At 46.6% G+C, this 57,671-nt stretch carries 50 protein-coding genes, 1 riboswitch and 1 other annotated feature (2 of these 52 running past the window's edge); of the genes, 13 read left to right on the top strand and 37 right to left on the bottom strand.

The annotated features are described in order from the left end of the window. Window positions 1-106 carry the 3' portion of an alpha/beta fold hydrolase gene (locus tag ADU23_RS19935; RefSeq protein WP_053375332.1) on the top strand. The gene continues 626 nt to the left of window position 1, outside the view, so only the last 106 of its 732 coding nucleotides appear in the window; its start codon lies off the left edge, out of view; the stop codon is at window positions 104-106. A gap of 53 nt (window positions 107-159) precedes the next feature. Here the strand turns inward: ADU23_RS19935 and ADU23_RS19930 are convergent, their stop codons facing one another. The 7 genes from ADU23_RS19930 to ADU23_RS19900 all read right to left on the bottom strand — a co-directional run bounded on the left by ADU23_RS19930 (window position 160) and on the right by ADU23_RS19900 (window position 8,006). Then, window positions 160-1,911, bottom strand: a complete 1,752-nt coding sequence (locus ADU23_RS19930) for an RNA polymerase sigma factor (protein WP_053375331.1) — start codon at window positions 1,909-1,911, stop codon at window positions 160-162. Between the two features lie 114 nt (window positions 1,912-2,025). Continuing rightward, a complete protein-coding gene (locus ADU23_RS19925; RefSeq protein ID WP_053375330.1) occupies window positions 2,026-2,757 on the bottom strand; it encodes a hypothetical protein in 732 nt (243 codons plus the stop codon). 142 nt (window positions 2,758-2,899) lie between these two features. Continuing rightward, the gene (locus tag ADU23_RS19920; protein WP_053375329.1) at window positions 2,900-3,775 is read right to left on the bottom strand and encodes a DMT family transporter; all 876 of its coding nucleotides are present in this window, start codon (window positions 3,773-3,775) and stop codon (window positions 2,900-2,902) included. A gap of 99 nt (window positions 3,776-3,874) precedes the next feature. Then, window positions 3,875-4,450, bottom strand: coding sequence for a GNAT family N-acetyltransferase (locus ADU23_RS19915; protein ID WP_053375328.1), 576 nt, complete (start codon window positions 4,448-4,450; stop codon window positions 3,875-3,877). Between the two features lie 62 nt (window positions 4,451-4,512). Beyond that, window positions 4,513-5,808, bottom strand: coding sequence for a protoporphyrinogen/coproporphyrinogen oxidase (locus ADU23_RS19910; protein WP_053375327.1), 1,296 nt, complete (start codon window positions 5,806-5,808; stop codon window positions 4,513-4,515). A gap of 7 nt (window positions 5,809-5,815) precedes the next feature. Then, complete coding sequence (locus ADU23_RS19905; RefSeq protein ID WP_053375326.1) at window positions 5,816-6,964, bottom strand: glycosyltransferase family 4 protein; 1,149 nt, start codon at window positions 6,962-6,964, stop codon at window positions 5,816-5,818. A gap of 22 nt (window positions 6,965-6,986) precedes the next feature. Next, window positions 6,987-8,006 (bottom strand): glycosyltransferase family 4 protein, encoded by a 1,020-nt coding sequence (locus ADU23_RS19900; protein ID WP_053375325.1) that lies wholly within the window; start codon window positions 8,004-8,006, stop codon window positions 6,987-6,989. A gap of 213 nt (window positions 8,007-8,219) precedes the next feature. Here ADU23_RS19900 and ADU23_RS19895 point away from each other — a divergent pair, with 213 nt between their 5' ends. Further along, entirely contained in the window at window positions 8,220-8,435 is a 216-nt protein-coding gene (locus ADU23_RS19895) for an alpha/beta-type small acid-soluble spore protein (RefSeq protein ID WP_053375324.1), read from the top strand. A 56-nt stretch (window positions 8,436-8,491) separates the two neighbouring features. Here the strand turns inward: ADU23_RS19895 and ADU23_RS19890 are convergent, their stop codons facing one another. Continuing rightward, window positions 8,492-10,309 (bottom strand): APC family permease, encoded by a 1,818-nt coding sequence (locus tag ADU23_RS19890; protein ID WP_053375323.1) that lies wholly within the window; start codon window positions 10,307-10,309, stop codon window positions 8,492-8,494. Between the two features lie 207 nt (window positions 10,310-10,516). Next, window positions 10,517-10,674: riboswitch (cyclic di-AMP (ydaO/yuaA leader) on the bottom strand. A gap of 281 nt (window positions 10,675-10,955) precedes the next feature. On the opposite strand from ADU23_RS19890, the gene ADU23_RS19885 reads away from it, so the two are divergent. Next, window positions 10,956-11,366, top strand: coding sequence for a VOC family protein (locus tag ADU23_RS19885; protein ID WP_053375322.1), 411 nt, complete (start codon window positions 10,956-10,958; stop codon window positions 11,364-11,366). 162 nt (window positions 11,367-11,528) lie between these two features. Then, window positions 11,529-12,635 carry a GIY-YIG nuclease family protein gene (locus ADU23_RS19880; protein WP_053375321.1) on the top strand — a complete coding sequence of 369 codons (1,107 nt, stop codon included), beginning with the start codon at window positions 11,529-11,531 and terminating at the stop codon, window positions 12,633-12,635. Window positions 12,636-12,642: 7 nt separating this feature from the next. On the opposite strand, the gene ADU23_RS19875 is transcribed toward ADU23_RS19880, so the two are convergent. From ADU23_RS19875 to ADU23_RS19840, 8 genes are all read right to left on the bottom strand, one after another. Next, window positions 12,643-13,332, bottom strand: a complete 690-nt coding sequence (locus tag ADU23_RS19875) for an NAD-dependent epimerase/dehydratase family protein (RefSeq protein WP_053375320.1) — start codon at window positions 13,330-13,332, stop codon at window positions 12,643-12,645. Window positions 13,333-13,554: 222 nt separating this feature from the next. After that, window positions 13,555-16,512 carry a GAP1-N2 domain-containing protein gene (locus ADU23_RS19870; protein ID WP_053375319.1) on the bottom strand — a complete coding sequence of 986 codons (2,958 nt, stop codon included), beginning with the start codon at window positions 16,510-16,512 and terminating at the stop codon, window positions 13,555-13,557. Further along, window positions 16,512-17,771, bottom strand: coding sequence for a TRAFAC clade GTPase domain-containing protein (locus tag ADU23_RS19865; protein WP_053375318.1), 1,260 nt, complete (start codon window positions 17,769-17,771; stop codon window positions 16,512-16,514). Before ADU23_RS19865 ends, ADU23_RS19870 begins: the two co-directional genes overlap by 1 nt. 14 nt (window positions 17,772-17,785) lie before the next feature. Next, window positions 17,786-18,421 carry a hypothetical protein gene (locus ADU23_RS19860; protein WP_053375317.1) on the bottom strand — a complete coding sequence of 212 codons (636 nt, stop codon included), beginning with the start codon at window positions 18,419-18,421 and terminating at the stop codon, window positions 17,786-17,788. A gap of 22 nt (window positions 18,422-18,443) precedes the next feature. Continuing rightward, a complete protein-coding gene (locus ADU23_RS19855; protein ID WP_053375316.1) occupies window positions 18,444-19,730 on the bottom strand; it encodes a vWA domain-containing protein in 1,287 nt (428 codons plus the stop codon). Window positions 19,731-19,786: 56 nt separating this feature from the next. Next, window positions 19,787-22,156 carry a transcription initiation factor TFIID gene (locus ADU23_RS19850; protein WP_053375315.1) on the bottom strand — a complete coding sequence of 790 codons (2,370 nt, stop codon included), beginning with the start codon at window positions 22,154-22,156 and terminating at the stop codon, window positions 19,787-19,789. Between the two features lie 2 nt (window positions 22,157-22,158). Beyond that, window positions 22,159-25,548 carry a tubulin-like doman-containing protein gene (locus ADU23_RS19845; protein ID WP_053375314.1) on the bottom strand — a complete coding sequence of 1,130 codons (3,390 nt, stop codon included), beginning with the start codon at window positions 25,546-25,548 and terminating at the stop codon, window positions 22,159-22,161. A 24-nt stretch (window positions 25,549-25,572) separates the two neighbouring features. Beyond that, window positions 25,573-27,315, bottom strand: coding sequence for a vWA domain-containing protein (locus ADU23_RS19840; RefSeq protein WP_231637623.1), 1,743 nt, complete (start codon window positions 27,313-27,315; stop codon window positions 25,573-25,575). Between the two features lie 339 nt (window positions 27,316-27,654). Here ADU23_RS19840 and ADU23_RS19835 point away from each other — a divergent pair, with 339 nt between their 5' ends. The 6 genes from ADU23_RS19835 (at window position 27,655) to ADU23_RS19810 (ending at window position 33,953) form a co-directional block, all read left to right on the top strand. After that, window positions 27,655-28,590 carry a hypothetical protein gene (locus ADU23_RS19835; protein WP_063846062.1) on the top strand — a complete coding sequence of 312 codons (936 nt, stop codon included), beginning with the start codon at window positions 27,655-27,657 and terminating at the stop codon, window positions 28,588-28,590. Window positions 28,591-28,887: 297 nt separating this feature from the next. After that, a complete protein-coding gene (locus ADU23_RS19830) occupies window positions 28,888-29,538 on the top strand; it encodes a carbohydrate-binding family 9-like protein (RefSeq protein WP_053375312.1) in 651 nt (216 codons plus the stop codon). 202 nt (window positions 29,539-29,740) lie between these two features. Continuing rightward, complete coding sequence (locus ADU23_RS19825; RefSeq protein WP_053375311.1) at window positions 29,741-31,087, top strand: spore germination protein; 1,347 nt, start codon at window positions 29,741-29,743, stop codon at window positions 31,085-31,087. After that, window positions 31,080-32,150 (top strand): GerAB/ArcD/ProY family transporter, encoded by a 1,071-nt coding sequence (locus tag ADU23_RS19820; RefSeq protein ID WP_053375310.1) that lies wholly within the window; start codon window positions 31,080-31,082, stop codon window positions 32,148-32,150. The genes ADU23_RS19825 and ADU23_RS19820 overlap by 8 nt, the downstream gene beginning before the upstream one ends. Beyond that, on the top strand, window positions 32,147-33,202 hold the full coding sequence (locus ADU23_RS19815) for a Ger(x)C family spore germination protein (protein ID WP_053375309.1): 1,056 nt from the start codon (window positions 32,147-32,149) through the stop codon (window positions 33,200-33,202). The genes ADU23_RS19820 and ADU23_RS19815 overlap by 4 nt, the downstream gene beginning before the upstream one ends. Before the next feature lie 208 nt (window positions 33,203-33,410). Beyond that, window positions 33,411-33,953 carry a DUF6022 family protein gene (locus ADU23_RS19810; protein ID WP_053377735.1) on the top strand — a complete coding sequence of 181 codons (543 nt, stop codon included), beginning with the start codon at window positions 33,411-33,413 and terminating at the stop codon, window positions 33,951-33,953. 50 nt (window positions 33,954-34,003) lie between these two features. Here ADU23_RS19810 and ADU23_RS19805 read toward each other — a convergent pair whose 3' ends face one another. Next, entirely contained in the window at window positions 34,004-34,423 is a 420-nt protein-coding gene (locus tag ADU23_RS19805) for a GNAT family N-acetyltransferase (protein WP_053375308.1), read from the bottom strand. 63 nt (window positions 34,424-34,486) lie between these two features. Then, window positions 34,487-35,113 (bottom strand): hypothetical protein, encoded by a 627-nt coding sequence (locus ADU23_RS19800; protein ID WP_053375307.1) that lies wholly within the window; start codon window positions 35,111-35,113, stop codon window positions 34,487-34,489. Window positions 35,114-35,371: 258 nt separating this feature from the next. Between ADU23_RS19800 and ADU23_RS19795 the strand changes: the two genes are divergently transcribed. Then, on the top strand, window positions 35,372-36,229 hold the full coding sequence (locus tag ADU23_RS19795; RefSeq protein WP_231637498.1) for a polysaccharide deacetylase family protein: 858 nt from the start codon (window positions 35,372-35,374) through the stop codon (window positions 36,227-36,229). A gap of 95 nt (window positions 36,230-36,324) precedes the next feature. On the opposite strand, the gene ADU23_RS19790 is transcribed toward ADU23_RS19795, so the two are convergent. From ADU23_RS19790 to uvrA, 10 genes are all read right to left on the bottom strand, one after another. Continuing rightward, entirely contained in the window at window positions 36,325-36,726 is a 402-nt protein-coding gene (locus ADU23_RS19790; RefSeq protein WP_053375306.1) for a hypothetical protein, read from the bottom strand. A 166-nt stretch (window positions 36,727-36,892) separates the two neighbouring features. Next, entirely contained in the window at window positions 36,893-37,126 is a 234-nt protein-coding gene (locus ADU23_RS19785) for a GNAT family N-acetyltransferase (protein ID WP_053375305.1), read from the bottom strand. Between the two features lie 8 nt (window positions 37,127-37,134). After that, window positions 37,135-37,335: a hypothetical protein gene (locus ADU23_RS19780; protein WP_141680174.1), complete on the bottom strand. Its 201-nt coding sequence runs from the start codon at window positions 37,333-37,335 to the stop codon at window positions 37,135-37,137. Between the two features lie 223 nt (window positions 37,336-37,558). Continuing rightward, entirely contained in the window at window positions 37,559-37,777 is a 219-nt protein-coding gene (locus ADU23_RS19775) for a hypothetical protein (protein ID WP_053375303.1), read from the bottom strand. Between the two features lie 210 nt (window positions 37,778-37,987). Next, window positions 37,988-38,701, bottom strand: a complete 714-nt coding sequence (locus tag ADU23_RS19770; protein ID WP_231637497.1) for an MOSC domain-containing protein — start codon at window positions 38,699-38,701, stop codon at window positions 37,988-37,990. Window positions 38,702-38,950: 249 nt separating this feature from the next. Then, window positions 38,951-39,550, bottom strand: coding sequence for a hypothetical protein (locus tag ADU23_RS19765; RefSeq protein WP_053375302.1), 600 nt, complete (start codon window positions 39,548-39,550; stop codon window positions 38,951-38,953). 25 nt (window positions 39,551-39,575) lie between these two features. Next, entirely contained in the window at window positions 39,576-39,749 is a 174-nt protein-coding gene (locus ADU23_RS33265; RefSeq protein WP_197286091.1) for a hypothetical protein, read from the bottom strand. Between the two features lie 2 nt (window positions 39,750-39,751). Further along, window positions 39,752-40,060: a hypothetical protein gene (locus ADU23_RS33260; RefSeq protein ID WP_053375301.1), complete on the bottom strand. Its 309-nt coding sequence runs from the start codon at window positions 40,058-40,060 to the stop codon at window positions 39,752-39,754. A gap of 192 nt (window positions 40,061-40,252) precedes the next feature. Continuing rightward, a complete protein-coding gene (locus ADU23_RS19755) occupies window positions 40,253-41,779 on the bottom strand; it encodes an MDR family MFS transporter (protein WP_053375300.1) in 1,527 nt (508 codons plus the stop codon). A gap of 33 nt (window positions 41,780-41,812) precedes the next feature. Beyond that, on the bottom strand, window positions 41,813-44,320 hold the full coding sequence (gene uvrA, locus ADU23_RS19750) for an excinuclease ABC subunit UvrA (RefSeq protein ID WP_053375299.1): 2,508 nt from the start codon (window positions 44,318-44,320) through the stop codon (window positions 41,813-41,815). A gap of 253 nt (window positions 44,321-44,573) precedes the next feature. Between uvrA and ADU23_RS19745 the strand changes: the two genes are divergently transcribed. Then, complete coding sequence (locus tag ADU23_RS19745; protein ID WP_231637622.1) at window positions 44,574-45,011, top strand: MarR family winged helix-turn-helix transcriptional regulator; 438 nt, start codon at window positions 44,574-44,576, stop codon at window positions 45,009-45,011. A gap of 224 nt (window positions 45,012-45,235) precedes the next feature. Here ADU23_RS19745 and ADU23_RS19740 read toward each other — a convergent pair whose 3' ends face one another. From ADU23_RS19740 to csaA, 4 genes are all read right to left on the bottom strand, one after another. Further along, on the bottom strand, window positions 45,236-46,705 hold the full coding sequence (locus tag ADU23_RS19740) for a protein adenylyltransferase SelO (protein ID WP_053375297.1): 1,470 nt from the start codon (window positions 46,703-46,705) through the stop codon (window positions 45,236-45,238). Between the two features lie 373 nt (window positions 46,706-47,078). Further along, a complete protein-coding gene (locus tag ADU23_RS19735) occupies window positions 47,079-49,184 on the bottom strand; it encodes a GMC family oxidoreductase (RefSeq protein ID WP_157265881.1) in 2,106 nt (701 codons plus the stop codon). Window positions 49,185-49,331: 147 nt separating this feature from the next. Then, window positions 49,332-49,640 carry a hypothetical protein gene (locus tag ADU23_RS19730; protein ID WP_053375296.1) on the bottom strand — a complete coding sequence of 103 codons (309 nt, stop codon included), beginning with the start codon at window positions 49,638-49,640 and terminating at the stop codon, window positions 49,332-49,334. Window positions 49,641-49,743: 103 nt separating this feature from the next. Then, window positions 49,744-50,073 carry a chaperone CsaA gene (gene csaA / locus ADU23_RS19725; protein ID WP_053375295.1) on the bottom strand — a complete coding sequence of 110 codons (330 nt, stop codon included), beginning with the start codon at window positions 50,071-50,073 and terminating at the stop codon, window positions 49,744-49,746. A 228-nt stretch (window positions 50,074-50,301) separates the two neighbouring features. Here csaA and ADU23_RS31810 point away from each other — a divergent pair, with 228 nt between their 5' ends. Then, a complete protein-coding gene (locus tag ADU23_RS31810) occupies window positions 50,302-51,306 on the top strand; it encodes a VanZ family protein (RefSeq protein WP_082311154.1) in 1,005 nt (334 codons plus the stop codon). 179 nt (window positions 51,307-51,485) lie between these two features. On the opposite strand, the gene asd is transcribed toward ADU23_RS31810, so the two are convergent. The 5 genes from asd to ADU23_RS19695 form a co-directional block, all read right to left on the bottom strand. Continuing rightward, window positions 51,486-52,571, bottom strand: coding sequence for an aspartate-semialdehyde dehydrogenase (gene asd / locus ADU23_RS19715; RefSeq protein WP_082198048.1), 1,086 nt, complete (start codon window positions 52,569-52,571; stop codon window positions 51,486-51,488). Between the two features lie 143 nt (window positions 52,572-52,714). Next, window positions 52,715-52,979 (bottom strand) — a binding site (T-box leader). A 65-nt stretch (window positions 52,980-53,044) separates the two neighbouring features. Next, complete coding sequence (locus tag ADU23_RS19710) at window positions 53,045-55,051, bottom strand: glutaminase family protein (protein WP_053375294.1); 2,007 nt, start codon at window positions 55,049-55,051, stop codon at window positions 53,045-53,047. Between the two features lie 48 nt (window positions 55,052-55,099). After that, window positions 55,100-56,095, bottom strand: coding sequence for a LacI family DNA-binding transcriptional regulator (locus ADU23_RS19705; RefSeq protein WP_053375293.1), 996 nt, complete (start codon window positions 56,093-56,095; stop codon window positions 55,100-55,102). Between the two features lie 7 nt (window positions 56,096-56,102). Next, window positions 56,103-56,945, bottom strand: coding sequence for a carbohydrate ABC transporter permease (locus tag ADU23_RS19700; RefSeq protein WP_053375292.1), 843 nt, complete (start codon window positions 56,943-56,945; stop codon window positions 56,103-56,105). 12 nt (window positions 56,946-56,957) lie between these two features. Then, window positions 56,958-57,671: the 3' portion of a carbohydrate ABC transporter permease gene (locus ADU23_RS19695; RefSeq protein ID WP_231637496.1), read on the bottom strand. Its footprint extends 222 nt past the window's final position; the window shows 714 of its 936 coding nt (coding positions 223-936); its start codon lies off the right edge, out of view; its stop codon occupies window positions 56,958-56,960.

Here is a 57,671-nt window from a genome sequence, read left to right as displayed (position 1 = left end):
CCCTCAATACGTTCAACGTTTAGAGACCGGACATTTGCCTATGCTTAGCGATCCAACTGGGTTGAGACTCCTATTGCAGAACTTCTTCCTTCATGTAAATGGATAGAAAAAACGACAAGCCGCAGAGATTAATCCTCTTTGGGCTTGTCGCATAGGCAGCTATTTTAGTTGATCCAATAGATTGCGGAAGCTCTTAACCGCCGCTTCTTCCTGCTTTTTAATCGCTTGAAGCAGCCCTATCGATTTGCTCGCATACAAATCGTTATTAGGCTCCCCGCCTTCCGGAAAAGGAAACATGTGATGCAGCGCTTCGTAATTGGAAGCTATCTGCTCGTATTGCTGCGCCGCTTCCCGCAATAGCTCCCGTATTTGAATATCTTCTTCCGAAGCCTCCGGCCAGCTCGTCAACATCTCATTCAGAAATGGCGCTGCTTGCTTGCGCCCATCCATAATAACCGCAATATTGTAGGCATTGCCGTTTGGCTCCACCGTTCCCGCCCGGAATGCATCGCACCATACATCGTACGCTTGAATGCCTTTAACTGAGCTTGCAGTGATGCTCGAAGGCTCCCCATCGTAATGCTCCACGATCATTTCCAAGGCTAGGCGCAGCTGCTCCTTCCGATTGCTCTCAATCGGCTCATCAAGCGCTAAGACAAAAATCTCCTCGAGCACGCTGCGGCCCAAATTTTCATAAGCAAGCGTATCTAACCGGCAGCACTCATAGGCGTGAAGCAGTCTTTCTTCATCGTCATAGCCATAAATAAGGCCAAACTCAGGAAAAAAAAGATCCCAAGCCAGCACAGGGTAACCCTGCTTTATCGAACGATGGATCAAGTCGAGCGCATCTGGCAGCGCATGATGGATCTCCCTTTTAACCATGGCGTCCTTCCCGATTAACGTTTGGTCGATTAAGTTCGTATTCGGGCCAATAGCCGTATTCATGCCATCAACAAATTTGGCGCGGTAACCTGCGTTTTTTAATCCACGAACCATTACTTCGCCAAACGGATAGGCAGTTGGCCCCGCGATATGAATGCTCTCCGGAACGATATTGATTCGGAATGCTTGGCCCGTCAAACCCATGACCATCGGATAGGTCAGCTCTTTATTCGTGTATTTCAGCATCGCATACAAAGAATCTACTGCCGTGTTCCATGTCCTCGCGTTCGCAAAAGTATCGCTATTCGGTAAAATCGCTTTGCTCATCCATCCCATATCCCTTCTCGTCTTAACATAGGTGTCAACCGTTACGCGGAGTCGTTCCTGCATCACTTTTTTCCGAGATCGCGAAATAATTTGATATACATTGGCGGATGAAAGCTGGAACAGCTTCGCAATCTCCGGCGGCGACAGCTGGTCAAAAAAATGGGATTCGAAGATAACCCGCTCCCTTGGCTTGAGGCAGCTAATGATCTGCGTCAGCACATGCAGCGTCTCCTTCTGCATGAGTCGCTCCTCCGGAAGCTCCTGCCCGGATGATCGCTCCTCAGCCGAACGATTCAAACGGCGCAAAATGCTATCCAGACCGCTCAGACCATCGGCATCGCTATCCAGCTTCGACGGCATTAGCGCAAGCTCCGTGAATGTCCGTTCCTTGCTAACAGGGCTGCTCTTTAGCCTGGTCATGGCCTGGTTGCGTACGATGCGGTGAACCCATGGCAAGAAACGCTCAATTTCCACTAGCTTCCCAAGATGCATAAAGGCTCTGATCAAAGCCTCCTGCACGATGTCCTCAGCCAGAAACGATTCCTGCGTAATGGTTTTGGCGTAGCCGTAAAACTGCGCTCTATGCCTTCTAACCAGCTCGCCAAAAGCTTCATGCTTGCCAGCTTGCGCATGCCTAACTAGCTCCCCATCCTCAAGCTGATCCCATTTTTGCTCATTGTCATCCAAGTTAATCAAGTTCATACTCCTCGCAAAATAAAGTTGACCTACTCTATAGACTCGCGGTCCATGCGATTTCTGACAAAAAAATGACTCCCTTCTCAAAAAGGAGTCATTGGTATGCTGACTAACTAAATATTAAGTCAAAGGAACCTGTTTGGACAAGCGCTCCAATTTATCTAGATACGGATTGATTTCAGCTTGCATCCCTTGCAGCGATTTAAGCACAGCCTTGTTTTTCTTCACGGTTGAAGGGTCATAGTTTTGGTTTAAAGATGCTTTATATTCCTTTGTTACTCCATCCTTCGTATACTGTATCGTATCGAACTTTCCTTCCTTCCATACTTTTTTCATATTCGCATTCGTCCCAAATAACTGCAAGTTCACTCTGGAATCCTTATAATTAAAGCTGTATGGAATATCACCTACTGAATGGGCAACTGAAAAACCTGCAGCAAAACGATCGTTATTGAAAGTGCCAAATTGAACCTTATGTGATTCAACCTTTCCATTATGATCTGCAACCTTCGTAAAGTACGAGCCATTTCCTACTTTCAAATCATTTTTCCATTCACCATCATATGTAATAACAAAATCATTTCTGTCACTCTTGTACCTGTAAACAAACTTGCCTTTTCCAGTCCGCTTGCCATCAACCCAATCTCCGGAATACGTTTTTGAAGGATACCAAGTCATTGTACCTTTTCCATTTGGCTTTCCATTTTTCAATTGTCCGTAGTAAAAAACATTCTCAGAAATAACTAAATACTCTTTCTTAGCAGCCGCGCTGGCAGTGGATGCCCCCCATGCCGATGTTGTGAAAACAAATGCCAAGATCAAACTAAATGCATAAAATGTTACTTTTTTCATAGGCAATCACTTCCCTTTCTGTATATGTTTAGTTTCATTCTATTAGGATAATAAACACGTTATGCGATTTCGAAACAGGATGCAATAGTAAAATAGGCCTTTCCTCCAACCGGGAAGAAAAGCCTAATGAACAAAAAAGTATTTATGCCTTCCGATTCACAAAATAAATGCTGAGCAGAATGAATACTAAGCCAAGCAAAAGCGTGGCGGTAAACGGTTCGTTAAGAAATAAAGTTCCGGTTAAAATCGCGATTAGCGGAATCAGAAACGTGAAGGACGCTACCTTGCTTGCCTCGCCAGAATCCATTAGCTTATAGAAAACCAACCACCCGATCGCGATGACAAAAACGGAAATGAACAGCAGTGTCATCATGAACGCTGGCGTCCAATGGACGTCGGACCAGCTTTCCACGCCTGAACCCAAAGATGTCATAAACAGACCGCCGATCAATAATTGCAGCGCAACAAGCCAAATCGGATCGACGCTTGGCCCCTTCTTCTTCACGTAAATCGTACCCAAAGCCCAGCTGAGCGAAGATCCGAGGGCAAGCAATATGCCTGCAACTGAAATATGGCCGGACAAGCCTCCCGCCTCGCTGCAAATAATGCCCACGCCAGAGAAACCAAGCACGAGCCCCATAATTTTCAAGCCATTCATCGATTCTCCGAGCCACAGCCATGAGAAAAACCCGACGAGTACCGGCTGCAAAAATACGATGGCCGAGAACAAGCCTGCCGGCAAATATTTTAACCCGATCGTTTGCAAGCCATAATATAAGATGACGTTCACGATAGCCGAAATCACATAAATCAACCATGTTTCGCGAAAATGCAATCGTTTATAGCGCGGAATTGCGATGACTAGCAGCAGCACGCCGCCGAGCAGCGTTCTTATTCCGGAAAAAAGCACCGGCGGCATGAACGAAAGCGCATATTTGGAAAGCGGCCAATTGACCCCCCAGACGATGACTAAAAATAAAATTAACAATACGGTATTTTTTTTTGACAGCTTTTGCATGATGAAGGACCCCTTGTTGTATGTCTGACGAAATAAAGAAATGAAATCGCAAGCTTGATGGAGAAATCAGAAAAGGAGCACCCTAGGCTGCTCCTTGTTTTAATATGGGGCTGACGGCCGCTCTGACGGAGTAGCCAAATCTTCTGCTGTAATGGCAAATAGAGCATGGTCTTCCCAAATGCCGTTAATTTTCAAATATCTGCTTGCTAGCCCTTCATGACGGAAGCCTGCTTTCTCCAGCACGCGGATCGAGGGCTTGTTTCTAGGCATGACGCCTGCCTGAATCCGGTGTAGGCCAGCTTCTCCCAAGCCATATTGAACGCATAATAAGACTGCCTCCGTTGCATATCCTTTGCCGTTATGCTCCTGATCAAGAAAATAACCAAGGTTCGCATTTTGAAACGGACCGCGCGCAACGCCGGATAACTCAATTCGCCCAATGAGTTGATTGGTTTCGCTTAAAAATATGCCAAAAGGAAACGCTTGATCATTTTCGGCTGCCTTCCTGCCATTCATGACCTGAATGCTTTGTTCTTCAAGCGTGTAATAATGTTCAGGCCGGATGGGCTCAAACGGCTGCAAAAAAGCAAAGTTTTTTTGCCTTAGAGCCAGAAGCTCCGCCGCGTCATTGCCTTCAAGCAGCCTCAAATAAATTGCAGTACCTTTCATTGCCATTCTGTCCCTTCATGCTGTCGTTACGCAGCCAGCTCAGCTGAGCATGCTGCAAATGATAATCTTCAAGCATTATACGTGAGCTCACATGCCCCGTCAATGGTTGCCTTCGCCTCGCGGCTTCTAAGACGCTCTGCCAAATCAACAGCTTGCTGCATGTCTTCATGCTGGCTCGACCAGTGCCAGCTCCCGTATCTGCCAATGCTGTAGATATGGTTGCTTTCCAGATACCGGTGAAGAGTCGCTGTTAAGCTTTGGTTTGGCATGCAGTAATTATGCTCCAAATAAATCGGCTTTAAGGTGATGACATCGTTCACATCGTCGATGACCCCTATCTCGATCAGCTCCTCGATAATGATCGGCAGCAGCTTCAGCGCGTCATCTCTCTGCTCGAAATACAAGGGCGAGCATTCCACATAGATAGAGCTGTAGCACTGAGGCGCCAAGGCTGGCTCAACGCTGCTATAAAAGCCCATTCGATAAAAATGGTATTTCATCTCCGGCACATAAACCCAGCTTTTGCCCGCGTGGAACGGTTTTTGCCTAACGCCTAGATTCACAATCAGCCCTTTGCTCGAAACGAGTTGGTCCGCCAGCCGCCCATAGTGTGGCTCAGCATCCTCGATCATGTGTATGAGTGTCGGCAAAGGAATCGTAGACACGATCGTATCCCAAGGGCGCTTCTGATTGTTCACGACCATCGTTTTATTTCGTAGATTGATCGATTGCAGATGGGCATTTAAGCTGACATTTGCGTGCTTTGATAGAAACATCGGAATCGCTTGCGCTCCCACATCGCCCTTCGGATACATAAAGGAAGAATTGTAACCAGCAGCATTGTCGCTTACTCGCACATTCCGAACGGTTTCAAATTTGCCGGTATCGATGCTTGTTAAATCCTCTACCCCAAACATTTTAATATTATAGTCGCGAAAAAAAGCATCAAATAAAGTCCGCCCATACGAATGAACCAGCATTTCATAATAGTTGGTATACGATATTTTCTCAGCCTGAATCGTTTTTAATTCCCGGTCTACGCGCCGAACGAAGTCAACATCCGGATTAGCCATATAGCTTTGTTGAAATGGGAAATCGTACAGCCTGCCTTCTAAATAGACGTAAGCAGAACGATTATGCTTGACTAGCGGCAGCCCATCGAGCAGCTTCAATGCGCCAGGGGCATGTTGATGGTGGAACCAATGACCGCCCACGTCAAAGCCAAAGATGCCAGCCTCCGTATTCACCTTGTAGGATAATGCTTTCCCGCCTAAGGATGAATGTGCTTCAAGCACGGGAACATTTCCAAATGCTTTGGCAAAGGATAATCCCGTTACGCCCGCTCCAATTACGGTAAAAGCCATTAGTTCCTCACCCCGCTCCCTTTTCTTTTCCGCCTGCATTTGATTCGGCGGTAAGGCCCATCGCTTCCTTGATAACGGCGTTTACAGCTCGGACATCGTATTTTTCAACCGCCAGCTCCCTGCTCTTCACACCCATCCTCAGTATCAGAGCTGGATTTAAAATAAATCTCTCCATCGCTTCAGCCAAAGCGGATACCTCTTTTGCCGGGACTAAAAACCCATTATGTCCGGAGACAACCGTTTCCCTGCAGCCCGGCGCGTCCGTCGTAATAACCGGCAACCCCATCGCCATCGCTTCAAGCGCCGACTTAGGCGTGCCCTCCCTGTAGGACGGCAGAACAAATACGGAAGCCTCTTTTAAATAAGGACGCACGTCCTCCGTTTCCCCGATATAAGAAATGTGGCCTTCCTCTATCCAGTTTGTCACCACTGCCCTATCGATTGCGGTTGGATTGCTGTCAAACGGACCTAGCAATTGAAAGACGGCGTCCGGGTACTTTTCTTTTAACCGCCTGGCAGCCTCAACATATTCGACAATGCCCTTGTCTTTGATCAAACGTGCGATAAGCAAAAAAACGACCGGCCGCAGCGGCCTTGCGCTTAATTTAAACTTGTCGAGATTGACGCCAGCGCCGCCTACGATCAATGCCTTATCGCTTCTCAATAGCTGCAAATGTTGAAACAGCTTTAAATCGTCAGCATTTTCGAATAAAACCTTCGTGCATCTATCCAGCGCAAACCTATACAGCATTTTTACAAATGAAAATAAAGCGGAAGGTTTTCCTGATTGTGCATTGAACGCATAGCCTAGACCCGTAATCATCAACAATACATGCTTAACATTTGAACATGCAGCAGCAATAGAACCGTACAAAACAGGCTTTATGGAATAGCAGCAAAGGATATCCGGCTGATGGCGCTTAAAGGCTTGGAACATTTTGAACATGCTGTATAGATCGTAAAACGGATTTAAGCCTGTATTTTTAATCGGGATGTGAGCGTACACCACGCCAATGGAGGCAAGCTCTTTGTGATAAGGATTGCTAGGCGCTGCTGCTATCACTTCATGCCCTTCCAGCGCCAAAGATTGAATGAGGTCCCAGCTAAAGTTCTTATAATACTTGGCATACGGAACGACGAGCATAATTTTAGCCATATGGTTCCCCCCCGGCTATTCTTTAGGAATGGATGTCCACCTTGCTTAGCATGAAGCCGATACTGGCAAAGACAACAATGGCAGCCGTTATGGAATAAATCATAGAAGCGCTGTAGAACGTACCCGCCAAGGCGGCTATCCCGAGCAACAGGCCAAAACCATAGGTAAAGATCACTGTCTGTTTGATCGAAAACCCCATTTTCACCATTCTTTTGGCAAAATGGTCATTGCTCCCGAGCAAAGGTGATTTGCCTGCCTTCATTCTTAATAAGGAAATATAGATCGTTTCAAATATAGGAATGCCTAGCACAAGCAATGGCGCATAAACCTCGTTCCCCTCGCTCACATCACTCCATTTCACTGCCGCGCTTGCAAGCAGAAATCCGATGGCTAAGCTCCCGGCATCTCCGAGAAATATTTTTGCCGGTTTAAAATTAAAAACGAGGAAGCCGAGGCATGCACCTGCAAGCGCGCACAGCAACAAACCATAAAACAGCTCCCCCTTGCTAAACATGAGCAGGGCAATGAAAAAAGCAGCAATCCCGCCAATGCCAGAAGCAAGCCCGTCCATAATATCAACCAAATTAAAAGCATTGGAAATGCCAATCATCCAGATGAAAAAGAAAATACCATTTATAAGCGCGTTTTGATGGATGAAAAATTCCAATCCTTGCGTCCATACGATGACAGTCGCCAAGCATTGAAAGGCAAGCTTCGTAAGCGGACTTATGCCGTACATATCATCAAATAAACCTAATGATACGATAAGCAATAGACCAAGCAGCAATCCCGCATGCTCGGCATTTATCGATGGTACGAATAGAGTCAGATGTATGATTAGCGTTAAAATGATTGCCATTAAAATCGATAAACCGCCGAGATATGGGGTAGGCTGCTTATGCCTTTTCAAAGAAGAATTCGGATGGTCGACAATGCCTAGCTTTTTAGCCGTTATGATTGCAATTGGCGTTAAAAGGAGAACGAATGCGGCTGCAAGCATAAAAGCGGTAATAAGCATAGCTGGAGCTTGTCCATTATTCACTTTTATCTCCGTTCTTAATAAATGTTTTATAGTTCTTAATAAAGGATATCACACTGCTTCTGGATTAATCCACCAGTTATTTCAAATGGTTCATTATAAAATTCAGACGGTTCAAAGCGATTTATTTTTTTCAAAAAAAAAAATTTCATGATTGTATATATTTACAAATGACTCGACATAATAACCTTACATCCAACGAAGGAGTGAACTAACATGAGCAGAAGAAATTCAAACACATTAGTAGTACCGCAAGCAAAGGCAGCACTTGCACAAATGAAAACGGAAGCAGCACAACAACTGGGCGTTCCGTTCTCGCAAGATGGATACAACGGCAATTTATCCACTCGTGATGCAGGTTCGATTGGTGGATATATTACAAAAAAATTGGTGCAAATCGCAGAACAACAATTAGGTCAACGCAACTTCTAGCAAAAGCCAAAAAGCCCTCCATTATCTTCGCGATAATGAAGGGCTTTTTTTATGAGCTATTTTTGAAGATGATACGGAACCGTCGCTATGACCACATCTTTTTGCGTAAACAGATAGGCGCGGAGCATTAAACTTGTCTGGTTGTGCAGAAAATAATGCCACCAATGCTTCGTAATAAATTGTGGAATGAGAATCGTAATATGATCGGTCTCTCCCGTTTTCCATTCAATCGTATCAATAAACCGCATTAGCGGCCTAATGATGCTCCGATAGCTGGAACGAAGCACAATGAGCCGAACGCCAGGGTTCCATTCCTCCCACTTCTTCTCCATGCGTTCAATGTCTTCGTCATCGAAGCCCACATATACGGCAACCACGTTATCGGTTAGCGATTTGGCATAGCTGAGCGAGTGATTAACGACACGTGTTATGCCCGCTACGGGAACAACAATCGTACTGCCTTTTATGACCGGCTTATCATTTGCCATATTGATCCGCAGCTCATCAGCCATATTCCGGTAATGACGGTGGATACCATAGAAAATAAAGATGACGATCGGCAGGAAAATAAACACCATCCAAACGTGGCTAAACTTCGTAATGATGAAGATCAATGTGATCGCAAGCGTCGTCAGCATTCCAATCGTGTTAATAACAAACCGCGATAGCCAGCCTTTTGGCTTCAACTTCAACCATCTTACCATCATCCCAAGCTGGGATAGGGTGAACGGAATAAACACGCCTACCGCATAAAGCGGAATTAAATTTTCGGTATTGCCATGAAAGGTTATAACAAGGAGTGCGGATAGGATTCCTAAAATGATAATGCCGTTTGAAAATCCCAAACGAYCCCCGCGAGCCATAAACATATTTGGCATATATTTATCTTTAGCCAGCATAAAGGCAAGCAGCGGGAATGCGGCGTAAGCCGTATTGGCTGCGAGAAATAAAATCAGAGCGGTTACTGCCTGTATCCCGTAATAAATGACTCCTCTGCCGAATGTGGCATTGGCGATTTGCGATACGACCGTTTCTTTCTCGCTCGGGACAATGCCATACCAGTAGGCTAGCAAACTAATGCCGATAAACATTGCGCCAAGAATAGTCCCCATCATAATAAGCGTCTTTGCCGCATTCCGGTCAGCAGGCTGTTTAAAGTTAGGAATCGCATTCGACATCGCTTCAACGCCAGTAAGCGCTGAGCAGCCGGAGCTGAACGCTTTTAACAACAAAAACAAACTAATATTCAAGACCGCCGAGCCCATCTCCGGCACAGCCGCATGAATGCCGCCTGCTGCATATTTGATCATTCCGGAAATAATAAGCACAAATATTGCGATTACAAACAAATAGACAGGCATGGCGAGGACGGAAGCGGATTCCGTAATTCCCCGCAAATTGATAATCGTCAGCACCAGAATCATCACTAACGCAATGCTGACTCTATGATCATGAAGCGATGGGAAGGCCGAGGTAATGGCATCCGTTCCAGCCGACGTGCTGACAGCGACAGTCAGAATATAATCAACAAGCAGCGAGCCGCCCGCCAGCAAACCAGTCGAGACGCCTAAATTGTCTTTGGCAACGATATAGGCACCGCCGCCTGTCGGGTAAGAAAATATCGTTTGGCGATACGATAAAATTAAAACTAATAATAGACCGAGCACAGCCAGCGAGATCGGAATCGAATACCACACTGCCGCAAATCCGACAGCCATTAACACGATCAAAATCTGCTCTGTACCATAGGCAACCGATGACAGCGCATCGGAGGATAATACAGCTAACGCCTTAAGCTTGCTTAGCTTCTCGCCTTCAATTTCCGCGCTTTTCATCGGGCGTCCGATTAATAACCGTTTAAATCTGCTAACCATGAAGATGCCCCATTTCAATTCATTGGATGATAATCTTTACGTCCTTGGAGTACATTCTCCCTTTAGCATGTTCGCATGTTCATTTGTTATGCACCCTTTTCATCCAACGCTCTAACAGAAGGCCAATCCTAAAATGGACAAAAAAAGCCGCAGGAAAGTAAGGACTTTCCCACGGCTTCTCCAAAAAATATCGGTAGGCACGCGAATAATTCCTCTTCTGGACGCTTACGAGGTTAGCTGACGGATTCGGGCGCAAAAGTCGCCCTAAACTTCGTAAATGAAGTTATTCACCCCTGAGATTAGATCGTATGATCAGCACTCTATGGTTTCCCCGCTTCTTTTTCAGAACTCAGCGATTAAGGTTTATATGCTATACAAGATATCGTGATTGATCTCGTTTTGAATCATACTCCTTCCAAAAAATATTGTAAAGGAACATAAATAATCGAATTGATTTCAAATCCCGCTATATGAATCCATTTAAACGCTTACATCCCATACAATCTTTTCGTATCGCTCTTATGCTCTCTATCTCAATAGCAATTACCCGTTCAACATAGCAATCCGTAAGAAACCTAGGTCAGTTCGGTATGATAATATGAAAGAAGGATAACTTCTCAATATGCGGAGGAAAGGATGTAGTACAATGGCTAAATATACAACCTTTATCAAGTCGGAGGATGCTAGAGCGCAAGCCGAGTTTTATATCCAGGCATTAGGCGGTGAGATCCAGTCTCTGATGACGCACGGGCAATTGTCAAACGCCAGCGATGAGCTGAAGGACAAGGTTTTGCATCTCTGTGTACGGGCTGGAGGCGTTAATTTCTTCATGTCGGATTCCGTATTTGAGCCGCTAGTTAGAGGAAACAACGTTCATCTGGCACTTGAGTTCAAAACGGAATCTGAAGCACGGCAAGCCTTCGACAATTTAGCAGCAGGCGGCCATATTAGCCAACCGTTGGAGCCGGTATTTTGGGGTTCATTATACGGTGAAATCGAAGATAAATTCGGAATCAAATGGATGATAACTACAGCGCAAGAAGTGAGCCAAGCCTGATTCAATCCACCATTTATTTGCTTCTTTGAGGAGGTCGGCCATCAATCTGGTCGGTCTCTTTTTGCTTTGGAGCTAAAATAAAACAAGGGTTTGTCCCCGGAGGTGTCGAATAGTGCCCATGATGGTTCATTCTATAGCATACGATTAGGAGGATGGCGAATCATGTCGTTCTTATTCAAAGCCAGCGATTACCCGCAAAGCCCTGGCTGTTATCTCATGAAAGATGCTGACGGCCGTATTCTCTATGTCGGCAAGTCCAAAAATTTGCGGAGCAGGCTGCGCTCTTATTTTACTAAAAATCATACGCTTAGAAAAATAACCCAGCTCGTTGATGAAATATCATCGATTGAGGTTGTGCTTGTAAATAACGAATCAGAGAGCCTGCTGCTTGAAAACAATTTAATCAAAATACATAAGCCACCCTATAATCGTGCGTTAAAAAAAGACAATAGCGGCTATGCTTATTTGCAGCTTACAGCAGACCCCCTGCCTCGGCTCGATGTTTATTACCGTAATCGGAAACGAAGTCAGACCGCCGCTGCTTCCGCTTCCCTTCCCTTGCATCGTCTGGGTCCCTTCAAAAGTGCCCGCTTTCGCGACGCTTTGCTCGAATTCGTAACGGAGCATTACGGCCTCCGCACCTGCAAAACGATGCCCAAGCAGGTATGCCTGCTGTACCATATCGGCAAATGCAGCGGGGTCTGTGAAGGCAAAATTTCCAAAAGTGAATATTTGGAGCATACCAGGCAGGCGTCCGAGCTTCTCGCTAATCGTGGGCAAGGCTTGATCGAAACGCTTTATGCGAAGATGGAGGCTTATGCGGCAAAAATGGAGTTTGAGAAGGCGCAGCAGATGCTGCTAAGCATTCGCAATCTGGAGCAGGCATCTGACAAGCAAATCGTCGATCGTGAGGCGGCCATCGATCAAGATGTGCTTTACTTCGGGGAAACGCATGTGCTGGTAGCTAAGGTTCAAGAAGGCATGCTGCGGGATTTTCAAATGTTGGAACTTAAATCTGCGGATGTAGAAACAGCTTATGACCAGTTCATTATGACGCGTTACGCCGAGAATAGCCCTGATGAATTGATTGTGAACGTCATAAATGACCAGAAGCTTGTGCGTGCAGCCATTAGAGGAAAAACGAAAAAGCTGCTCACCATTACACAGCCGAAGCGCGGGCTAAAATTCGATTTGCTCCAGCTGTGCAAATACAACTATGACTATCGAATCGAGCGGCTTCGCTGCGGGCAGGAACAGCCGGTCCCTTAAAATCGCTTTATTTTTGAGCAACCTTAGCCATATCCCTGCTCTCCAAGATGGAAGTTTCATATCCTCTGCTCACGATGTGGATCATTGCTCTGCCAAGCTCGCTGAGTGTGATGACATGCCTTGGAATAAGCCGGCGCAGGACGGGGTACAACCACGTAAATGCACCATAAAAACGATGGGCATTTTTCAAGCCTTTAGTCGGATGAATGTAGCCGGGACGGAACATATATGCGCTTTTGAAAGGCAGCTGCAGCAGGTGGTTTTCCGTTTTTCCCTTCACCCGGGCCCACATGCTTCTCCCTTGTTCCGTTCGATCCGTTCCCCCGGCAGTCACGTAACAGAAAACCATCTCTGGATTTAATTTGGACAGTAAGCCTGCAACATACATGGTCAAATCATACGTAATTCGGCTGTACTCAGCTTCACTCATTCCAACCGATGACACGCCAAGGCAAAAGAAGCAGGCATTGTAGCCTTCGAGCTGGGATTCTACCAAAGATAGATCAAAAAGATCGGCTTGCACGATTTCGGTTAGCTTCGGATGGGTTACACCAGATGGCTTGCGGTTGATGATTAATACCCGTTCCACATCGGCATGCTGAAGGCATTCATGCAAAACCCCTTCGCCTACCATCCCCGTCGCGCCTGTTAGAATGACGCTAATTTTGGTGCTTGTATCGTAATTTTTAGCGGGCATAGGTCCATTCTCCCTCACGTCAGCTTATTTATCTCATGACCCTATAATAAATGATCGTTCGATTATTGTCTAGCGACTATAGCTTTCGACCGCTTGAATAAGCTGCTCCGCCAAGTTTTCTGCTGTAAATTGTGCCAGCGAAAAATATTTCTCAAACCTTTTTTCATCGCATAAAAAAACCGCCAGTCAACTTAGCGTAAGTTAACTAGCGGAAATGTTCATTCAATTGGCTTGCACATCCAGCACGATAAGCTCATATGCCGCTTCTCCGACTCGGATGATGCTTTTGGCCGGAAGATCGACCTGCTTGCCTAGATTGACCTCAACGCGGCTTGGATAGTCGTCTAAGCTAATCGCGCCATCGCTGCCTTGATCTGGCTGACTGCTAGGTGTTACGGTGCTTGTGCTTTCAGATTTAGTTGTTGCATCAGGGGCTGTACTGCCTTCATTAACCGGCGTCTCGGTAGGCTTGCTCGTGGACGGAGTCTGAGACTCGGTCACCGCAGCATCTGCGGAATTAGTCGGAGTCGGCGATACTTCTCCTACCGTGCTGCAAGTAAGCGTAACCTTTAGGTCTGTATACTCAACTGCTTCGGCACCCGCCGACTCTACCTTTAATGAGCTAGGCGCAAACTGCGCGCAAGCCGCTGCGTCCTTAAATGAAAAGACAAGGGATGTCGTCGCTTCTACGCCTTCGGATGCTTCATTTTGCTCCGCGTATACGATCGTATCAGGCTTGGTTATGCCCGTTTCAACAGTAGGCGTCACTTCAGGCAAAACGCCGCCCTCTAGCTTCGAATCACTTTTGCCGGCGATGGATTGCAGAAGTCCGGCAACGAGCAAAATAATGCCTAACGCCGCAACCGAAGTAATCAGCGTCGCTTTGCGATTCCGGCGAAAAAATTTTGAAAGCGGCGAGGATAGCTCCCGGGCGGCTTGCTTATACACCGCTGTTAGCGCTGGGCCAGCCTTATCGAAATGCTGTTTCCAGTTCCCACGTTTTTTGAAAGCATCACGGTCATATTTCTCAAAATAACCGACGATCGCCGTTCTATAGGCAGGCACGAAGCCTCTCGATTTCATGAAATCAGGATGTCTCTCCGACAGCTGGAAGAACCCATATATCATCTCTTTACTTGGCGCATTCCGCTGCAAATAGTCGAGCAGCCCCGCATAGTCTACCGATTCCATATCTGAGCTGCGCAGAAAGGCCAGCACATGGCGCGGAGCATCTGCAAGCTCCAGCTGCCCCGCCAGAAGCCGGCGCCCGGTCAGCTGTACTCGGTCCATCTCAGCCGGTGACAGCCGGCCGAATATAGCAGCCGTAGGCTCCGGCAGCTTCAGCCATTCATATATCACAAGAAGCATAAGGGCGGCAGATTTTTGCCTTGGGTCCTGAAGCTGCCCATTCCATCGCTGCAGCTTATCCTTGTAGGTTAAAAAATCCGCTTGGCCCAGCTGTTCGTGGGTGAGCTTATCCATATCAAGCTCAGTGAGCATCGCGCGATAAGCAGCCAGCTCAAGCTCCTGATAAAGGTCTTCGGCATCATAGGATGCAGTCAGCCCTGATCCATTCCGAGCTTTTTCAGCCAATCCGCGCAGCTGCGCCAAAACTCTGCTGACAGCCGGCAGCGAATAACGTTCCCGCTCCAGCTTATCCGTCATCTGATTTCGTGCAAGCGTTTGGAAAGGCTCAAAGCCAAACAGCTTTGGATGAACGTTCCCCCAGTGCTCAACCAGCTCAAGTACACTTTTTGCACCCGCAGCAGCCTTTAACTTCTTCTCAAGAAAGGAAATGAACAAGCTGCCTGTCAACGTAGAATCCGCCATCAGCTTTGTAAAAAAAGCCTTGCTTAAGGCTGGATTGCTTTCAACGGCTGCATAAATGGAAGCAACCGTTTCTTGCGCGTTCATTCTATTCGCTTGATTAAGGGTAAGGATAAAATAAGTAACGATTTTGCTTTCAAGATACTTGCCGTCGATTCGGTAATAATCTTTAAAGGCATCCACAATGAATACATCCGGCACAATTCCTTGCCGAACGCGATCAAATTCATAATCAAATCGAGACAGGAACAAATCATTGAGGCGAATCTTCGAATCAAGCGAGCCGGCAGGCTGCAAATATTCGAGCAAACCGCGAAGCACTGCCGTTTTGTGCGCTTCATACAACGATTCATTGCCTTCCTCAATCTGATACATAACGCAAAGCTCGTGATAGCTGGCTGCCGCGATTTGACGCTCCGGCCCCATTCCTGCCAGCATGAGCTCAGCAAAAGAATAGAAGCTTTCGGCACGCTCCGGGCGCTCCAAATTATCCCATGCAAAATCCAAATAAGGCTGGTCCGTACCGTCCAAATCCACATTCATCATCCGGCCGCTTGCGATATCAAACGTATAATCCTTCTCGATGCTTCGATCGCCAAGCCGCAGGCTTCCCTGCTCCACGAAAGTAAGATGCACGGCTTTGCGGCTTTGGGGCTCCTTCGCATAAGTAATAAAACCAAGCTGCCTGCGGTATGCATACGGCAAGCTCGCATAAAGTACTGCCATCAGCTGCTTTGCTTTGCCTGGCAGCTGCGCAATCGGCACGTCAAGCGCGATGTAGACCTTCTTCTTGCCGCTGACAGCTGACATCACCGCATACAGCAGCTGCTTAAATGTCTTCTCATCGATATTCAGCAGTGATAAGAGCGAACGATGCGATGGCTTAACCGCCGCAGCCGCTTGAACGGGCAGCTCGGCTAACTCCGCGATTTCCATCCCGCCTGCGATATCATAGCTGCCTTCGAAGGATGCTTGCAGGAAGCGTTCATAGTCGCAATCCGGATTGTTCGCAAGACTCTCAGGAATGATATAGTTATGCGTAAAGAACGCACTGCGAAGACCCGTAAAATCCGCTGCCTGATAAACGCTGCGGCCAAGGAGCACGTCGCCATTATCGAGATGCAGCAGATGCATTGTCTCGGGATATGCGGAAGCGTCCTTCTCTCCGCGCACGGAAAGCTCGGCAGGCGCATCGTAAACACAAAACGGATGGAGCGTTTTTTTGATAAAAGCGGGGTCTAATCCGCTTGATTTGGCAATCGTGTCATAGCCCTCCGTGGATCTGAAAATACCGCGTCTCTCCCGTGCGTACATTTGCTGCTGAATCATCCTGCGGGGCATGGAATCGCGCACTATTCTCTTCTCCCCTCGATGAAGTTCAGCTTATAGAGCAGCCAAATGAAGGGCTCGTCCACACGGATTGGACTTACTACGGTTTGAAGCTTCTGATCCACGGGATTGCTGCCAAGCGCGGATACCGCATAATAAGCCGTATCCTTGAAATAAACGTCCATCGTTCCCTTGAACGGGCGATCGACCTTCTCGATGAAACGCCGGATTTCACCGTCGATATTTTCAAATTCGGTTAGATTGAAATAATTGCGGTGCACCATATTGTTAAAAATATTGCTGTTTGACTTAATATATTCGCCATCCTCATCCTTCAGGGAATGAAGCATGTCGCTTTTGGTCAGCACGACGGCTGTCGGTATATCGGTTTTGTTATTTTCCTGATACGCAATAAAGTCTCCGAACATCGTCAGGACAACGTCGCGCGGCTCGTCATATTGGGACACCCATTCACCCGGCTTGTCGCCGATGTTCATTCTAATTTTCTCGCGGATCGAACGAATCTGCAGCGGATCTACCATTAGCAAGATGCCTGCCGAGTTTTTAATATGCTGGCCGTGCAAGCCCAGATAATCCTGCTCGACCATTCCCTCGCCCGCCACATCAAAAAATACGAGCGTAAGCGGCGGCTTCGAATCATCCTTAAAGACGAATTGGAAAATAAACGGCTCCTGCATCTTCTCCTTCTGCGTGGAAGCAAGCAGATCGCCGCGCTCGAATAACGGCTCTTCGTAATAAGTGCGGAACTTTCGGCTAATCTCCGCGTTAAGCGGCATGCAGGCTGCATTAAAATGATCTGCCGTCGTATTTTGCAGCGTATGGATTAAGGAAGTCATATAGACCGACTTGCCAACTTGGGAAGCGCCTATAATCGAAATAATGTTGCTTGGCACCTTGCCTGCGGTCACCGGAAGCTCGTTATGGCATTTCGGGCAAAGCCGTCTGCGTGTCAGCTCGCCGTAACGGTCATTGATGCCGATCAGCACATGGTCGGAGTAAACGCGATGCTCTTCCGGCACGTCCACCGGATGAAGCACCGCTTCCATATCATGCACGGAATCAAGGCCAAAGCGCTCGCGGTATTTGTTCAGCTCCTCGTCTTCCCCAAGCGCATAATCCTCATCATCCTCACGGGAATGGGCTGCGCGGAAAACGACCTCGTCCGGCGTAAATTTGCTAAAGCAGTAGGGGCAGACAATATCATAAAACAACGGACGCGCCTTCGCTTCCGGCTTTTTTTTGAAAAGATCGAAAATGCCCATGCGATCTTCCTCCTTTATACTGAAATCAACTCGTACATTTGACCGTAAGTTCGGCCATCGGTGAAAAACAATCGAATAAAATCCTGTTTGCCAATCTCGATGGCAGGCAGCACATTTTTTCCCGCTGCAAAAGGGGCGACAAACGGATATAACATGCCGTCATCCTTGTTCGCAGGGTAGCTTCCCTGCTTCTTCACGTAACAAAGGACATCCTTTGCGACCGGGACCTCTGTCGTCACCTGAATTTGAATCGTTTTAAACTTTCGAAATAGGCCGCCCTTGCTTGAGATCGAATAATAGATTTTAGCTCTTCCGGCGCTGATTTCAATACGATTCTCCTGGTTAGGCTGAAGGATGAGCTGCGATCCAGCACTTCCCTCCTGACAGGCATACACCGTAAAAACAAACAGCCCTACGCCTTCTATTCGGCTATGATAGCCGTTATTCGCTTTATACTCCGCCTTCGTATACAGCTTTAGTTGACGGGTGTCCAGCACGCCGTCCCCTGCCTGCTCGGCGGCCTTTTTACCAATGTAAACCGCTTCTATTCCGCCGGGCCAAATCCAGCGCAGCGTGCAGCGGTCCTCCTCTATGACGCGAGTCAAGCCACTGATGACCGGAGAACCATCCTCTGCATCGATAAAACGCATTTAAATCCGCCTCCCGCATCGTTTAAAATCCATGGCTGCGGCTATCCTTTGTCCGTCCGCTTACGCCTGCGGAAGGTACGTCATTGATGCTGCTTTTTCTGCCGCCTCCGCGCGTTCTCGTGCTGTTGCTGTCCTTCACGGGAACTATAAGCGTGAATATGCTGATGATTGCCGCCAGTACAAGAACTGCAAACAAACGTGACAGCCCATCCGAAATCATATGCCCAGACAAGCCAGAATCCAAAATGAAGCCTGCCAGCAAGCCGCCTGCTACGCCGCCGGCGCCAAAGCTGACCGCTAGAAAGCGATTGTCGAATACCAAACCAAGCGACACGCCAATGGCAGCGCCAATTATGGCTAAGCATAAAATACGAAGCAGCGTATAGAACGTACTGTCTGCTAGCTTGCCGGTGCGCTCCGTCAGGAGTGTCTGCTTGTCTATTTTGTCGTATATATTTTGGAACACGAGCCCGAGTCCATTTGCTTCCGTCACGTCATAGTAGCTTCCGCCCGTTGAATCTGCAATTTCCTTGAGCAATGCTGAGCCTCTAGCATCAACAACGCTAAGACCGACCGTATTTACGACGATTTGCTGCTCTTGATAAGCTGCAAGCTGCTCCTTCAAGCTGGATTCACTGAAGCCGTCCGACAGCAGGATGACCATCTTGCCGCGTTCAGCTTCACCCGTGCCCTTGATCGTGTTTATGGATACATCGAGCGCTTGATTAAAGTTTGTTCCGCCATCAGTTGGCTCAATCCCGTCGATCGATGCATTTACGGCATCCTTCTCAGCCTGCGTGCTAACGCTTGTGAAGGGCTGAAGCAATTCCGCTGTATCGCTAAAAACGACAACAGCCGCTCGTTTATCGCTTTCCATGTTGTTAATTAGATGCTTCGCAGCTGTATACCGTTCATTGTCAGGATCGGTCTCCAGCATGCTTCCCGAATTATCAATGGCAAGCACGATATCCTTTACCGGCTTCACGCCGCCGAATTGCAGCCCGTAAACAAGCTGGACCAAGCCGCCGACAACAAACAATAGCAACAACGTTGCCGGTACTAGCAGCTTCCATGATAAACCGGTATAACGCTGCCGCCATGAAGATCCGTTTAAGCGCGGTGCAATCAGCTCGGCAATCAGGCAAAACAGCCCGATGCATAAAGCGATAACCCCAAAATAGAGGCCAACAACGACGAAGCGCGGCCAGCCCTCCGAAAGCTGACCAATTATAAACTCGCCGATTGCAAAACCTATTGCTCCTCCTATTAAGCTGAACAACAGGAGAAATCCATTTATTTTTCGTTGCATAGTGACAGCCCCTTCCCCCTTGCTAGTAGACCAGCGCGGCTAATGATGTATACCGGTCAGCGAAGCTCTGGCAGAACAGCTGGATCAATCGAATGAAATTCGTACCCATTCTGCAAATAGGTTTCATAATATACTTTGCCGTTCCTGTAATACATCAAATCCTCTAAATGAAAGCCGCCCATTAAGTTCAATTTTTCAACGCCGCTGCTGCGCTTCTCATGCACGCAGCCGAGCTTATAGATGCGTGAGGTTTCGTCAACGCCAAGCGCATACCGGATAAATTCGCTATCTCGATCGCCGAATAAGTACTTCTCCTCATAACGATGCTCATGGGTATAGTCGAGAAGGCGGATGTTGATCGCCGCGTTATCCTCAAGCGTACGGTACAGCTGGCGGAACAGCTCGTCCCTCGTCAACGCTTTGCGATTGCTGTAAGCCACGGATACGTTCGCCCGCAGCAGAAGCTCCTCCTCGAAGGAATGCGTAAACGGCTCAGCGCTCAGCAGATGCTTGCGGCAAACATCAATCAAGCGCTCTAGTAAGGCGGTATCCCCCTGCTCCAGAAGTTCCGTCATATTCCCCATGCACCGTTCCTCGAAAAACGCCGAAGCACCGCGCTTTTCTTCAATATCCTTCATGACGCTATCCGTTACGCGCTCATAATAATCGAAGATGTTCTGACCGATATAATCATCCGCCGAACGAATGCTTTGCAGCGAGGCAGCTTTAAGCTCTGTCCCAAGGGCAATCATCTGTTCTACTCTCATTCGGTACTCTTCATGCAGGCGCTCCAGCTCGCCAGCAAACCTTCGATATAGAGCAAGCTCCGTCTCCAAGCGCAGCAGCTGCCATTTCATCCGATAAACCGTATCAAAAAAGAGGCGGATGAAGGAGCGCAAATTTTGCTTGTCCATAAACGGTAGCCGTTGAAATTTCAAATCCTCAACCCGCATTTCAGCAGTTCGTTCCAGCTCATCCTGAGCGAGAGCGATTTCTCTGGACAAATCTCTTATTCGGCCATGAACCGCGTTCAGCACGCTGCCCGGCTCATTCTCGTCGGTCCACTCGGACACCTGATAAAAGCCGATTTGCGGCTGATCTTTTTTATTTCGGTCGAGGATGCGGCGAAGCTCATCCGCAGCTTTCAGTTCACCGAGTCGTATGCCTGCCGCATCGGTAAAGTGCTTGCGGAAGAATGCTTCGCAGCCTTCGCCGAACAATGCCGTCTCCGCCTCGCGCAGCGACATGCGGCGCAGCTGCTCATACCGGACACCGCTCGTTAAGAGCCCCGACATATCGGCAAGATGATCATCGCTTGGAACGATTTGGGCTGCTCGCGCCTCCATCGTCTCGGCATCAAGCCCAAAATACGCCAGCTTCTCTTTGCCGGCAAGCTCAGGCACCGCTTGCAGCCGCGCTGCCAATTGCTCAAAGAAGTGATACAGCACGGTCAACGCAATCGAATATGACGGGCGCTTCACCTTAGCTAAGCCAGCTGAGACAAAGCCCTGCCTTCCCGATTCGGACATCAGACTATTCCGGAACGACGAGTTGTTGTAGCTTCCGTCGTTGGACACCTGCTGAGCGTCCTTTCGTCTCCTATTCTTAAGCAGAAGAATATGGCAAATGATCTCATAGTTATCCAACATGCCGTTAAGCGTAGTGATTCCCCGTTCGTTCCGGTCAGATAATATATAGACCAGATCAAACAACGGGGACTGCTTATGAACGACTGGGACCGACAAGCCATCGCTGGTCACCTGAAGGTTCGCGGAGTACGAATAATCCAGCCGCTGCATCCCTTCCAGCTCCCGAAGGAAGCCAATTCCTGCTGCTCCCGCGTATCCAAACGTCTCCGATTGTTCGCGCTCGTTGATCAAGCCGTACAAATCCATTTGCACCGATTTGAATAGCTGCAAAAAAATCGATTGCGCGAGCAGCGATATTTCTGGAACGAGCACGTTCATCGGATCATCAACTCTTGTTATAACGGCAAGGTGAAGCCGATCGAAGGAAGCGTACAGCCGTCCATAATCGGCAATCGTATCGCTAACCTGGCGCAGCGCTCGATTGAGATCAACCAAGTAACGCCCATCCTCGCGGAAGTGTAGTGCAATATCCTTGCGTACTGACTTGTTATCGCCTTTGTCCTTCGATAGCCCGTTCATCGTCACTCGCATGACCTTCGCAGCTGACTCTACGCTGCTTGCCTCTCCCGATGATACATGGAGGTAAATAACACCGGCATTGTTATCCCATTTCAGCTCATTCGAGCGAATCATCGGCTCTATCGCTTGACCCGCTTCATCGCCGATGAACAAAAAGACCGTCGGATAATGGATGCTGCTCTGATCATCCTCAAGTCCACTTAATTTCTGTTCGGAGGCCGAATAATCGGCCGCATATTGACCCAGCGCAACTCTCATCGCTATTTCAACTTTCTGCGAATTTCATTAAGCTTGGAAGTCATCTCTTTGTAGAACCGGTGCAGCTCCTCACCGTTTGCAAGTTCAACCTTTTCGTACTCAAGGCGCTCGCGCGCATCAAGGAAGGTACCGAATAGCTCCTCGAGCTTGTGAAGCAGCAGTTTTGTATCCTCCGTTGCGGTCAATTCATTGACTCTGCGCCCAGCTTTGCGCATCAGCGTGCTTCGGTTTTTCTCATCGAGGCGACGGAAGCCCTCAAACACTTCATGCTCGACATAGCTGCTGCTCTTCATCAAGTTAGCGAAGGGCGACCATGCCTCTTCCTCAGGATCGCGGTCATATACGTATAGCGCGCCCTTCTTGCAGATCGTATCCGTGTACAGCGCCTCGATAAATTGATCCAGCCATTTTTCCTCATCCTGATGCTGGTGAAGAAGCTGTTCAAGCTCGTTTGCTTTGATGGCAATCGCCTCATACTTCGAGAGCTCCTCGCGAACCCGGCTTAACTGCTCCGGCGAGCGAATTAGATTTTCTTGGGCAAGCTCCTCCGTGAAGCTTCCGAAAATATCTTTGGTCGATTCAAGCTCCAGCCCTTCGGAGAGCAGGCGCTTCAATTCGTTTAATGCGCGTTTCACCTCGCCCAAATTAGGTTTTGCGGCATCAAGCTGCATATTAAATGGCTTTAGCGTATTTGCCAGATCGAACGGCTTCGTGAAGCGAACCGAATAACGGCTGCTCGTATTTTGATCAATGCCCTTCTCCGCGATTACACGGAAGCTCTCCGCTTTCGCAAACTCGGCGCGAACTCTTGCGTTATAGCTCTGCACGCGCGGATTGACATACGTATCGCCCCATGACTTCTCCGGAATCGGAGACGGCAAGTACGTCCAGTTGTTGCGGTCGGTTTGCACCAAGTGGCGCCCAATGCCTTCCTTGTCCAAAATCGTCCGCTCATAGCTTTCCTCATATACCTTAAGCGGCGTATAAACGAATAAAGGCACGCCGTTTCGCGTATTCAACCAGAAAATCCGGTTTTTCACTTCGCTTTCCTTGATCGTGAAGTGGGATTTGCCGATCGAATTATTTTGATAGTTTCGAATGCCTCGCAAAATGCTAGGCGCCTGTACAGGCACCGATACGAAGCCCCATGACGGCACATGCAAATTGCCTGAGCTATTGCTGAGATGGAATACAGGCACTGCTTCCTCATCCAGCTTGCTTGCGATATGGCGCTCAACAAACTTCTCGATCGATTCATCGTTCCCGTATTTCATGACCAGAAATTCTTCCATCGATTTCGTAATGAGATCGCCGAACTTATCGGTCAAAAATTCCGAGATCGAGCTGACGATATCGATTTCCTGCTCCTTCACCCAAAGGTTCGAATGATCGAGCAGCTCCTGCGTAAAGTCGCGGATCAGATCGTCCCCGTCCTTCTTATCCATCAAACGGCTGATGACATCGGAAATGTCCGGCACCCCAACGATATTCCAATAATACGTTTTGTTCCCTTTATGGTCCGCCTGCTCGTCGCCGTTCGTGAGAATATCGCCGTTTTTGGCAAAGATCGTATTAAGTACGTTTAAGATTTCGGTGAACACGTTATAGATCCGGTTGTTCTCGTTGTTAAGCAGCTGATGAAGATCCTCATAAAATTCAATCAATTGCTCCATGCGCTCTACATCGGCAAGCAGCCAGTACTCATTGATTTTCGCTTCGATATAATTGTTTTTCTTCTTGTCTTTGGACACGAACGCGCTTTTCGCATCGCCCATGCGCTCCTCCGCTTGCTCCCTAGCCGCTTCAATCTCGCGCGGGAGCCGCGTCAAGCCTTCACGAAGCGTCTCAATATAGGAAAGCAGCATCTTCAATAAGCAAAAGCCTTTCTCCGTATACAAAAGGCGCGATACGTAGAACGGTCCCTGCTCCGGATGTAGGAACGTACGGCGAATTTGATCGGTAAATTGCCCGACGATTTCGCCTGGAAGCTGTTTTTTGGCCTTGATGTATTCCTCGCGCGCGCGTGCTAGGAAGTTTTGCTCGAGCTCCGTATCCATGTTCACGGCCTGCATTTTGATCACGTTGTTATAGCTGAGGCGCTCGCTATTCTCAAAGCCTGGAAGCGGCTCCGGCACGCGCGAATCAAATGTCTTCATCATCGTTTCGAGATCGATGCCTAGCTTGCGCGCAAACTTCTCCACGTCGTCCTGGCTTGGCGCCTTCTCAAACATTTTGTCCATTTTATTAAAGAGACGATAGGCCAAATAGGTTGTCATTTCCTCAATAGGCAAAACGGCCGAGGAAGCTCCGATAATGTTGTAATCATAGTTAGCCGGGTACATCTTGTTCATTTGGGCGATGTTCGTCCGAATGTTGCTAATATAGTCATGAATGGCGAACTCTTCGCCAGACTGCTTTTCCTCGCTGGAAATAAAGTTTGTAATGTTCTCCGCCGTCACGTTCATGCAATAATCGTAGGCATTTTCGAGCAGCTTGCCTTCCGCGTTTGTCGCCGAAATAAGATGGCATAGGTTAAATGGCGGAAGCGGCGAGTTTACGGACAAAATATTGCCGTACTGCTGCTTGAACCGCTCTCCTCTGCTATCCACATTCATCCAATAATCGAGTTCCTTTAGTGCGGCATAGCCGTTTTTCTTAATATACTCGCGTGTATGGTCGCTCAAGCTTTTGTTCGAAAGGTTTATGTCCGGCGTGAACAAATAACCAAGCGTATTCACGCGGTCGATGCCTGCTGCGCCATGATCGCGCTCGATGATTCCTCTGACGATATACGAAATATCGAGGAAACAGCCGCTGCCCGTTCCGCCCGATAGGCCAGTAAGCAGAAATACCATCAGCTTCTTGTTCGTGCCGACCGACAGCGTCTTAATTTTTTTGTCAATGCTTTGCACGACCTGGTTGATCTTCGTGAACAGCAATAGTCGTCCGGCTTGGCGCACGCCAGCGGCACCGTTCATGCCATCGGTAATGCTCAGCTCTGGCGAGAGCCAATCGGTAATGTACGGCTCCAAAATGCTGCGGTTTTGCAGCAATCCACCAACCTCGGCGTTGGACAGCAGCACAAATTCATTAATCGGGTCGAGCCCGATTCCTTTATATTTTTTGTTGCGATCCTGCTCATTGGTCTCGAAAGCAAGAAATTCAACGTTATCCGGCTTCTCCAGCTTCCGCTTGGAAACCGGATCTTCCGGCAGCTTAAAGCGGCGGTTAATTTGATACTTCAAGCGAAGCAAAGCATCAATGCCTGTACCGCCAAGCCCAATAATCAAAATCGGGTTATCGATGGTGTCGACTCTAATCTTCTCGCTGACGATCCCGCCGCCTAACGATACGTCGAGCTGCTGTATATGTTCTCTTACGATTGGTTTCATGGTTTGTTACCTCCTGGGCTCTATTTACACGAGATATTCGATAAATATGGTTTTGTCCACTTGCTTCAGCGAAATCGTAATCCGGTCACCGCTCTTCATTTCAAAATCACGAGTCGCATCGATTGCCCGCCCCGACTTCTCTATCGTGCAAGCGGAGCCGTTTTGCAGCAAAATGCGGTCGTTGCTGCCTGGTTTAAAGACCACTTTCTCGGTCTCCCTCAGCTCAGGCGCCAGCTGCAGCAGCTGGTGAAGCAGCAGCTTGCCCTTAAAGGCAGACAGCTTCTTGTATTGCGGCGACGTTTTGTCGCCTGTGTTCTCATCACGAATTTCGATGACGATCTGGCCGACAAAGCCGCGGTTCGCTTGCTTCAAAAGCCTCATGATGAAATAGGCTGCCGCCAGCAGCACCACTAAACCAATCGCGCCCAACACGACAGGTACAATCGGGAATGGTTTCTTCTGCGTATCTGCTGGCTGCGTCGGTGCCGTCTGTCCCGTCCCCCCTGATTTGGCCGTTATCGTTACCGGATCGGTTTCTCGGAAGAAGCTTTCCTCCTCCGCCTTCACCTTGATTTCATAATCATGCTCGTCCGCAACTTTATACGTACCTTCGAAATGGTCGCCCGCGTTTTGCAGCGGCACTTCTTCGGTTTTACCTGTGTCCAAATCTTTAACGAGTAAAACCGCGCTCATGTTGCTGTACTGCGCCGCATCCGCTAACTTTTGTCCGCCGCTGACCAGATAGGAGCTGAATTTCACTTTGTCGCCCTTCGAATAGGTTGTCTTGGCAAGCGGGTCCATCGCCAAGCTCAAATCGTAGTTAAAGATGAGATTTATATCGATTTTATCGCGATTGACACCCTTTACCTGAAGCGTCCAATCGCCTTCAGACGGCGATAGCAGCTTGATTAAGGAATAGCTCTTTGACTTGGACAGCAGAACGTCATCCGACGGAATCGGGACGCTTTTGCCTGACGGATCAAGCAGCCTCGCTTCAACCGGCTTCGACGACATGATCGAAATGTTCGCTTCCAGCACATTGGAGTTCGGAACAGAAATTTTCACGTCCTGGTAGCTGCCGTTTGCCGTAAACGAATCGACCGGAACGACGTTCAGCTCAAGATGGCTCGCAAAAATTTCGCTTAATATTTGCGGCAAATCATCGGCTGAATTGGTGGAGAACGATTTGCCCCCGGTTACGTCTGAAAGCTTAGCCAAAGCTTCCTTATTTAATTTGCCGTCGGCGTTCAATCCGATCGTATAGATCGGCACATCTTTGTCATTTGCCTCTTTTAAGGCTTTCTCCATATCCGCGTCGGACTGGGCCTGCGTCCTGCCGGATTTATTATTAAAATCGTTGTTGCCGTCAGCCAGCAAAATAATCATGGGCTCGTGATCAGGATCGGCAGCATCGTCCAAAATTTGAACGGCCTCCTTCACGCCGACCGATACGTCGGTATAAGCGCCGCGGTTCAACTTGTCGATGAACCCTTTCAGATTCTCTTTATCACCCGCCGACTGAATTTCTAGAAGCGCCTTCTCGCGCTGAATTTCGTCGGTATAGGCCACGATTCCGACCCGATCCCCTTTAGTCGACAGCATGTCGATGAACATCTTCATCGCTTCATTGCCGATTTTGCTAGGATCGCTCGTACTCATTGAATGACTTACATCAAGCACCAGCACCGCATCGATTTGCGAGGCGCCTTTGGCCGCGTGTGCCGTAGTTAAGCTGCTAAAAGGCAGCAGCAAAATGGCGGAAGCCATTATGAGATGTCGTGTAATACGTTTTAGTCGGTTCATTTTTGTACTCCTTTGTAATAGGACAAACGGTTCTCCCATGCTAGTCCGATAGTCACTGTTAGTCACTGCTCCAAGTATAATGTTATACTATAAATTAAGTATACCTGATAGATTTCCATAAATCACTTTTACTGTAAGCGAGGTACAGCACATGGTTACATACGTCTGTCTTGGACTATTGTTTCTTTTTGTCACAATCAGCGTCATCAGCTATCGTTCACGCAGGAGACAGGCCCCATCTCCCGAGCAAGTTAACAAGCTAGTCTTATCTATTCTAAAAAGCAGCGGGCAGCGTGATCGCGAATGATAAAGAAGCTGCCGGTACTACTCAACCCTTATATTAAAACACGCTATCCTTATGAGAAGCTTAAAATTTGCCGTCGCTGCAATCACTTCACTGTCCTTGGCGAATCGGAATGCCCGGTTTGCAACAAACCTGCCCTGCAAAATGTGGAAGAACGCGCTGCCGCTATTTTGCAGAGGTCGATGTGGAGATCACGGCTTATTGTATTGTTAATCATGACCATTGGCCTAGTGATGAGCGAGTCAGCCATGCAGACTAGTCTATTCGCAGCAGGGTCACTGCTTTTACTCGCTCTATTATGGACGATGCAAAGACGCTCGACCCCTGCACTTTTACTCATGCAGCTTGAAAAATTATTTCAGAGAGAAGCTTATACTCTCTTTGCAGGCCTCGTGAATGACCGGGAAATGGCCATTCAAGTCTTTCATGACGGCGATAAGCCGCTCGCATATGAAATGCTGCGTGAAATCGGAGCGCTTGTCCATACCGACCAGCTTCGCGTCGAGCAAATATTGCTGCTGCAATCGTTTGTGCTGCGCAAGGATATGGATCTCATGCTGGAACCGCTGCTGATGAACCATTTTAATCCCGACCTTGCCCGGTATATAGGCGAGATCGCAAAAGTCAGGCGGGACTTGATTAAGGAGAATACGTTCCGGTATGTTTTGCTGCATGAAGCCCAGATTTTGAAAATGGAGCAAGGGGAGAGCATTCTAATCGGCGTTACAGGCGCTGCGGTCAGAATGAAGCGATACATTTCGTTATATCCCTATTTGGTATTGCGTTACGCGCGCAAGCTTCCTAAAGACCGTTTTCTGCGTCTCTATCGGATCGTACAGAGCAGTCCGGGCTCCAGCTCCTTATACGATGAGGTTATGGATATTTATAACGAAAAGTATAAATGGGATGAGGATTTTCAACTCAAGAGCAAGTAACACACGGATATTCGCAGCTAATTTTCAAAACGTATGGGCGCAACCACTTAGATGTGATTGCGCCCATTTTGCAACAAGGAGCCATAATAATTAATGAAACGAAGTTAGGCTCCCTTTGAGTGCCTCTTTATCTACCTCAATTAGCTTAGCTCGTTTCAGCTTCATCAAAAAAGTCCATCCTCTCTCTCAAATCGAACACTTCAAACATCGTTATTTTCCTCCTCATGCTTTTAGTTGAGTGGCCATTAATATATAGTAATGATGGAAAGATTTTTATTTAAAAATGAGGTGTAGCTATTGTCAGGCAATGATCAGAGCACGTCCGACATTTATTACTGTAAACCAGCTAAGTTTATCGGCCTGCCCAATCGATTAGAAACGGTGGACTGGAACGATTGCAGCCATGTAGAATTAACGGACACCGTGACAGGACTGTCTCCCTTGGAGTCAACGGAGGTTCGGGCCTGCTGGAGCGCAGATAGCTTATACGTTCGTTTCATGTGTCAGGACAATCATATCGTATCGGATTTCACGCAGAAAGACGAACCGTTATATGAACAGGATGTCGTAGAATTGTTCATTGACGAAGAAGGCCTCGGCCAAAGCTACTTTGAGCTTGAGGTTAGTCCGCGCAACGTTGTTTTTGACGCTAGAATCGAGAATGATGGCAATAAATCTATTACAGGTACGGATATGGCATGGAGCTTCAAAGAGCTGCAAACGATCGTCGAAGAGGCAGGCAATGGGATTTTGAGCTACGGCATCCGCATTCCTGCCATTAATTTCAAGCGCAAGCCAGAGCCTGGCGTCAGTTGGAAAGTGAATTTTTACCGCATCGACGAAGGAACAAATGGCAGCAGGCAATTTCAAGCTTGGCAGCCGACCTATGCCATCAATTATCATATCCCTTCTCGCTTTGGCAAGTTTGAATTCGTAACAACCGATTAAATCCGAAGCCTTCTCACATGCTTAAAGAGTATGTGCGGGGGCTTTTCCCTTGTACGTCCCAAAGCTAGTAGAGCGATCCCCGCGCGCCATCCTGCCCTATTATTCATCGATCTTGCCGCCTTTAACCCTAATATGCAAGTATCCCGCTTCCCAAATTCGGGCAAACTGGTTCTTGAACATTTTATTGGGGGGTGGAAAATATATGGATCCAATCGTTCCGTCAAATCTATATGACCAAATTAATCTGTTTTTTCAGGAAAGCTCTGATTTTGTATCGGAGCAGTTTTCACTTTACGGATCAACGGTTCACCTTTGCTATTTCGAATCGCTTGTTGATATCCGTGAAACAAGAAAGTCGCTGCTTCAGCTTGAAATTCATTTCAACGAAAAAAAAGATACGCTAGAGCAAATCGTTTTAACAACCGGCGGTACCTTTGAGAACTCCTTTGATAATATCGTGCAAGCTCTTCTGAGCGGCAGGCTCAGCCTTTTTTCGGAAGACGGTTTAACTCATGTCATGATCAATCCGACTCATCCCCGCATCGCTAGAAATGTTGACGTCCCGCAATCAGAAAATGTAATCGAATCGTCGTTCGACGCCTTTACAGAGGATATCAAAACGAATATCAGCATGTTGCGGACTAAAATCAATTCGAAGGATTTGGTTATTGGCAATTATATGTTAGGGGCGTTTAATCCGCGCAGAATTAGCCTGTTTCATGTAAGCAGCAAATCTCAGCCAAAAGTGGTGCAGCGCATTATCTTTCTTTTGGAAAAAAATAAAGAAAAAGAGATTGAAAGCGTCCAAGATCTATCAAGCGCATTGGGCTTGCCGAAATTTAGCCTTGTTCCGGCCTTCGTTGCAACAGAAATCCCTTCGGAAACCGTTCGGCATTTAATGGAAGGCAGAATTGTTATCTTTTTGGATCATTATCCTTACGCGCTTGCCGTTCCTGGATTTGCTAATGATCTATGGAGCATGCATGGGGATCGTAATTTTCCGTTTGTTTTTATGGTCACTATACGTGCAATACGAATGCTTGGTCTATTCGTTGGCTTGATTGCCCCTGGGCTTTATGTGGCATTAGTTTCTGTCAATCCCGAGGTTCTTCGTATCCAGCTCGCATTGTCCGTCGCTTTAAGCAGAGAAGGTGTTCCCTACCCTGCTTTAGTTGAAGTGCTGCTCATGCTAGGCATATTGGAAATGATTATCGAGGCAAGCCTACGGCTTCCAAAAAGCATAGGACCCACCGTTACGATGGTAGGCGGGATCATTCTCGGCCAGGCTGTCGTTCAAGCGAAACTGGTCAGCAATTTATTAATTATTATATTAGCCGCAACAACGATCGCGAATTTCACTTTGGTCGGCTACCAAAATGCGTTTATGATACGGTTATTCAAATACATCATTTTAATTATTAGCGCGATTTACGGCCTGCTAGGCACGCTGTCCGGCGTGGTCTGGGTTTGTTTTTACATAGCAAGCGTAACGACGTTCCAATACCCATACCTCAACTCAAGCATGAAATCCGGAGGTACAAATGACTAAATATGCTCCATTAGTTACCTTTTTCTTGATTCACCTGGCTACTATACTTTTAATCTATCCCGAAAAAATTATCGGATCTACGAAGAGCGGACATTGGGAGCCTATTTTAGTAGGCTTTTTTTTGGAATGGATATTGATGTGGGTGTATTTGAAAGGCCTTGCTGTTTTTCCTAAAATGGATCTCGTTGATATTTTTAATGATTTAATCGGAAAATGGGCAGCCCGGATCTTCCTTCTTCCGTTAATCCTGTTCTTTTTTGTAGACCTTAGCGTCATCCTGCGGGTTCATGCGGAAATGCTGACGGTCACCTTCCTGCCCGAATATCCGATATGGACAATCGTATTATTGGTAGTAATCCCTTTGTATGCTGCCTGGAAAGGAATCGATACCATTATAAGGTCTACCATTATTCTTTTTATACTATGCATGCCCATCACGGTGTTCTCGTTCATTACTTCCTTTGGAAATTTCGATATAAAAAACAGCTATCCGCTGGTTGATGCCAAATTATCTTTTCTAAATAGCCCTGATTTTTATTCAAGCCTGTTCGCTCATACCGGTTTTCTCTTTTTGGGCTTGATTCCCCTTCACAAATACCCCATTTTAAAAAAGCATAAAAATATTTTTTGGACCTATCTTAGCTTATTGGTTTTTTATTTCGCGATGGTGTATATTCCTATCCTTATCTTTAGCCAGGAAACCTCCGTCCGCTTTCAGTTTCCCACCATCATTTCGATGGACTCCATCGATATCAGCTGGATCATGTTTGATAGACTGACCTTGTTTTATATTACTTGCACGCTTACTTCGGTGTTTGTATATGCTTCTTTGGTGCTTTGGATGATGATCAATGTCATTCAAAGGCTCTATCTGCCGTTCTCGGTTACGATACTATCCATTATTCTAGCGGCTGCGGTATTGGCGCTTGCTGGATTTTTACCTACTTGGAACTCCGTCCAATCGCTCATCTGGGTGGATACGCAAATTCGTTATTACTGCATACTCGTCATACCGGCAGCTGTATTTGCTATGGGGCTGATCAAAAGGAGGCAAGCGGCATGATTATTAAAAACTTGGCTCGGTTCGTGCTGCTCTTGAGCTTCTTCGCTTTTTTAACCGGCTGTTGGAACAATAAGGATATAGATAAACGGCTGCTTCCCGTGGTCATGGGCATAGACAAAGGAAAAAACGGGAACGTCCATCTTTATTTGCGCATTCCTAATCCGGAAAATAACTCGACAAGAACGATCGATGCCGACGAGAAAACGATCGATAAGGCGATAGATATGCTTCGCACCCATGCGGAGGAAAGCATTGATTTATTGCACTTAAAGCTGCTTCTTATTAGTGAAGAAGTTGCAAAAGATAGCATTAAAGAATCGATTGAGTTTGCGGTACGTTCAAGAGAAATCTCGCCAAAGGCTTTAATCGCTATCGTTTCGGGAGATTTTGAAGAAGTCATGCATGATCAAAAGAAAATAAATGTCGGCTTATCTGCCTATGATTTTTTCGGCAAGGATTCCGGCTGGACGCCTAACATTTCCATTATTCATTTATGGGAAGCCTACCGCGGAATCTATACTGATACGGAGGATACCGCCATCCCTATAATCGCCAAAGGAACGGCAACGCCATTCTTATCCAAAGGCTCCGCTATTATGAACAAAGCGCGAATGGTCGGCAAAATATCGATTGAAGAGACGCTTATCTACAATCTTTACCAAGGACAATACTCTGGCGGGACGGTTGAGGTTATGAATAGTTCTACCGTATCGCTTGACAATGCTCATGTTTCCAACCATGCAGATTGGTCCGGTTCAACGCCAAAGCTTACAAGCCATATGAAACTAATGGGCGTGATTGAAGAGAAGCAAGGTAACCCTACTAATGACCAGATTAAAAAAGATCTTGAAGCGCTAATGAGAAAAAGATATTTAAGCCTCCTTACCAGGTTGCAGGCCAATAAATCCGATATTTTGGGAATCGGCCAATACTTCCGAAACCAAATGTCTGAAGAACAAAGGAAGAAATGGAAAGAGACTTATTTTCCAAAGCTTAAACAGGAATTTACGATCGACGTCGTTATTATCGACAGCGGTGATTTAAAATCCTAATGCATGAACAGAGTAGAGCAGGCTGCCGATCATCGGTGGTCTGCTTTTTCAATTTTAACGGTAAAGGTTAAACTTATCTGTTAATGTTTTTTTCAAAACAAGGCTGTTTACTGGAATGAAATCGGATGAACCTTATCATTTGCATGAATGTTGTAAGCTTAAAAGGAAAGTGAAAGATCGTTTGAATACAATGGAAGGGGATAAAACGATGAATCAAGCAAAGCCATTAAAAGCCTACTTGGAGGCAAGTCACGAGGGCTCAATTGACGCGATCGCCAGTTACGTTGAAGAGCATGTGACGGAGAACTGGCAAACTGTATTTTCCCGCAATCAAGATAAATTGCTGAGGGCATATCATGAGGCAGGCGATATGGCATATGGCACCTATTTGAACCTTTTATTTTTACCAATCCATAGACAGCTAAAGGAGAACGGATTCCGTCCTGAGCCGCATTTTCCAGGCGAGTTTGATATTTCTAGGGAATGGGGAAACGAGGAGGAGAACGACCAGCAGCGCTGGATGTGGAGCACCGTCTATTCTCAGAGCAATGAACGGCTTGGCACCATCGTCACCGTCGTGTATCACGATCATACTCAGCTGCGTATCCCCCGGCAGCCTCGCATCATCGCTCTAACCGAAACGGGAAAGGACGCTGTTGTCGCGGCGCTTTCGCTCCTATCGTCCGATTTCGAGCAAGCGCTCGAATTTACGGAAGAATATGCGGCTTACCTGCGAAGCCAGCAGGATTAGAAAGGAAACAAGCAAGGAGCAGCTCCCGAGATGGGACTGCTCCTTGCTTGTTATAGATTCTTTTTTAAATAATAGTGCGTATAGCTGCCCGCATTTTCAATCGCACCAAACACCTCATACCCTTGTTTTTGATAAAAATCCAGCGCCTGAAAGCTTAACGTGTCCAGTTTTATGAAATCGCAGTTTTTCTCAAACGCTATTTTCTCGGCTTCAATCAAAAGTTTTTTTCCATAGCCTAATTTCCGAAGTCCTTCATCAACAAATAAATAGTGTATCTCCAGCCAGTTCCAACATATTTCTCCTAGCAACCCGCCGTACATTTGACCATCCGCATTTTTTAAAAACAGATTTACCTCTTGGTACCTGCCTTTTAGGTTGTCGGGAAAATGCTTCATATTGTACGCATACATTTGATCTCTCACATAAGCTTTATCCGTACGATTGGATTCGCTGGAAATGCGAAGCTCCATCCTTTTCACTCCTGTTCATCTTGCCAATCTAACTGCTGCTGACTTTCTCAGTTAGAGCATGTTTTATTTCTTTGCCAACCTAAACCATCCACGATAAATCGCAAAAAGCTCATCCAACAAGCCAGTATCCACCATCGATAAAGCATTAACCAACGGGTATTTGAAAAAATCCAACAAATCCATTTCAATGACATTCATTTGTTCTATCAAATCATGATGGCTATATGTAATGAAAAACATCTTTTGTCTTTCTTGCTCTGTAATCGGTTCTTTCTTCCTATTTCCAATGTAATCATCCGACCAAATCCTCACTGATTCATCGATGTATTCGATAGTTGGAAAAGGATCATGTCCAAGCCAAACATCTTTCTTTAACTCAACTGCTTCCCTTACCTCTTTCCATTGCTCCAATCCACAACAACAACTAGGTAAAATCAATTTACCTTGACCTTCAAAAGCAATTCCGCCGCTAAGTGCAACTTCATCTGTACGAATAAGCTCTTGTACAACTTCATTTGGCTCTTTATCAATGGCAATGTTGTTAAAACCGCAAAGCAGTGTGAGAAAAAGGACAGCATCCTCTTCGGTTGAATTTTTTGATAGATAGACCGTTTCTCTATACTCTACTTTTGACAACCAATTTGGCTGCTCGAAAAAGGGGTCTATAATAACTGCACGAACACCTGTCATCTCTAATATCCTTTAGTGGGGTTCTTACCATTGTGTTGATTGGTGACGCCAATTCCGCCAAGCCTATGTCGATTTGGTTATTTCGCTATTTTTCGCCGTGAAAAAGGGGACAAGCCTTCTGTCATGTCGGTTTTTGCGAGATTTTACAAGATGGATACAAGTTGGTCATATTCCGGAGGTATCTTTTTTCTACAATAGCCCTGTGGTTAGTACAGAGACAGCAGCTCTTGAACAAAAAGGAAAAGGAGAATGAGTATTTTGAAAAAACAACTTTATCCGGAATATGTAATGAAAATGAGGACGAATCATAAGAAGAAATTACCCATCACCATTATTTTGATGTTTCTTGTTCTTTTATCCGCTTGCGGCAGCAACAGCAGCAGCATTTCTAATAATGTGCAACCCCCTGATGATGAAGTGGATGCAAGGCCTGAAAACCCATTATCTATCGTAAAGCAATCATCGGATAAAAATAACGGCAGCGGTAAAACCATTTATTTAACCTTTGATGACGGCCCGTCTTCGGCTACTCCAGATATCCTTGATACATTGAAGTTATTTGATGCGAAAGCGACCTTTTTTATGCTGGAGCCAAAAATGAAGGAGTCGCCGGATCTAGTCAAACGGATTGTAGATGAGGGACACGCTGTTGCCCTGCACGGTGTAACCCATAATAAACATCGTTTTTACCTTTCTGAACAAACCGCACTCGATGAAATGGACCAAGCTCAACATACGCTCAAGGAGATTACCGGCATTACTTCCGATCTTATTCGTACGCCGTATGGAAGCATCCCTTATTTGACTGATTCCTACCGGAAAGTATTGGACGACAATGGATACAAGTTGTGGGATTGGAACGTCGACAGCAGCGACTGGTCCTCATCTAATGCAGAGTTCATCGAATCTACGATCAGTCAAATTAATCGGTTAGAAAAAGGAGATGTAACTCCTATTGTACTCATGCATGATGTATCGGAAACGGCTTCTCATTTAATCAATTTGCTAACTTATTTACAAAAAGAAGGATTTGTAACAAAAACACTCGACTCCAGCCTCGAACCTTACAATTTTAATTGCTATGATCGTTGTAAACGAGTAAGTATTGAGAGTTAGTATTTTTGTTTGAACATGGCGTTGAATACTTTAACGACTGAGCTCCACAGGCTGCCCTATCGTACTTGCAGCCTGTTGGATAATACTTTCCTTTCTTATTGCCCTTCTGTTTCTTCATTTAAATCCCCAATTAATAATCCGATTGCCGATCCAACCAGCAGGATGAGACAGGTTATAGGGAATAAAAGAAAAAAAATCAACGTTAGTCCACTATCGATAAAATAGTTATCATTCAAAACGATATAATAAAAAATAATACTGTCCACAACATAGTTAAAGATCGCAAATAAAATCGTATCCCATCTTTTATTGGAAAAACTAGCCGTTAATGCAGTCGCTACCGCGATAAACAGCAACAGTCCTATTATGCCTAACTCGGAATCCGCTTGCAGGTTGATTCCAGCTAAGAAGAACAGAAATATAAAGATTAAATATGGAGCAGCAATGCCTTGTGTTCTCCAAAAATGAGATTTCCAAAAGCTTTTCATTTTGTTCAACCTAACATGCCCCCGCTTAAAATGACTTTATGATCCGTTAGTCTTATTTTACAGCGGCTCCTTCAAAAAGTTGAAGTACTATCTGTTATAGTACCTAGGCCTGTTGAAATGAAAAACAGCAGCCATGGACTTATTAAGCGTCCTAGACTGCGTCTGCAAGAAAAGATCATGATTCCAGATCCAAACCCAAAAGCTCCAGCTTCACAGAAAAGCTATAGCCCATCGACGTAAGGAGTCTTTTGCTTTCGTCATCCGTTTCATTGACTAATGTCTCGACGCTCGTTCGTCCATTTCCATAATGATATTCAAAAGCTTTCGCAATGAGATACTCAACTAATCCCTTATCCCGCCAATCGGGAACGACGAATATTCTTTCGACCGCGCCTGTTTGCCAACACATAACGCTTCCTACCAGCTCATCGCCTTCATAAGCCGAAATGGTATGCAGCTATAAGCTAACGCAATTAAGCCCCCGTCCTCGTCCAATACGCAGCTCATCTTCTGATGCCCATAATCTTTATTGTATTTAAAAAGCAGCCATGCCTTATGGCTTAACTTCATCACGCTATTCTCATGCTCCAAATCGTATGGAAGCACGCTCATAGACACCCTTATCTCTCCCCTTTTTGCTCAAGCCTTTCATTCCAATCATATCCACCCGCTAACTTTATCTTATAGACCGGTTTCGATCTGAACAAGGTCTTGTTTATCTATAAGTATTCTATACCGTAACAACTTTAGTAAACATGGTAAAAAACTCTCTACAGCATGTTCCCTGCAGAGAGTTTTTGACAGAGCAAAAAAACGGCTAGTCCAGCGCGTTAAACGCTAACTAGATCAACGCAATGGCAAGCAGAGCAAACAACGATAAAGCAAAAATACCGCCGCCGAACCCAAACCATCCAGAGATACGGACACCATCCGGTCTGCGGAAATACACATTGTTGCTGTCCACGTCAACGATAACGCCCTCAAAGCATTCCCCATTGCGCGTTTGGACGCGAACTCTGCAATTCATATTTTTCCTGCAAAAATGATACATTTCATTCATTTCACTTCACTCCTCCATCTCAAGTTCCTATTAATCTATGAAAGCTTCGCGCTGCTTGACTGTGTCTTTGTTACAAAACTTGTCCATAACAAAAACACCTGCAGCCTTACGGGAAAGTGATCCCTTAGGCTTCAGGTTCTGGATTAGAAACCCAGTAAAAAAAGGACCCGTGGGGGTCCTTTTTCTGCATTTCCTATCGATTGTTATTTATTAGACTAAATATACTTTGTCACCAATATGAATCTGCCCTGTTTTTTTGACGGAAGCATATACACCGAACATCAAACCCAGCTCTTCATTCACTTTTTTCAAAAGCGAAGCATCACGTTCCAGCGAGTCTGGGTCAATGGTAATTAATGAACAACGCTCACATGAAGTGTCGACTTGAAACTCGGAGCTTCCGATCAATAACCGCTTTCCTATCCATTCAACTTCGTTGAACTCATCTTCTTTTAAAGCCACAACTAGGTTTGCTCTAAAACGTCGCGCATCTAACTTTTTCCCCCAAATGGCTTCAAGCTTCTTCAGGCTTTTGTCTGTTATTATTAGGACACTAGCAGCATCAACACTCATAAGATCAGCATCCTCGGGGTTTGGCGCCATGTAACTCGTCATTGAAACTTTTGTTTTGGCGTATTTTTGAATCTCCGCTAATAGATCGTCATTCCAGCCAAAGGTTCGCCCATCAGGTGACTGTACGCTTATTTTGTCATCTAATAGCATTGCCCGATAAGCAAGCATATTAGGAATTTTTCGAGCCGTGAAAAAACTTTCCCACCCTGCCTTGGTTTCATCATAAAAAGCACAAAAACGATCGCCGTATAACCCATACGACTCGACCGTGCAGGTTCCTAAACGTTCTCCCGCAAACGATTTTACCGGAAAACGGTTAATTTCATTAATTTCTCCAACGCGCAACGTCAAAGCTAACCCTCCAACTCAGTAGCATTAGCCTTCATTATAAATCATATCGCTTAATCTGTTTACTATTTGCCAAAGTCATGTATTTATTTCTAATTCTAATTGTTTTTATCTGTAGACATCATTTTTATCATTTTTTGAAGAGAGATGTGTATAGCACGAAGGTAAGCAATGATGCAAATGAATCCTAACACTAAAGTGATAATGAAAAATTCCATTATTTCGCCTCCTAATAAAGCCATTCCCACCACTTTAATGACTATTTATACGCTCTAACGTCTTTCCGTACAGCGGATCGATAATCATCATCTCTTCGGTCAATGAATCAATAATAAGTTCAGGATATTTAGCTTTGTCCATTTCATTATGAATTTTTCGAAATACGGATATAACGGCCTCAAGCTTTTCCTTATCCTCGTCCGTTAAGGCGTACGAGCCTTTTTCAAGAAAGAGCAAATTCAAATTCGTTATTACGCCATCAATGCGAAAAAAGCTATATGACAACAACCCCCACTTCGGCGCCCTATCTTCCAAAAACAGAGGAGACGTAGGGCCTATGGATAAAATAATGCTTTTATTATCGCCAAGCACGATTCGCCAAAAGGAATCCAGCTTGCTTTTGGTTTCATTATCTTCTGATCCGCTAGCATGTTTAATAAACTGTTCTAAGTTGTCGGCTAAATTTATTCCGTAATCAGAAATAAGACCTAATCTTGCTTCGCCGTTTTCCTGATCATGAATGATAACATTTTTATATTTTTGGTGCATAAACAGGTTATACCCCATTGAAATCACTAATAATATTCCTAAAATAAGCGTAAAATTAGTTTTCACTTTATTGCTGTAACTCACGGTTCATCACCTCAGCACATCCATTTTAAGAAGAACTAACAAACTGAAATACACCAATCAAGATTAACAGCACCACAATCGTAATGATAAAGCCTATTATAAATTTAATGGTTTTATAAGAATTTGACCTATGTTGAAGCTTGCTTTCGACACTCTCTAATCGCTTTTTAAGCTCTTGTATTTCTTTTTCTCGTTCCATTGTTAATCCTCCTTAACGATTTCACTCACTTCAATGTTTTTGCTTTCTGGATTCATTTTGATTTTTTCTGCGGATATTGCTTCAATCATGACAGTAGCAAACAATAATGAGCCAATAATCATAAATATAATGCTGAGTGTAAAAGGAACCCTTACCATTGTTGCATCCATAGCCATTGAGAATTTGCCTGGCGGATCACTCCATCCATTCATTTGCGGGGCATAATTGGCGATTGCCAAATAGACCATTCCAAAAAGCAGCGTCCCCGACAATAAAAAGGTAGAGCTCATAATGATAAGCGCTTTTTTCATCAATAATAACCTCCTATCCCAGATACTAACTAAATTGGATTTATCATCATCAGATCATATTACTATACTTCGGAGGAAAAGAGCACCCGCATCCCTTTAATAAATAACAAAAAACCTCCCCACAGTAAAAACAACTTCGCTGTAGAGAGGTTCATATCTAAATTTTCATCATAATTTGACTATAACAATTCGTTAATGTGCGGCCGTATATTGTTCCAATTCGGAAGCCGGATCAAATTTCTCTTTGCTCATTGCAACTGCTGCAAGAAGAGCGATCACAGACGGAATAATCGCCCATGCAAAAGTTTGAACGAGAGAGGAGGACAACGCCTCTGTAATCTTATCCAGAATATCAACAGGTATTTTCTCCCGCGTGCCCGGCGTCAAAATTTTACTTGGATCGCTTAGATCGATGCTCTCGGACAATTGGCCTCCGCCGCCAAATACAGCCGTTAATTTATTCGTAAAAATATGACTTTGAATAATGCCGAATACGGTAATTCCGAGCGTCATGCCAAGCTCGCGCGTGAAGCTGAGCGTAGAGCTTGCAGAGCCGCGCTGCCTTGCCGTAAAGCCATGGATCGCAGCATTGCTTAGTACGGAGAACGATGAGCCAATTCCAAGACCGACTAGAATCATCAAGATCGTGACCATGAAGCGTGACGAATCAATCGTTAACGTGGTGAGCAGCGCAATACCGGCAACAAGCAGAGCCAAAGTCGCTATCATGATCGTGCGGTAATTAAACCTAGAAAGCAGAATTCCGCCGCCCGCGGCAGTCGCTACGGAACCGAGCATCATGGGAAGCAGAACAAGCGCCGAATTTGTTGCCGAGCCGCCAAATACGCCTTGTATAAAGATAGGAATGTAGACGGAAGCCGTAATAAACGCCGCGCCGCTAAACAAAGCCATGATATTGCTTGTGGAATAGAGACGGTTTTTGAACATGCCGAAGGTGATGATCGGTTCCTCGGCACGGCGCTCGATAAATATAAAGGCAACAAGAAATACCGCAAATGAAAAAAACAAACCGATAATCATGCTGGAATCCCAAGCATATTCCTTGCCGCCAAGCTCAATTGCGAACATCAGACAAAGAATTGAGGCTACCAGCGTAAACGCGCCAAGGTAGTCGATTTTTTGCTTCGAATGCTCGACAGATTCTTTGTAGAAAAAAGCAATCATAACAAATGCAATAAGGCCGATCGGAAGGTTGATGTAGAAAATCCAAGACCAGTGGATATAATCCGTAATATAGCCGCCAATGAGCGGGCCGAAAATACTGGAAATCCCATAAGCGGCGCCGAATAGCCCGCCTATCTTCCCCCGTTTTTCCGGAGCAACGACGTCGAACATGATCGTGAATGCGATAGGTACTAGAGCACCGCCGCCAATACCCTGTATCGCACGATAAATGCTAAGCTGAATGATAGAATCTGCTGTACCGCACAACGCTGAACCAATCATAAACACGATAATGCCGAAAATAAAGAAGCGTTTGCGGCCATACATATCCGATAATTTACCAAAGATCGGCATACCCGCCATCTCGGCAACCATATATGCTGAGGTGACCCACATTAATTTGTCAAACCCGCCAAGGTCGCCGACAATGGTTCCGATTGCGGTTGCTGTTATCGTGTTGTCCATCGATGCCATAAGCGTCGCCAACAGCAACGCCACTATGATAACAGCCACATTATTTTTTTTAGCCAACATCTGTTGTTCCCTCCACATGACTATTTCATCTATTTAAAGTCCTTCTGCTAAAATCCTTTTCAGAAACATTCCCGTAGATGAAACCGGCACATCAGCTACCTGTTCCGGTGTTCCTTCTGCTACTAGCTTTCCGCCTGCCGCGCCGCCTTCTGGGCCAATATCGATCACCCAGTCAGATTCCCGGATCAGCTCCAAGCTGTGCTCGACAACTATGACGGTATTGCCCGTATCGACCAGCTTATTAAGCAGTACTTGAAGCTGTTTAATGTCTGATGGATGAAGGCCGGTCGTCGGTTCATCGAGCAGATAGAGCGTATGGTTTTTGGATGGCTTGCTCAGCTCTTTAGCCAATCTAATTCGCTGTCCTTCGCCGCCGGATAACGTTTTAACCGATTGACCCCATTTCAGATAACCAAGCCCTACCTCACACAGCATAGCGATAATGCCTGCCATCTTCTTCTCTGACCGTAGAATCGGCAAACTCTCCTGCACCGAAATATTCAGCAGATCCGATATAGAGTACCCTTCAAATTGAACCTCAAGAACCTCGTCAGTAAACCTTCTCCCCTTGCAGTCATGGCATTTCACTTCAAGATCGGGCAAGAAATTCATATCAATGGACAGCACGCCTAAGCCTTGGCAAGTCTCGCAGCGGCCTCCCGGCGTATTAAATGAAAAATGTTTCGTGGTCAGCTTTCTTTTCTTCGCCTCTGGCAATCCAGCAAACAGCTGGCGCAGGTGCGTAAACACATCGGTATAGGTCGCAACATTCGAGCGCTGCATTCTCCCCATAGGCGTTTGGTCAAAGATGACCATATTGCCGATATGCTCTAGGCCCGTCATTTCCTTGCATCCCGTCTGCTCTTTTCTCTCCGCATTGCCTTCTGCAAGGATGTCGAACACAAGCGTCGATTTGCCCGAACCCGAAACCCCCGTAACTGCGATTAGTGTGCCAAGCGGGAAGGAAACAACTGGTATTTCGATATTTCGAACTTGTGCTTCCTTGATCGTGATATGCTGTCCATTTCCTTTCCTACGGACGCGGTTAGGACTAGGAAGTGCCTCTTCTCTCAAATAAGCGCCCGTAACCGAAAGCTCGCTTGCCATTAGATCCTCCAAGCTGCCTTCGCCAACAACAGTACCACCGTATAACCCTGCACCGGGGCCAATATCGATAATATGATCGGCAGCACGCATCATCTCGATATCATGCTCGATTACGAGCACGGTATTGCCAAGATCGCGCAGCTCTTGAAGCACCCGGATTAGACCAACCGTATCCCGGGGATGCAGTCCCGTCGTTGGTTCATCCAGAATATACAGCACACCTGTCAGCCCAGAGCCAAGCAGCGAAGCGAGACGCAGCCTTTGTGCTTCGCCGCCTGATAAAGTTACGGTTTGCCTGTTCATGGACAGATAGCCAAGCCCAACATCCATAATCCGTTTCAAACGCGCAGGCATGTCATGAAGGATAGGCTCAAGCAAATGAAGGCCTTCTGGAGGAAGTGCTTCCTCAAGCCCCCTCGTCCACTCATATACTTCGCCAAGCGACCGATCCGAAACATCGGAGATCGTTTCGCCAGCTACTCGAACGAGACGGATTTCTTTCTTGAGGCGGGCTCCCGAACATTCAGGGCAAAGCTGCTCATGAAAAAAGCCAACGTCTTTCTCTGACGAGCCGCCTGACTCTCCTTCCTTCTCTTTGTATCGCCGCCACAAACCGGGAATGACCCCTTCGAACTTCGTGCCTTGCACCGGCTTCACATTCGGATAATGGCGCTTGAATGCTTCGCTTTCGACTCCGTAGTAAAGCAAATCACGCTGAACGTCTCCGTAACCTTTCAAAGGCAGATCAGGGTCAAGCTCAAATCCGAAATGCTTTCCGGCCGCAACCAAAATACGAATCTGAATATCGCGATGAACGCCGTTCAGAGAAGCAACGCCTCCATCACGCAAGCTAAGCTCTGGATTGAATACGGCCGCTTCATTGATGCTCGCCACATGACCAAGCCCGCTGCATGCTTCGCATGCTCCTTCTGGTTTATTAAAGGAAAAGTGTGGCATTCCCAGCTTCTCAAGCTCTGCTTTACAATGCGGACAGCTCATCGTCTCACGATCTATATCCTCGTCTTCATCTACAAGCAGCCCAGCCGGTTCAAAAGTAGGCGCAATGCTTCCGCTGCAGGATGGACATATCCGCTCGCCCAATCTGGAAAAAATAAATCGAACATACGTATAGATGTCTGTCACTGTCCCGACTGTTGAGCGCGGATTGCGGTTCGTCACATGCTGTCCGACGCTAATCGACGGGGATAAGCCTTCAATGGACTCGACCTTTGGCTTGCTGATCGCATCTGCCGTCATGCCCATTGATTCCATATACTGCCTCTGGCATTCGCGCTGCAGCGTATCCATCGCAATCGTCGATTTTCCAGAACCCGACGGCCCCGTCAAAACGACCAATTTGTATTTGGGAATCGAAAGCGAGACATTTTTCAAATTATTTTCGCGCGCACCCTTAATCACAATGTTTTCTTTCACAAGAAACACTCCTCAAATTAAAGTTAATGCTATCGCCAAAGGGATCGTACTAAGAGCTGCGTGATGACTTTTGCACCCCTTTGCAAATTAGTGATAATTTCGCTAAAATAAACTCAATAAGTCATTTCATCAAGTATCTCGTTTGTCTAATATCTTGATGATCAAGATAATTACATCTTAAAAGGAGGGTTATGTTTTGTCAAGCGAACAACAAGACCAACCTACACAGGAGCAGGAGAACTTTACCTTGCGCATGCGGGGACTAGGAACCCGTACCGTACTATACCAGCAAAATGTAGCTGCCTCTTTAGGGTTATACAATAATGATTTTATATCTGTAGATATTTTGCATGAAAAAGGCCCTATCACCGCCGGTGAGCTCTCCAAACTAACGGGACTCACTACAGGCAGCGTTACCGCATTAATTGACCGTCTCGAAAAAAACGGTTTTGTTCGAAGAGAACATGATCCCAGGGACCGGCGCAAAGTCATTATTGTCCCTTTGTATGAAAATAAAGAAGAGGTCAGCCAAACCTACCACCCGCTCCACGCCGCGATGGTTAATCTCGCTGCCTCTTATTCGGATGAAGAGCTAGCGCTCATTACACAGTTTTTAGAAAAAGCCAGCGATGTATTGGAGGAGCAGATCCTTCATCTTAGCTCCACGACACGAAGCAAATCTTCTTCTTAAAACTTGTGGCTTAAAAAAAGACGACATTCCGGTTAGTCAAATGACTCCGGGATATCGTCTTTTTTACTAAATAATTTTTGAGAATGGTTTTTTAAGTAAATTGAATACAATCTTTATTCCTTTATAAATTAAGCTACAAAAAAAAGAGCCGATACATCGGCCCTTTTCCGTAAAAATTTAAAAACTGCTCCCTAGAATTATTTAGTTAGCCAATCACTTCTGCATCAGGTACCGCAAAAAGTCTGGTAAGGATATTTGGATTGCTCAGGCAGCGTAGAATATTCGGCCTGTTCAGGGGAGTGCGCGTAAGGATTCGAAAGAACCTCAAGAAGTCGCTCCAGCACACTATAATCTCCTTGTTTAACCGCTGCCTCTAGTGCGGCTTCTACCCGGTGGTTGCGAGGGATTACCGCAGGATTGCTGCTGCGCATCAACTGATGCGACGAGTCTTTTGTTTCCTTCTGCCTGCTTAGTCTTTCCTGCCACAGCTCATGCCACTGGGTAAATTCAGCAGTTCCGAACAGTTCCGTTTCCTCTGGCTTGTCAAAAGTTAAAGCAACGAACGTGTTCGTAAAGTCTGCACTCTTCTCTTGCATCATACGGAGGAGGCTTTCAATAAGCGCTTCATCCTGCTCCTCTTCATTGAAGATACCGAGCTTTGCTCTCATGCCCGCAAGCCAATTCCGATGATAGAAGTCGATAAAACCTTTAATCGCGTCCTCCGCCAGTTTGACGGCTTGATCCTCATCCTCATGCAGCAGCAGCGTTTCAGCAAACCTTGCGAGATTCCAAGCCGCGATATGCGGCTGATTGCCATATGCATAACGTCCATGAGTGTCTATGGAACTGAACACCGTTGCAGGGTCAAAACCGTCCAAGAAGGCACAAGGACCATAATCAATGGTTTCTCCGCTTAGTGCCATGTTATCGGTATTCATCACCCCATGAATAAAGCCAACAAGCTGCCATTTGGCTATCAGCTCAGCCTGACGCTTGACCACTTCCTGAAGCAGCGCTAGATAACGGTTTTCTTCAGCGATAGCATCTGGATAATGCCTTTGCAAGGTGTAATCAGCAAGCTCCCGAAACTCCTCGGGAGTGCCCCATCTGGATGCGAATTGAAACGTTCCAACGCGCAAATGGCTTGCAGCAACACGAGTCAGTATGGCACCGGGCAGCACGGTTTCGCGGAAGATGGTCTCACCGGTTGTCACTACCGCTAAGCTGCGGGTGGTAGCAATTCCAAGCGCATGCATAGCTTCGCTGATGATGTATTCGCGCAGCATTGGACCAAGAGCGGCCCGGCCATCGCCACCGCGGGAGTAAGGTGTTCTGCCTGATCCTTTAAGCTGAATATCCACTCGCTCGCCTGAAGGAGTAATTTGTTCACTAAGCAGCAGAGCACGACCGTCACCTAACCTGTTAAAATGTCCGAATTGATGTCCCGCATAGGCTTGCGCAAGCGGCAGCGCTCCTTCTGGAGCCTGATTGCCAGCAAGCACTTCTATGCCAGCTTGACTTTGCAGTGCTTGGACATCTAGCCCAAGTGATGCTGCCAAAGGTTTATTAAGAATGATCAATTCCGGTGAATCTACAGGGTTTAGGCTCATCCTTGTAAAAAGTGAATCAGGCAGACGAGCATAACTGTTGTCGAAGTTCCATCCTGCTTCTGCTGTCGCTTTATTCTCAGTCATTGCGTCTCCTTTTTTTCCTGTTATATTAAAATCATAGCATAATCCTATTTCAATGATCTTATTTCAATATCAACAAAAGAGCTAGCTTTTGGCGTATCCTTTAGCCCGTTTATTATATCCTCTCTCTTGTATTATTTTACCCAACATTAAATTTATTTTCCACTATCTCTAGAATCGCTCTAATGCCCCATAGGAAAATCATGTCCTTCAAATTGACTCATCATATTGATGATTTTCTTCCCAAGTCGTATGTATTTCAAATGTTCCTCCTACAAAAAAGAGCGGCAGTCTCCTTGATGCACCATACCTCATGTGACCATCCTGCCTTAAGCTTAGAAAAGGCTGCCCTGCGGCAGCCTTTCCCATCCTTTCGCTACCCTTGTTTCACTAGGTTCTCTGCCGTGCGGAAAGCCAAAGCAAGAATCGTCAACACCGGGTTAACGCCGCCGTTAGTCACGTGCACTGAGCCGTCGCTCACCCACAGATTGTCATAACCATGGATGCGGCCTAAGGGGTCAGTGACGGATGTCACAGGGTCACTTCCCATCCGCAGTGTACCCGCTTGATGCTGCCCGGCACTTAGTCCGCCGCTTGGCCGGGTCCGCCATACCTCACGTGCTCCAGCTGCCCAAAGCCACTTCTCCGCTTGCTCTGCCAGCATGGCTGAAGCCCGAAGCGACTCTGGATGGACACTGCCGGAGAGTTGAGCCGCGGGCATGCCAAAGCGATCCTTGACAGCCCTCGATAGCTGCACTCTGGACTCGGCGCTCGGAATCTCTTGGATCGGCCCCATAATCTGGCTGGTGCGCAAATAACTCTCCCGCATCGTTTCCTTGCCTGCGCTCCCCCATCGCGCCGCATCCGGCGCAAGCGCTCGATACCAATGAATGAGCGGCAACCGGGTGAACTCGTTTGCAAGTAGCCCACCCCCGATAATTCCGCCTTCGTTGCTATGGTCAAAGCGGAAGGTTGCAATGCTCACTCCCGGACCCAAACCGTCTTGAACCGGTTCATCAAAGAGGCCGTATGCACCAGAATAGACATGCCCTTGAAGATTTCTTCCTACTTGTCCATTCCGATTGCCGATTCCATCCGGTTCCGAATCACTGGCCGAGTTAAGAAGGAGTCGTGCGCTTTCGATCGCTCCTGCGGCAACAACGACATGCCCAGCCCGCACTTGCCGCCGCTGGATGGAGCCCGCCAATTGCTGCACAAGACGAACGCCGGTGGCATGCCTTCCCCCCTCGGTATCGATGCGCTCCACCGTGGTATCGCAGATCAGATCGCAATTACCGGTGGCGATAGCCCTTACTAACATCGTATTGTGACCGCCATTCTTGCTGTTGGTCGGGCAGGCGAATCCAACACATTGGCCGCAACGCCCGCAAGCCTGTCGGCCGTCCCGATCAATGGAGTTGATCAGCAGAGGCACCGGCCCCGCTTCCCATCCCAACTTCTCTGCCGCAAGGGCCAGCCGTTCTGCTTCCAGCGTACGCGGCAGCGCTGGCATGGGATAAGCGCGTTGTCGCCTTCCGCGTCCAGGGTGGGCATTCCCATCGCCGGATACGCCGAGTTCCCACTCTGCCCTCATGTAATAAGTCTCAAGATCCTCATAACGAATCGGCCAATCGCTTAGCGAACTGCCGTCTGGTATCCCATAGCGACTCGCCATGCGGAAGTCATCCGGATGAAAGCGCCATGCCTGCGCCCCGTAGATCCGTGTTCCTCCGCCGACTGTCATGGCATTATTATGGTAGTCGCCTTCAAACGGCGCGGTGATCCGTTCGTCTCCGCCCGCCAATAGTATCGTACGTGGGTTACCATCCATTGCTGGTCCTGTGTTATGGCCATACTTGCTAAACCGATGATTACGCAAATGATCGCTGCCTACCTGATTGTAGCGAAGCCAGCTTCCGCGCTCAACGACGAGAACGTGTAGTCCAGATTCAGCTAATACAGCAGCCGCTACCGAGCCGCCAGCCCCAGCTCCTACGATGATCACATCATAATGGTCACGAAGTTGATCGAAGGTTGATTGCGGCAAATCGGTTTCCGAAGCCGGCGCATCGCTTTCGGATACGGGACCCGGGCGAAAGCCGATCATGTCCCAAGACCTGCCTTCGCGATTCCCGCCCCCCTCAGGACTTCCATAATAACCTTCGATGACGAGGCACAATAAAGCGTCAAAGAACCGTTTAGACGATACCGGCCAGTCCCGAAAGGAATCAAGCTCGGCATCGTGCAGCAGACGATCCTTCTCATGATCCGGCAGCTCCGAAAATGGTCGCTCATGGAGAGCTATTGCTTTCGCATCCAATGCGCGAAGTCCAGGTTCTATCACATCCGTCCAAGTAGCGACATCCTCGGCGGCAATGCGTTTCAGGTATGCCAGCACTCCCCCATCGGTCGCCGATGGCCATGCATCTTCCGGAATCATCCGATCTGCAACCGCTTCCAAAATATGTTGGCTCATTCTCATGAACGCCCTCCTATTAATTGTCCTACTCTACCATTCGCTTGCATTCATAAAAAACCTCCCATTAGCCCTAAATAATCTAGGCTTGCTGCTAATGAGAGGTTTTTATCTGTAAGGATTAAGTTCGTTTCATTCCATATGCTTTAAAAATCAGCCTTCCACCACATCTGCTACTAATTCGCTCGCAACCTCAATCATTTTGGGAATAACGGCTTCATTAGTACCGGAAACGTAAATGTCTCCCTCGTAATGCCTGAATGGGATCTTGGTTTCGCCATAGCTCCACATGAAAAAATCTCCCTCAATGGACATCGTTGTAGCACCTGTCACGGTAAACACCGATGTGTACGCAAACTCTGGCTTAGACGCAAAATACTGCTTGCACTCTTCCAAAGATATAGTTTTTTCCGCATGTCCCGTTTCCTGCATCGCTCTGGTAATTCGATATCGTTGACTCATTAAATTGCCTCCATTGTTGTACTCGACCTTCTTTATTTGATCTTATCATAATTCTATTGCTTTTATAAAATAAACCGATCCATGAGTGTGGTAGTGTGGTGTCTTAAGCAATGGCCGTACCATTCTTCACGGGAACATCTGGTTTTAATAGAACGACATCGCCTTCTTCCGGGATGCCTCCGATTACCAGAACCTCAGACTTAAAACCTGCGATGCGTCTAACCGGAAAATTCATTACAGCGATTACTTGCCGACCAATTAGCTGTTCCGGTTCGTATCTGAGTGTAATTTGAGCCGAAGAGCTTTTCATCCCAAACTCTCCAAAATCGATTTCTAATTTTATTGCAGGTTTTCGAGCCTCCGGAAACGGCTCTGCTTTCATTACTGTACCGACTCGTATATCTAATTTCATGAAATCCTCAATTGTAACCACGTATGCTGCCTCCATTTTAACAATTGCATTTTATCATTATTTTACCACTTTGCACGTTTATACGTATGGTAACAAATCATTATACTCAATCTTTAGGTAATTTTAAGATATGCTTATAACAAGCTTTAGATTTATTTACTAAAATAGTCTTATTAGCAATTATTACGTCAGTTGACACTCCAATAATCATTCGCAAGGCCGCATCCTTAGATTAGAAAGGACATGATTATGTATCAAGGCAATCTACGAAAAATGACCCTCATCCTATTAGCATTATATACCGCTCTAACCCTTTACTTCATGTTTATTGGATTCAACAGGACGGCTTCCGTTGTAGATTCCGGGTTGCGGTACAGTCTGACTCCTGAAGGCATCCCTTTACATTTTCCGACGGGAAGGTACTTTAACCAATGGTTATTTGAGTTTGGCAACTTTGCAGCCTTTATACCTTTTGGGATCATCATCCCACTTCTATATCGCCTTCGGTTCATCCAATTCATAGCTTTATTTGTACTGTCTATTACGATTCTTGAAGTGCTCCAAATGGTTACCCGTTTAGGATCGTTTGATATTGACGATATTATCATTAATTCAATAGGTGCTTCAGTTGGCTTTTGCGCTCAACGATTTATCTCCCGCGACCGGGAAAAATTAAAAGGCATCCGTAAAATAATTTTGACAGCGATGATCCTTTCCGTTGGAACGATTGCTCTTTTTGGTGGGATCAATAAATATATAGACGAAGAAACCGTTAACGTCATTGCCTTAAATGAACTAACGCAAAAAGAAGGAGCTGTCCTTTGGGATAAAAGCCTCTCCGGTTTTACGATCAACCATAACCAGTTCTCGCCTCAAATTAATCTGTACAGCAGTACGAATACAAGGACGAACGAATTCACGTATCCTTTAAATAAGAAATATGCAAAAATTACTGCCTATGCTGCCATTCCAGACGATTTGTTCAACAAAGGAAGCCAAGGGGAAAGCATCATTGCGTTTAGCATAAACAGAAAAGAAGTTTATTCCGTGGGCTTTTCGGCCAATAGCAGCGAGAATCAACTCTGGTCTTTTGAAGTACCCTTAATCGGTGCAGATGAGCTTACCGTAACGATCACGAATGATGATCCTAATCCGGATACCAATGTCATCATGTGGGACATTACTTTATCAGAACTGAATACGATGCAAAAAATAACGAAAAACATTAAAGAAATAGTTAAACCTTTATTCTAGATGGAAAAAGCCGATCTCTAACGCATGATTTTACCATGCCCTTTGTGCCTAAATTCATCAGCGATCCAAAAAACATCAATATACAACCCGTAAGACCACGTTTCACAAATCAAGCCGCCCAAAACAAAAAGCAGGCGCTAGCAGCACCTGCTTTTGTTATTCAATTGAATACCGATCCTCTATTTTGCTTGGATATATCCTTCAGCTTTAAGCAATTCCGCGATTAGAACGGCGCCGCCCGCTGCTCCGCGCAACGTATTGTGCGATAGTCCTACAAATTTGAAATCGTAAACGGAATCCTCGCGCAATCTACCCGCCGAAACGCCCATGCCGTTCTCAATGTCACGATCAAGCCTCGTTTGCGGTCTGTTTTCTTCTTCAAAATAAGTGATAAACTGTTTTGGAGCGCTTGGCAGGCCAAGCTCCTGCGGCCGTCCTTTGAATTGCAGCCAGCGAGCGAGAATTTCTTCTTTCGATGGTTTTTTCTCGAACGATACGAAAACGGTAGCCAAATGTCCATCCAATACAGGAACGCGAATACATTGCGTTGTAATCAATGGCGCGCTTGCTTTAACAATTTCATTATTTACGATGCTGCCCCAAATGCGAAGCGGCTCCTGCTCGCTTTTTTCTTCCTCGCCGCCAATATACGGGATAACATTATCCAGCATTTCAGGCCAATCGGTAAAGTTTTTGCCTGCTCCCGATATCGCTTGATAGGTCGATGCTACCACTGTTGTTGGCTTGTAATCCAGCAATGCATGAAGCGCCGGCACATAGCTCTGGATCGAACAGTTGGGCTTAACCGCAATGAAGCCGGTTGAAGTACCAAGCCGTTTTCTCTGTGCAGCAATGACATCAATATGCCCTGGGTTGATTTCCGGAATGACCATAGGGATATCGGGCGTCCAGCGGTGAGCCGAATTATTGGAAACAACAGGCGTGCCTGTCTTGGCGTAAGCCTCTTCCAATGCTTGAATTTCAGCTTTTTTCATATCCACCGCGCAAAAAATAAAATCGACTTGTGAAGCAAACGCCTCTACTTTCGAAGCATCCTGAACGACGATTTTTTTCACATTTTCAGGAACCGGGCTAGTTAATTTCCATCTGCCCTGCACCGATTCTTCATACGTTTTACCTGCCGAATTAGCGCTTGCTGCAATAGCCGTTACTTCAAACCAAGGATGCTGTTCGAGCAGCTGAACAAACCGCTGGCCCACCATTCCCGTTCCGCCTACAATACCTGCTTTTAATTTTGCTGTCATTAGATATTCCATTCCTTTCAACGTCGGATGATCTTCCCTAAATAATTATTCAAACGGTCTGATTTGGTGTGCAATATGTTAAATATAAGCTGTAATTCCTTTGGTCCAATAAAAAAAATCCCACCCCCAAGACTATAATCAGTCTTAGGGACGAGATTTGTATACTCGTGGTACCACCCCAAATTCGCCAATATGTCGCCATATTAGCCTCTTCAAGTACGGCATTACGATGCAATGCTTATACTCTAGCTCTGTAACAGGAGCTCCTGGCACACCACCCCCCAACGATCATGGGCTCCGATGTGCTGCTCTGAGACTTTCTTCAATAAGGAACCCTTACTCCTTTTCAGCTAACGGAGCTCTCTGTGAAAGAATTCATTTATTTACTTTTCTCTTCGTCGCATTTGAATGTTGGAATTATATTATCAAATAACGAACGTCAGGTAAACATGTTTTTTGAAATTTAGAAAACTTTACACATTTAACGGATGCAGCAGCTTGATATAAAATCCGCCGACAACCGTCCGGTTCTGAAAGCCCACTTGCTCGCCCGTGACGGTATCATACCAATCGGTGAGTGGAACTCGGCTAGGCGATTCATGCAAGGAATCCCAGAGCGGCGCGATCATTTTCGCAAAATCATCCTTGGATGCCGCCATAGAAGCGCACCACACCAGCCAATCCGACTTCGTATAGCTGTTTCGGCTGTCGAGCGGCGTGCCGTACCGATTTTGCTTGGCTGCATAATAAGGAATTTCTTTCTCCAGTATGTCGCTTGGAAACAAATGAAGTCCAAATAGACGGTCCCACACGAGATTATATTTCAAGCTCCATGTATCGTCCGCGCTGTCGAACGTCAATTTGTAATGGTCTCCGGCATCCGCCATCGCAGTCCACTGCCCCGCCATTTCTTTGGCTGTAACGGAATACCGGGACATGTCCTCTGTTTTTCCGAGCATTCTGCACAGGGTGGCATACGCTCCAATACCGATGATCGCTTTAACCGACAGGTTGGCATTATGGGCAAGATGTCCGGCAAAATCGTCCGTGCACAGCTGGTTGTTCGGATCGAGACCGTTTTCTATCAAATAATTCGCCCATTTCGTCAACAGCTCCCAATGGTTCTCCGCAAAATCCGCGTTCTGTTCAGACAAACAAACCGCTGCCGCCATAATAAGCATATTGCCGCATTCCTCAATCGGCATTTGATATTCGAGCTTATTCTCGCCGTATACCTGCCCGTTAGCTAGCGGGTAACAGCCTACATCGTGCGGAGCAAATTCAAAAGGCCATTGCTCACTCCCCGCATACCGGAAGATCGGCCGCATCATGCCTTTGACGAGCTCGGGATTGAATTTCAAAAACAATGGAATAGACGGATAACTGACGTCTACCGTCCCGATACAGCCGTTGCTGAAACATTCCTTGGACAAAAAGAGTACCTCGTTGTTCTCATCCAGCACAAGCTTATGCGCCGCGATCGCCTGCCTGTATGCAAGCGACAAAATATCGGCATATTGCGACCCGCCCGCTTCCATGCTTTCCTGCCGCAATGCCTTGTCAAACGTTTCGCATTTTCCGATGATATCATCGTACTGCGAGAAAGCTGCGGCAAGCATATCCTCGAATGACATGCCGCTCCTGCGCCAGTACGCATCCAAAGGCCGGTTAAAATATTCGATGGAATGAATGTCGTCGTAAGCTAGCACCGCGTACTCTGATTTCACCGTCTCATTTACAGCGCCAAAATCGAACAGCACCGCCATAACCGGCGTATCATCTGCCACGGCCCGCGGCTCGCGCTTGTCATCTTGCAAGCTTAAAGCACCCGATTCGATAAAATGGCCGCGCAGCTTATAAGACTGAATCGCCGTTTGGGTCGTTTCGGACTTGGAAGAAGCCAGGTACACATATCCCCAATCGATGCGCAAGTCATCGCCGACCTGCTGCAGCACCGGCTGCTGCTCGCTTCCCATGCGCAGCGCCTCGATCCCGCTGCCGATCTCATTGCGGGACCAGACAATTTTCTGATCCGGCGTATTCACGCACCATTCTCCGGTAATGTCCGCATACACTTGCACATCATGCGGTTTGCCATCAATCGATTGAACTCGGAACGTAACGTATGAAGCCGGCCGCGATAATAGATCCAGATCGTCCAGCAGCAGCGGCGTCGTAAAATCAACTTCAAGCAATATGCCGTCTCCAACAAACTTGTATTTGCTGGACGTCGCGGTCACTTCCAGACTCGTTTGCTTCATCGCATCCGGCTCCGGGATATCACTTTCTTCATCAAGCTCCGTAATGCCCATAAACCGCCGCGTTAAGCCGTCAATTCTAACCATGCCGGACATGCTATTGCGTTTATTGGTCCAATGTGTCGTATGTTTATCGGTCAGGCAATCGGCTGCAGACCATACGCTGAAATAAGGATCTACTGTTACCAGAGGTACTGCTGGGGGTCTAAATTGTTGTGTCATCGTTTTTGTTCTCCTTTAAATAAAGATGATGTGTGTTACCGCAGCTGCTCAGCAGCTTTTTCTTTCAATTAATACCGTCTCAAACACTTCTTGAAAAAAAACATTTTCCGCTTCTCCCTTAATCTTGCTCAGGATGATCTCGACTGCGCGCTCCGCCATTTTTTCCTTGGCAATATTGATCGTTGTAAGCGGGAAGGGATAAAACAGCTGGGACTGGATATTATCGTAGCCTACGACCTTAATGTCCTCCGGTATGCGGATTCCCGCTTCCTGTATGGCATAAATGGCCTCCAATGCAACCAGATCGCTGAAGGCGAAAATACCTGTGTAATCATCCCTGCTTTGCACGAGATCCTTCATAAACGCATACGTATTGCCCATCGTGATTTCATGATAGACGACTAAGGAAGAATCAAATGTTAGGCCGGCTGCGGCGATCGCTTGTTTATAGCCTTCCTCTCTTTCCCGCGAACAAGAAAGGGCGCTGGGGCCGCATAAGAACAAAATCCGCTTTGCCCCTTTGCTTAATAAGTATTCGGTTGCCAAGTATCCTCCCCGGACATCATCCGTTATCAGGTAGTCGGTCTGCTCGTCCTCAAAGTGCCTGCCCACCAAAATAAACGGGATGTTGGCGTTCTTCAAAATAGTGACGCTCCCGGAGCTCCCTTGCACCGGGAACAAAATGATGCCGTCGACCCCTTTGTTGATCGCTAGATAGATGGCCTGCTCTTCCATCTCCTGCTTCTCGCCGCTGTTCAGCACAAATATGGCATAGTCGTCTTTCCTTGCTGCCTCTTCAATAAAGTTCGCCATGATGGAGAAAAAAGGATTGGATAGATCGCTGATGATAACCGCAATCGTTTTCATTGAACCAGACCGCAGCGCACTGGCAATGCCGTTTGGGATATACCCCATTTCCTTTGCCGTGCGCAGAATGGATTGTCTCGTAGCTTCCCTCAGATCGCCTCTTCCCTTCAAAGCCCGAGAGACTGTGTTGATGCTGTATCCGGTTTTGGCAGCGATATCCTTCAAACGTATTTTCATTTTGCGCTTAGCCTTTAATTCCCGACAAAGTAACGCCTTTAACAATGTACTTTTGGAAAATGATAAAAATAATGATGATCGGAACGGAAGCGTAAGCATTAACCGTCATCGGCAATGTCTCGTCTTGGTTATAGGAGCTCATGAAAAACGGAATGCCGATCGGCAGCGTGAACAGGTCTTCCGATTGGATCGCCAGAAACGGCCACAAAAAATCGTTCCAAGTGCCAAGGAAAGAAAAGATCATGAGCGTAGACAACACCGGCTTGGATAACGGAATGAAGATATTCCACCAAACCCGAAACAGGCTGCAGCCGTCCATTTTGGCGGCTTCTACCAGCTCGTTCGGCATCCCATCGAAAAATTGCTTCATGATCAAGACGCCAAGCGGTCCTGCAAGGCCGGGGAGAATAAGCGCCGCATACGAGTCGAGAATGTTCAAGCTGTTCGCTACCATATATAAGGAAACGATTGTCGCTTCCCCCGGTATCATCATCCCGCTTAGAATGAGCCAGAACGCCAGCTTCTTATAGCTGAAGTCGATTCTGGAAAGCGCAAACGCCGCCAAGGACGCCATAGTCAAACTGAGAATAGGCACGATGACCGCGATGGTCAAGCTGTTGATCGTCCACTTGATCACCGGCGCATTCTCGAGAATATAAGCGTAGTTTTCAAACGAAAACGGGGGCAGAAAACGGTCGATCATATCCCCCATAGCGGAACCTGGCGGCTTCAGCGAAGTGAATATCATATAGATAATCGGAACAATAAAGATGATTGCCAATCCGTAAGCCGCAACGTATAACATGATTTTCGGAAAAGTCCACTTTTTGGAGCCAGCGAATTCGTTCATCTCTTCTTCCCCTTAATCCGTTTTTTTGCCGAAAACTTTAAACTGGACGAATGAGAGCACAATTAGAAAAACAAAGAAAATAAAGGACATTGCGGTCGATAATCCAAGATCGTTGGCGGTAAAGCCCGTTTCATAAATGTACTGAATCATCGTTCGTGTTTCATTGCCGGGTCCGCCTCGCGTGACGAGCCAAACCTGACCGAAAACTTTAAAGGACGCGATAACCTGCAGCACCGTAATTAAAACGATTAACCCGCGCATCGCAGGCAAAGTGATAAACTTAAGCCTTTGCCACGCATTGGCCCCATCCAGCGTAGCCGCCTCGTAATGATCAACGGGAATATCCTGCAGCCCCGCGAGCAGCACGATCATATTAAAGCCCTGCGTCCACCATAGCGTGATCATGACGATGGAAATCCAGGCAAAATGCGGCTCGTTCAACCAGAAAATTTCCGCTTCCGGGCTGAGAATGCCGAGATTATGCAGCACCGTATTAACCAAGCCGGAGTAAGGCGCAAGGACGAATATCCATATAAAGCTGACTACCGCTACCGATAACACATTCGGCATAAAAAACACGGTACGCAGAAAGGTTCTGCCTTTCACTTTGGAATCGAGAATTAATGCAAGCAGGAAAGGCGTTATGATCAAAAACGGTGTGGAGATTAGGGCAAAATAGGTCGTATGCCACAAGGAAGCCCAAAAATCCGAATCCTTTAGCGCGTA

Origin of the sequence: Paenibacillus sp. FJAT-27812 (genome assembly GCF_001273905.1) — a bacterium.
In the GTDB taxonomy this organism is placed as follows: domain Bacteria; phylum Bacillota; class Bacilli; order Paenibacillales; family Paenibacillaceae; genus Pristimantibacillus.
Note: the sequence above shows the minus strand (reverse complement) of the source record. Positions and strands in the feature narration are given on the sequence as shown.

What these genes read in the sequence shown, in the direction of transcription:
- ADU23_RS19930 (WP_053375331.1), bottom strand. Translation starts at nt 1,911, where the DNA reads ATGAACTTGATTAACTTGGATGACAATGAGCAAAAATGGGATCAGCTT.
- ADU23_RS19925 (WP_053375330.1), bottom strand. Translation starts at nt 2,757, where the DNA reads ATGAAAAAAGTAACATTTTATGCATTTAGTTTGATCTTGGCATTTGTT.
- ADU23_RS19920 (WP_053375329.1), bottom strand. Translation starts at nt 3,775, where the DNA reads ATGCAAAAGCTGTCAAAAAAAAATACCGTATTGTTAATTTTATTTTTA.
- ADU23_RS19915 (WP_053375328.1), bottom strand. Translation starts at nt 4,450, where the DNA reads ATGGCAATGAAAGGTACTGCAATTTATTTGAGGCTGCTTGAAGGCAAT.
- ADU23_RS19910 (WP_053375327.1), bottom strand. Translation starts at nt 5,808, where the DNA reads ATGGCTTTTACCGTAATTGGAGCGGGCGTAACGGGATTATCCTTTGCC.
- ADU23_RS19905 (WP_053375326.1), bottom strand. Translation starts at nt 6,964, where the DNA reads ATGGCTAAAATTATGCTCGTCGTTCCGTATGCCAAGTATTATAAGAAC.
- ADU23_RS19895 (WP_053375324.1), top strand. Translation starts at nt 8,220, where the DNA reads ATGAGCAGAAGAAATTCAAACACATTAGTAGTACCGCAAGCAAAGGCA.
- ADU23_RS19885 (WP_053375322.1), top strand. Translation starts at nt 10,956, where the DNA reads ATGGCTAAATATACAACCTTTATCAAGTCGGAGGATGCTAGAGCGCAA.
- ADU23_RS19880 (WP_053375321.1), top strand. Translation starts at nt 11,529, where the DNA reads ATGTCGTTCTTATTCAAAGCCAGCGATTACCCGCAAAGCCCTGGCTGT.
- ADU23_RS19875 (WP_053375320.1), bottom strand. Translation starts at nt 13,332, where the DNA reads ATGCCCGCTAAAAATTACGATACAAGCACCAAAATTAGCGTCATTCTA.
- ADU23_RS19865 (WP_053375318.1), bottom strand. Translation starts at nt 17,771, where the DNA reads ATGGGCATTTTCGATCTTTTCAAAAAAAAGCCGGAAGCGAAGGCGCGT.
- ADU23_RS19860 (WP_053375317.1), bottom strand. Translation starts at nt 18,421, where the DNA reads ATGCGTTTTATCGATGCAGAGGATGGTTCTCCGGTCATCAGTGGCTTG.
- ADU23_RS19855 (WP_053375316.1), bottom strand. Translation starts at nt 19,730, where the DNA reads ATGCAACGAAAAATAAATGGATTTCTCCTGTTGTTCAGCTTAATAGGA.
- ADU23_RS19850 (WP_053375315.1), bottom strand. Translation starts at nt 22,156, where the DNA reads ATGAGAGTTGCGCTGGGTCAATATGCGGCCGATTATTCGGCCTCCGAA.
- ADU23_RS19845 (WP_053375314.1), bottom strand. Translation starts at nt 25,548, where the DNA reads ATGAAACCAATCGTAAGAGAACATATACAGCAGCTCGACGTATCGTTA.
- ADU23_RS19840 (WP_231637623.1), bottom strand. Translation starts at nt 27,315, where the DNA reads ATGGCTTCCGCCATTTTGCTGCTGCCTTTTAGCAGCTTAACTACGGCA.
- ADU23_RS19835 (WP_063846062.1), top strand. Translation starts at nt 27,655, where the DNA reads ATGATAAAGAAGCTGCCGGTACTACTCAACCCTTATATTAAAACACGC.
- ADU23_RS19825 (WP_053375311.1), top strand. Translation starts at nt 29,741, where the DNA reads ATGGATCCAATCGTTCCGTCAAATCTATATGACCAAATTAATCTGTTT.
- ADU23_RS19820 (WP_053375310.1), top strand. Translation starts at nt 31,080, where the DNA reads ATGACTAAATATGCTCCATTAGTTACCTTTTTCTTGATTCACCTGGCT.
- ADU23_RS19815 (WP_053375309.1), top strand. Translation starts at nt 32,147, where the DNA reads ATGATTATTAAAAACTTGGCTCGGTTCGTGCTGCTCTTGAGCTTCTTC.
- ADU23_RS19810 (WP_053377735.1), top strand. Translation starts at nt 33,411, where the DNA reads ATGAATCAAGCAAAGCCATTAAAAGCCTACTTGGAGGCAAGTCACGAG.
- ADU23_RS19805 (WP_053375308.1), bottom strand. Translation starts at nt 34,423, where the DNA reads ATGGAGCTTCGCATTTCCAGCGAATCCAATCGTACGGATAAAGCTTAT.
- ADU23_RS19800 (WP_053375307.1), bottom strand. Translation starts at nt 35,113, where the DNA reads ATGACAGGTGTTCGTGCAGTTATTATAGACCCCTTTTTCGAGCAGCCA.
- ADU23_RS19785 (WP_053375305.1), bottom strand. Translation starts at nt 37,126, where the DNA reads ATGTGTTGGCAAACAGGCGCGGTCGAAAGAATATTCGTCGTTCCCGAT.
- ADU23_RS19775 (WP_053375303.1), bottom strand. Translation starts at nt 37,777, where the DNA reads ATGAATGAAATGTATCATTTTTGCAGGAAAAATATGAATTGCAGAGTT.
- ADU23_RS33265 (WP_197286091.1), bottom strand. Translation starts at nt 39,749, where the DNA reads ATGGAACGAGAAAAAGAAATACAAGAGCTTAAAAAGCGATTAGAGAGT.
- ADU23_RS33260 (WP_053375301.1), bottom strand. Translation starts at nt 40,060, where the DNA reads ATGAAAAAAGCGCTTATCATTATGAGCTCTACCTTTTTATTGTCGGGG.
- ADU23_RS19755 (WP_053375300.1), bottom strand. Translation starts at nt 41,779, where the DNA reads ATGTTGGCTAAAAAAAATAATGTGGCTGTTATCATAGTGGCGTTGCTG.
- ADU23_RS19745 (WP_231637622.1), top strand. Translation starts at nt 44,574, where the DNA reads ATGCGGGGACTAGGAACCCGTACCGTACTATACCAGCAAAATGTAGCT.
- ADU23_RS19740 (WP_053375297.1), bottom strand. Translation starts at nt 46,705, where the DNA reads ATGACTGAGAATAAAGCGACAGCAGAAGCAGGATGGAACTTCGACAAC.
- ADU23_RS19735 (WP_157265881.1), bottom strand. Translation starts at nt 49,184, where the DNA reads ATGAGAATGAGCCAACATATTTTGGAAGCGGTTGCAGATCGGATGATT.
- ADU23_RS19730 (WP_053375296.1), bottom strand. Translation starts at nt 49,640, where the DNA reads ATGAGTCAACGATATCGAATTACCAGAGCGATGCAGGAAACGGGACAT.
- ADU23_RS31810 (WP_082311154.1), top strand. Translation starts at nt 50,302, where the DNA reads ATGTATCAAGGCAATCTACGAAAAATGACCCTCATCCTATTAGCATTA.
- asd (WP_082198048.1), bottom strand. Translation starts at nt 52,571, where the DNA reads ATGACAGCAAAATTAAAAGCAGGTATTGTAGGCGGAACGGGAATGGTG.
- ADU23_RS19710 (WP_053375294.1), bottom strand. Translation starts at nt 55,051, where the DNA reads ATGACACAACAATTTAGACCCCCAGCAGTACCTCTGGTAACAGTAGAT.
- ADU23_RS19705 (WP_053375293.1), bottom strand. Translation starts at nt 56,095, where the DNA reads ATGAAAATACGTTTGAAGGATATCGCTGCCAAAACCGGATACAGCATC.
- ADU23_RS19700 (WP_053375292.1), bottom strand. Translation starts at nt 56,945, where the DNA reads ATGAACGAATTCGCTGGCTCCAAAAAGTGGACTTTTCCGAAAATCATG.